Below are 56,282 nucleotides of genomic sequence, written 5' to 3' on the forward strand. Positions count from 1 at the left end.
GGACAACTACCTGCGCCGGGGCTTCAAGCTCTTCAAGACGGAGACGGAGGAGAAGCAGCCGGCCCCGACCCCGGGCCCCTGGCCGGGGGCGTAGCCCCTGGCCGGGGGGCACCCGCGCGGGTCGGCGTGGCGCCGGAGCGGCGGGGGCCGCGCGGGCGCATGCTGGACCTCCGTCGAACGTAGGCGAGGGTCATGAGTGCCGCACGTCCACCAGAGCCGGCCGACGAGGACGGCGAGCCCTCCGGGGATTCGCAACGGCGTGCCTCCGCCCCCGGCCGCCGACGCGGGCTGCTCGCCCGCCTGTACAGCTGGCAGGGCCTGCTCGGCACCCTGATCACCGCCGTGGCCGCCGTCGTCGTGGCGCTCATCGCCCGGACACCAGGGGAGCCGCACCCCGCACCCACCCCTTCTCCGGCCACCGCTTCCGCGACCACCCCTCCTCCGGTGGCAGGGCCCGTGGTGGGCATCCATCTGACCCGGGAGCACGACGATCCCGCCGCGCCCGCGCCGGCCGTCCTCGTCGACTTCGAGGGAACGGTCACCGGGCTCGACGCCGGTTCGACGGTCTTCGCGCTGGTGCGACGGCCCGATGAGCGTTCGAGCTGGCCGGCCGCCCTCGCCGAGGTCGACCGGCGCAACGGAACGTGGAAGGCCGTGGTCCACGTGCCGCGCCCGCAGCCCCCGCTGGTCATGACGGCCGGGGTGATCTCCAGCGATTTCAGCGCCGCGCAGCCGCCGGGCGCCGTCCTGCCCCCCTCCGTGCCCGCCCCGTCCCCCGGGGGCCCGGAGCTTGAGAGACTCCAGCAGGACGGGCCCGCGGCGGCCGGTGTCGAGACTTCGGCGCCCTACCGGTCCGGCGCGCCCGAAACGCCCCGGCCGGCGGCTTCGGCGTCGCGGTGACCGGAAACGGGCGCCGGGGCTCCGTGGCCGGTCAATCGTGACACACGTCACGTTGTTCCACGATCCGAGACGACATCGTCCGAATCCTGGACAGTAGTGGACTCCTCCAATCGGGCCATGCCACGCTTCCGCCATGAATGGAGCTGGAATTGCCTTGGTGAGTCGGCGGCACGTCGACCTCGGCCGCATGTCCAGCGCCATCTGTCCGGCGCGCTGACGGAACCAGCACCCGCCGCACATCGCCGCCGTCCCCGCTGCCGCGGACGCGTCGACCCCGAGGCCGCACGGCCTCCGCAAGCCCCCTGACGGCTGAAATCCGCCCTGCCCACCGGCACAACCGGACCCGGCGCGGCCATCAGCCACACCTGCTCAGCGTGCAGGGGTCACGCCGCCGCTCCCCCTGACCACGCCTTGAGCCGCCGAAGAAGGACGTACCGCCATGGCCGCCACCCCCGAAACGCCCGCAGCCGCCGCGCCCGCAGCCGCCGCGCGCCGCAAGACCGGCCGTCACCGCGGTGAGGGTCAGTGGGCCGTCGGACACCACACCCCCCTCAACGGCAACGAGCAGTTCAAAAAGGACGACGACGGTCTCAATGTGCGGACACGCATCGAGACGATCTACTCCAAGACCGGCTTCGACTCGATCGACCCCAACGACCTGCGCGGCCGCATGCGCTGGTGGGGCCTGTACACCCAGCGCAAGCCCGGGATCGACGGCGGCAAGACCGCCATCCTGGAGCCGGAGGAGCTGGACGACAAGTACTTCATGCTGCGCGTGCGCATCGACGGCGGCCGGCTGACCACCGAGCAGCTGCGCGTCATAGGCGAGATCTCCGAGGAGTTCGCCCGCGGCACCGCCGACCTCACGGACCGGCAGAACGTGCAGTACCACTGGATCCGGATCGAGGACGTCCCGGAGATCTGGCGCCGGCTGGAGGCCGTCGGCCTCTCGACCACCGAGGCCTGCGGTGACACGCCCCGCGTCATCCTCGGCTCGCCCGTCGCCGGCATCGCCCAGGACGAGATCATCGACGGCACGCCCGCCATCGACGAGATCTACCGCCGCATCGTGGGCAACCCGGCCTTCTCGAACCTGCCCCGCAAGTTCAAGTCCGCCATCTCCGGCTCGCCGCTGCTCGACGTGGCGCACGAGATCAACGACATCGCCTTCGTGGGCGTGAACCACCCCGAGCACGGCCCCGGTTTCGACGTGTGGGTCGGCGGCGGCCTCTCGACCAACCCCAAGCTGGGCGTGCGCCTGGGCACCTGGGTCTCGCTGGACGAGGTCCCGGACGTCTACGAGGGCGTCATCTCGATCTTCCGCGACTACGGCTACCGCCGGCTGCGCACCCGCGCCCGGCTGAAGTTCCTCGTCGCCGACTGGGGCGCGGCCAAGTTCCGCCAGGTGCTGGAGGACGAGTACCTGAAGCGCAAGCTCACCGACGGCCCGGCGCCCGAGCAGCCCACCGGCCAGTGGCGCGACCACGTCGGCGTGCACCGGCAGCAGGACGGCCGGTTCTACGTCGGCTTCGCGCCCCGGGTCGGCCGGGTCGACGGCGCCACCCTGACGAAGATCGCGGACGTCGCCGAGCAGCACGGCTCCGGCCGGCTGCGCACCACCGCCGAGCAGAAGATGATCGTGCTGGACATCGAGCCGGACCGGGTCGACTCCGTGGTCGAGGCCCTGGAGGCGCTGGACCTGCGGGTCAAACCGTCCCCGTTCCGCCGCGGCACGATGGCCTGCACCGGCATCGAGTTCTGCAAGCTGGCCATCGTGGAGACGAAGGCGCGCGGCGCCTCGCTGATCGACGAACTGGAGCGCCGCCTGCCGGACTTCGCCGAGCCGATCACCATCAACATCAACGGCTGCCCGAACGCGTGCGCCCGTATCCAGGTGGCGGACATCGGTCTCAAGGGGCAGCTGGTCCTGGACGAGGACGGCAACCAGGTCGAGGGCTACCAGGTGCACCTCGGCGGCGCGCTCGGCCTGGAGGCCGGCTTCGGCCGCAAGGTCCGCGGCCTCAAGGTCACCTCGGCCGGCCTGCCGGACTACGTGGAGCGGGTCGTCACGCGCTTCCAGCAGGAGCGCGAGGACGGCGAGCGCTTCGCCGCCTGGGTCGGCCGCGCGAGCGACGAGAGCCTGTCGTGAGCGAGCGCGCCGCACCGTTCTACTGCCCGTACTGCGGCGACGAGGACCTGTTCCCCCACGAGACGGGTCACGGCGCCTGGGAATGCAGGGCCTGCAACCGAGCCTTCCAGCTGAAGTACCTCGGGCTGCTGGCCCGGGGCGTTCGGTCCGACCAGCCTGGAGGGGAAGAGAAATGACGACGACTCAGCAGACCAGGGACCTCAAGTCGCTGGCCGGGCAGGCGGGCCGGGACCTGGAGGACGCCTCCGCGCTGGAGATCCTCACCTGGGCCGCCGAGACCTTCGGCAAGAAGTTCGCCGTCACCTCCTCGATGGAGGACGCGGTCGTCGCCCACCTGGCCTCCCGCGCCTTCCCGGGCGTGGACGTGGTCTTCCTCGACACCGGCTACCACTTCGAGGAGACCATCGGCACGCGTGACGCGGTCGAGGCGGTGATGGACGTCAACGTCATCACCCTCACCCCGCGCCAGAGCGTCGCCGAGCAGGACGCCCAGTACGGTCCCAAGCTGCACGACCGGGACCCGGACCTGTGCTGCGCGCTGCGCAAGGTCAAGCCGCTGGAAGAGGGCCTGGCCGGGTACGAGGCGTGGGCGACGGGTCTGCGCCGCGACGAGTCCCCGACCCGGGCGAACACCCCGGTGGTCGGCTGGGACGAGAAGCGGCAGAAGGTCAAGGTCTCGCCGATCGCGCGCTGGACGCAGGACGACGTGGACGCCTACGTCGCGGAGCACGGTGTGCTCACCAACCCGCTGCTGATGGACGGCTACGCCTCCGTCGGCTGCGCCCCGTGCACCCGCCGGGTGGCGGAGGGCGAGGACGCGCGGGCCGGCCGCTGGGCCGGGCGGGCGAAGACCGAGTGCGGACTGCACGGCTGATGACGGATCTCGAAGCAGTGAACGAACCGACGGAGACGAGAACGATGAGCGTGAGCGACCAGGGCGCCACCGTGTGGCTGACCGGGCTGCCGAGCGCGGGCAAGACCACCATCGCGTACGCGCTGGCCGAGCGGCTCCGCGCCGAGGGCCACCGCGTGGAGGTCCTCGACGGCGACGAGATCCGCGAGTTCCTCTCCGCCGGACTGGGCTTCAACCGGGAGGACCGGCACACCAACGTGCAGCGGATCGGCTTCGTCGCCGAACTCCTCGCGAGCAACGGCGTCAAGGCGCTGGTGCCGGTGATCGCGCCGTTCGCCGACAGCCGCGAGGCCGTCGCCAAGCGGCACGCGGCCGAGGGCACCGCCTACCTGGAGGTCCACGTGGCCACCCCGGTCGAGGTCTGCTCCGAGCGCGATGTGAAGGGCCTGTACGCCAAGCAGGCGGCGGGCGAGATCTCCGGTCTGACCGGGGTCGACGACCCGTACGAGGCTCCGGTCTCCCCGGACCTGCGGATCGAGTCGCACACGCAGTCGGTGCAGGAGTCGGCCTCGGCCCTGTACGCGCTGCTCACCGAGAGGGGTCTGGCATGACGACCGTCGCCCACCTGCACGACGGGACCGACGCTCCCTACGCGCTGTCCCACCTCGACGCCCTCGAATCGGAGGCCGTGCACATCTTCCGCGAGGTGGCGGGCGAGTTCGAGAAGCCGGTGATCCTGTTCTCCGGCGGCAAGGACTCCATCGTCATGCTGCACCTGGCGCTCAAGGCGTTCGCGCCCGCGCCGGTGCCCTTCACCCTGCTGCACGTCGACACCGGCCACAACTTCCCCGAGGTGCTGGAGTACCGCGACCGCACGGTCGCGGAGCACGGCCTGCGCCTGCACGTGGCCTCCGTCCAGGAGTACATCGACGCGGGCAAGCTGCGCGAGCGCCCGGACGGCACCCGCAACCCGCTCCAGACGGTCCCGCTGACCGAGGCGATCCAGCACCGCAAGTTCGACGCGGTCTTCGGCGGCGGCCGCCGCGACGAGGAGAAGGCCCGCGCCAAGGAGCGCGTCTTCTCCCTGCGCGACGAGTTCTCCCAGTGGGACCCGCGCCGCCAGCGCCCCGAGCTGTGGCAGCTCTACAACGGCCGGCACGCGCCGGGCGAGCACGTGCGCGTCTTCCCGCTGTCGAACTGGACCGAGCTGGACGTGTGGCAGTACATCGCCCGCGAGGGGATCGAGCTGCCGCGGATCTACTTCGCCCACGAGCGCGAGGTGTTCAAGCGCAACGGCATGTGGCTGACGGCCGGCGAATGGGGCGGCCCGAAGGAGGACGAGACGCCCGAGAAGCGACTCATCCGCTACCGCACCGTCGGTGACATGTCCTGCACCGGCGCCGTCGACTCCGACGCCACCACGCTGGACGCCGTGATCGCCGAGATCGCCGCCTCCCGCCTCACCGAGCGGGGCGCGACCCGCGCCGACGACAAGATGTCCGAGGCCGCGATGGAAGACCGCAAGCGCGAAGGGTACTTCTAGACATGACCTCCACCACCGAGCAGTTCGCCGACGTATCGGCGACCACGCTGCTGCGCTTCGCGACCGCCGGTTCCGTCGACGACGGCAAGTCCACGCTGGTCGGGCGGCTCCTGCACGACTCCAAGTCGGTCCTGACGGACCAGCTGGAGGCCGTCGAGGCGGTCTCCGCCCGGCGCGGGCAGGACACACCCGACCTCGCGCTGCTCACCGACGGCCTGCGCGCCGAGCGTGAGCAGGGCATCACCATCGACGTGGCGTACCGCTACTTCGCCACCGCCCGGCGCCGGTTCATCCTGGCCGACACCCCCGGGCACGTGCAGTACACCCGCAACATGGTCACCGGGGCGTCCACCGCCGACCTGGCCGTGGTCCTCGTCGACGCCCGCAACGGCGTCATCGAGCAGACCCGCCGGCACGCGGCCGTCGCGGCCCTGCTGCGCGTGCCGCACGTGGTGCTCGCCGTCAACAAGATGGACCTCGTCGGCTACGCGGAGGCGGTCTTCGCGAAGATCGCCGAGGAGTTCACCGCTTACGCCTCGGACCTGGGCGTCCCCGAGATCACCGCGATCCCGATCTCGGCCCTGGCCGGGGACAACGTCGTGGAGCCCTCGGCGCACATGGACTGGTACGGCGGCCCGACGGTGCTGGAGCACCTGGAGACGGTCCCGGTCAGCCACGACCTCACCGCCTGCCCGGCCCGCTTCCCGGTCCAGTACGTGATCCGGCCGCAGACCGCCGAGCACCCCGACTACCGCGGCTACGCGGGCCAGATCGCCTCCGGCGTGCTGCGCGTCGGCGAGGCCGTCACCGTCCTGCCGTCGGGCCGCACCTCGGTCATCGAGGGCATAGACGCGCTCGGCGAGAGCGTCGACATCGCGTGGGCGCCGCAGTCGGTGACGCTGCGGCTGCGGGACGACATCGACATCTCGCGCGGCGACCTGATCGCCCCGTCCGCGAGCGCCCCGGCCACCACGCGGGACGTCGAGGCGACGGTGTGCCACGTCGCGGACCAGCCCCTGTCGGTCGGCGCCCGGGTGCTGCTGAAGCACACCACGCGGACCGTCAAGGCGATCGTCAAGGAGATCCCCTCGCGGCTGACCCTGGACGACCTGTCCCAGCATCCGGACCCCGGGCAGCTGGTCGCCAACGACATCGGCCGCGTCGTCGTCCGTACCGCGGAGCCGCTCGCGCTCGACGCGTACGCCGACTCGCGCCGCACCGGTTCCTTCCTGCTGATCGACCCGGCGGACGGGACCACCCTGGCGGCCGGCATGGCCGGCCAGGCCTTCGCCGCGCAGGCCGACGAGGCCGTGCGGGCGGACGACGAAGGGTGGGACTTCTAACCCATGCTCACCGACATCTACTCCAGCTTCGCCAAGGAGGGCGGCCGCGTCGGCAGCGGCCGTCTCGGCAGCGGCCAGGGAGGGGTGGCGCGATGTGCGCGATGACGTACGCGCACTGCCTGCGCGCCCACACCCCCCACCAGCCGTACCCGCCCTCGCTCCACAGACGAAGACCCGCGCCGTGACCCCACGGCGCTCCGAGAGGAAGCCCGCCCGTGCCTGCCACCGGTACCACCACCCGTAAGACCCTTCGCCGCGGCGTCGTCGCCGCCGCCGCCCTTCCGCTCCTGATCGGTGGGCTCGCCTCCTGCGGCTACGGCTCCGAGGCCAAGAAGGACGACGCGAAGACCACCGCCGTCCCCGCCGCCGACGCCAAGAAGCTCTCCGCCTCCGAGGTCCGCATCGGGTACTTCCCGAACCTGACGCACGCCACCGCCCTGGTCGGCCTCCAGGAGGGCCTGATCGCCAAGGAGCTCGGCGGCACGACGGTCAAGCCGCAGACCTTCAACGCCGGTCCGTCCGAGATCGAGGCCCTCAACGGCGGCTCTCTCGACATCGGCTTCATCGGCCCCTCGCCCTCGATCAACGGCTACGTGAAGTCCAAGGGCTCCAACCTGCGGATCATCTCCGGCTCCGCCTCGGGCGGCGTCAAGCTGGTCGTGAACCCGGACAAGATCAAGACCCTGGACGACCTCAAGGGCAAGAAGATCGCCACCCCGCAGAAGGGGAACACGCAGGACGTTGCGTTCCTCAACTGGATCGCGCAGAAGGGCTGGTCGGTCGACCCCGAGTCCGGCAAGGGCGACGTCTCCGTCGTCCGCACCGACAACAAGGTGACGCCCGACGCCTTCAAGCAGGGTTCGATCGACGGCGCCTGGGTGCCGGAGCCCACGGCCTCCAAGCTGGTCTCCGACGGCGGTTCCGTCCTCCTCGACGAGACCTCCCTGTGGCCCGACAAGAAGTTCGTGATCACGAACGTCATCGTGTCGCAGAAGTTCCTCAAGGAGCACGCGGACGTGGTCGAGGCCGTGCTCAAGGGCACGGTGAAGACCAACGAGTGGATCAACGCCAACCCGGAGAAGGCCAAGGCCTCCGCCAACGCCAAGCTGGCGGCGGACGGCGGCAAGCCGCTCGACGCGAAGGTCATCGACCCGGCGTGGCCGAGCATCCTCGTCACCGACGACCCGCTGGCGAGCACCCTCAAGACGGAGTCCGACTGGGCGGTCAAGGCCAAGCTCATCGAGCAGCCCGACCTGACCGGCATCTACGACCTGACGCTCCTGAACAAGGTGCTCAAGGCCGCCGGCAAGCCCGAGGTCTCCGACGCCGGTCTCGGCGTCAAGTAAGTCCGTAACCCGAACCCCCAGGAGGTGACGACCATGGCCACCACGCTCGCCAAGGCTGCCGAGGGCGCGGTAGCGGAGCGGACGCACGCCGCGCGCATCGAGCACGTCTCGAAGTCCTTCCCCGGCCCGGCCGGATCGCAGCTCGTCCTGGACGACATCAGCCTCGATGTCGCTCCCGGCGAGTTCGTCACCCTCTTGGGGGCCTCGGGGTGTGGCAAGTCCACCCTGCTCAACCTGGTCGCCGGTCTCGACAAGCCCAGCGCGGGCAGCATCGAGACCGCCGGCCGCCCCGCGCTGATGTTCCAGGAGCACGCCCTGTTCCCCTGGCTCACCGCGGGCAAGAACATCGAACTGGCCCTGCGGCTGCGCGGGGTGGCCAAGGCCGATCGCAAGCCGGAGGCGGAGCGGCTGCTGGAGCTGGTCCGGCTCGGCGGCGCGTACGGCAAGCGGGTCCACGAGCTGTCGGGCGGCATGCGCCAGCGCGTGGCCCTGGCCCGCGCCCTGGCCCAGGACAGCCGGCTCCTGCTGATGGACGAGCCGTTCGCGGCGCTGGACGCCATCACCAGGGACGTGCTGCACGGCGAGCTGACCCGGATCTGGGAAGAGACCGGTCTCTCCGTCCTGTTCGTCACGCACAACGTCCGCGAGGCCGTGCGCCTCGCCCAGCGCGTGGTCCTGCTGTCCTCGCGGCCCGGCCGGATCGCCAAGGAATGGACCGTGGACATCCCGCAGCCGCGCCGCATCGAGGACGCGGACGTCGCGGAACTGTCCCTGGAGATCACTGAACACCTGCGTGGGGAGATCCGCCGCCATGGCCAGCACTGACACCGCCCCCAAGGCCAAGAGCGACGACCTGGCGGGCCTGGAGGCCGGCCTGGACGCGCTCGACGCGGTCCAGACCCACCGCACCCCGGTGCGTGAGGTCCTCGTCAAGAAGGTCCTGCCGCCGCTCGTGGCCGTGGGCCTGGTCCTCGTGGTCTGGCAGGTCCTCGTCTCGGCGCAGGTCGCCGACGCGACCAAGCTGCCCCCGCCGTCCGCGGTGTGGGACGGCCTGACCGACATGTGGCTCAAGGGCACCCTGCTGGAGGTCGTCTGGACCAGCGTCTCGCGCGGTCTGCTCGGCTTCCTGCTGGCCCTGGCCATCGGCACCCCGCTCGGTCTGCTGGTCTCGCGGGTGAGGTTCGTCCGCGCCGCCATCGGCCCGATCCTGTCCGGCCTGCAGTCCCTGCCCTCGGTGGCCTGGGTGCCGCCGGCGGTGATCTGGCTCGGTCTGAACGACTCGATGATGTACGCCGTCATCCTGCTCGGCGCGGTCCCGTCCATCGCCAACGGCCTGGTGTCGGGCGTCGACCAGGTCCCGCCGCTGTTCCTGCGGGCCGGCCGCACGATGGGCGCCACCGGGCTCAAGGGCACCTGGCACGTGGTGCTGCCCGCCGCCCTGCCGGGCTACCTCGCCGGTCTCAAGCAGGGCTGGGCCTTCTCCTGGCGCTCGCTGATGGCGGCCGAGATCATCGCCTCCTCCCCCGACCTCGGGCTCGGCCTCGGCCAGCTGCTGGAGAACGGCCGGAACAACATCGACATGCCGGGCGTGTTCCTCGCCATCTTCCTGATCCTCATCGTCGGCATCGCCATCGACCTGCTGATCTTCAGCCCGGTCGAGCGGTGGGTGCTGCGCAGCCGCGGCCTGCTGGTCAAGGGCTGAGTCCCGTGTTCCGCGCCCCCGTGCTCCTCGTCATAGCCCACGGCAGCCGTGATCCGCGGCACGCCGCGACCGTGCGCGCGCTCACCCGGCGGGCCCGGGCGCGGCGGCCGGGGCTGCGCGTGGAGACCGCGTTCCTGGACTTCGACGGCCCGACGGCGGCGCAGGTCCTCGCCCGTCTCCACCGGTCGGGGGTGCGGGAGGTCGTGGCGCTCCCGCTGCTGCTCACCCGGGCGTTCCACGCGAAGACGGACATCCCCGCGGTGCTGGCGGAGGCCTCGGCCGGCCTCCATGGCCTCTCGGTCCGGGTCGCTGACGTCCTCGGGCCGTCGCCGCTGCTGACGGCGGCCCTGGAGCGCCGGCTCCGCGAGGCCGGCCTCACCCCGGCGGACCGCGCCGGCACCGCAGTGGTGCTCGCGTCCGCCGGTTCATCGGACCCGGAGGCGATCGCAGTGATCGCTGAAATCGCGCGGGAGTGGCGGCACACCGGTTGGTGCGCCGTGCGGCCTGCGTTCGCCTCCGCCTCGCTGCCCCGTACGGAGGACGCCGTACGGGCCCTGCGCGCCGAGGGGGCCCGCCGGATCGCGGTGGCCCCGTACGTCATCGCCCCCGGCCGGCTTCCGGACCGCATCGCGGCGGGCGCGGAAGCGGCGGGCGCCGACCTGGTGGCGCCCGTCCTCGGCGCGGCACCGGAACTGGTCCGCCTCCTCCTCCACCGCTACGACGCGGCCGCCTCCCCCCTGGCCTCCCTCCCCCTGACGGCCTGACCCACCCCGGCCCGCCCGGCACAACCAGCCCGCCCGGCGATTGCGGGCACGGGCAGCGACTAGCCCCGGGCCGCCGCCTCGTCGGCCAGGGCCGTCAGGTCCTCGGCCGACATCGCCCCCGGCGGCAGCCCTTCGCGCGCGAAGATGTTCGCCGCATGGCGCAGGGTGTCGTTCACCGGCGTAGCGACCCCGTGCAACCGCCCCAACAGGCAGATCTCCCCGTTGAGGTAGTCCGCCTCCACCGAACCCGTCCCCCGGGCCAGGCTCTGCCACGACGACCCGCCCCGCACCCCCGCCGGCTGGTCCACCTTCCCGTCCCGGGCCGCCGACTGCTCCGCCTCCGAGACGTAGCCGATCCCGGCGGCCTCGTACGCGGCCTTGGCCTCGCGGATCGCCCGGAGCAGCAGCGCCGCCTTCGCCGGAGCGGGTTCGGGGCCCGTCGTCGCCTGGATCGCGTTGCCGAGGTTGCCCAGCAGCTTGGCGTACTTCCACCGCATCACGTCCTCGACGACCGGCGCCCCGAAGCCCGCCTTCTCCAGGTCGGCGGCGATCGCCCGGGCCCGGGCGTCCGTTCCCCCGGCCGCCCGGCCCAGGTGCAGGATGCCGGTCAGCGGTGCGCACAGCGCCGAGACCACGCCGGGTTCCAGGAAGGTGGCGGGCAGCCAGACGCACACCCCGTACACGCGCGCGAAGCGCCGCAGGGCCAGCCGTTCGCTCTCCACGCCGTTCTGCAGGCACAGCACCGGCAGGCGCTGCGCCGCCGTGCCGCCGCCCGCGACCTCCGCGTCGCCCCACGCGTCGAGCGCCGTGACCGCGTCCTGGGTCTTCACGGCGAGCAGCAGCACGTCATCGGGCCGCAGTTCGCCGAGTTCCGCCGGGCCGGTGACGACGGGCAGCCGGTGGACCCGCTCTCCCTGGGCCGTGGTGAGCCGCAGCCCGTCCGCCGCCAGGGCCTGGGCGTGCGCGCCGCGGGCGACGAGGACGGCGTCCAGGCCCGCTTCGGTGAGCCGGCCCCCGATGGTCGCGCCGATCGCCCCGGCGCCGATGATGATGTACCGCATGTCCCGAGCCTGGCACATCCGCGGGCCGGCTACGCGGCCGGGGCATCGGACACCTGCTAGTCCCGGGTCAGTTCGACCAGCTTGACGACGGTGTTCCAGTTGCGGGTCGTCGCGTCGAGGCCCTTGAGGAGGGCCGGTCTGTGGAGCACCTCGCCCAGCTTGGAGGTGCCGAGGCCGCCCGGGGCGTAGAGGTAGACCGCGCGGTCGCCGAGGCGGAACTCCTCGGGGAGGAAGGCCTGTGCGTCGATGGCCGCGTAACGCTCCGGGGAGGGTTGGGCGGACAGGAACGTGACGTGGAGCTGCTTGCCTTCGAGCCCGGCGGCCGGGAACGGACAGGCTTCGGCCACGGCGCGCAGGTGGGGGCCGTCCACGACCAGGCAGGGGACGCGGAAGCCGAAGTGCGCCTCGATGGCGCTCTCCAGCTGCCGGGCGAGCGTGTCGGGGTCCTGCGCGGTACTGCTGAACACGGCGTTGCCGCTCTGCAGGTACGTCCGGACGTCGGCGTGGCCGAGCTGCTCCATGACGGCGCGCAGCTCGGCCATCGGCACCTTCTTGTGCCCGCCGACGTTGATCCCGCGCAGGAGGGCGGCGTAGGTCGTGCGTGCTGGGGGCTGAGGGCTCATGCCCCGAACGATAGGACGCCCCACTGACAGTGCCGGTGGTACGGGCGCTCGGGGCGGGGGCGGTCAGCGCAGCTCGGACTCGATGAGGTCGGCGGCCTGGCGTGCGCCGCCCTCGGCGGCGGTCCGGGCCCGGACCGCCTCGGCCCGGGCGGCCACTTCGGGGTCGGTGACCAGGGCGAGTACGGCGTCCCGCAGCGTGCGGGCGTCGGCCTCCGCCATCGGGACGTGCCGGGCGATGCCCAGTTCCTGGAGCATGTCGGCGTTGCCGAACTGGTCGACGGCCTGCGGGACGGCGACCATCGGGGTGCCCGTCGCCATGCCCTCCTGACTGCCGCCGGCGCCCGCGTGGGTGATGAACGCATCGGCCTGGCGCAGGATGTCCAGCTGGGGGACCCAGCGGTGCACCTCGACGTTGGCGGGGATCTCACCGAGTTCGGCCTCGTCGGTGAACTTGCCGATCTGGAGGACCACGTGCCAGTCGGGGAGTTCCGCGAAGGCGTCCATGCAGGCGCGGTAGAAGGCGGGCAGCTTGGTGAAGGTGGAGCCCATGGAGACCAGGACCACCTTCTTGCCCTCCGCGGCGGCCGGGCGCTGCCAGGTTCCCTGGGTGGCGCGGCGGTCGGCCTGGCAGGTGCCGACGAAGGTGTACACGGACTCGTCGACGCGGTCGGCGTGGGGCTGGAGGGCCTTGGGGATCAGCACGATGCTGCGCCGGGGCCAGCCCACCACGCGGTCCGGGTCGTCCGCGATGCCGTTCTCGTCGAGCCAGGCCCTGAAGCGCGCGTAGTAGGCGCGGCCTCGTTCGGTGGCCCGCAGTTGCTCCTTCATCGGCTCGGCGACCTCCTCTTCGTAGCCGGTCCAGGCGACCAGGTTCGGGGAGAGGGAGATGTCGGGGACGCCCCAGCGGCGGGCGAGGACGACCGCCGGGTAGGCGGTGATGTCGTGGATGACGAGGTCCGGTTCGTCGTCTTCGAAGGCGGCGGCCAGCTGGGGCAGGGCCTGTACGGCGTCGTCGAGGAAGGGTTCGAGGTGGTCGATGAGCTCGCTGCCCCACGCCTCGGGTTCGTCGTCGGTGGGCAGGGTGGAGTGCCAGATGACCGGGGTGGCGCCGGTTTCGGCGACCTTGTCGGCGAAGGAGGCTGGAATGGCGTAGCTCACGCGGTGACCGCGGGCGACGAGTTCCCGGATCACTTCGATGCTCGGGTTCACATGCCCGTGGGCTGCGATGGAGAACATGGCGATGTGTGCGGGCTTGGCTGTGGTCACGAGTGCGACCATAACGAGACGATACGTCTCGTGCAAACTGATTCACTCCTACGTGTGAGCCGCTCCTGCCGCCCCGGTTCGCGCGGCGTGACGGTGGGTCAGACCGGTTGCGCGGGCGGATGGCAGACTGGCCGTGACGTGGTGGTCGAGGACGATCCGGACAGGCAGGGGCGACAGCGGCATGGACGAGGCGCGGGCCAGGGACGTACTGACGGCGGCGGGTGTCACCGGCGCGGCCGAGCTGCTGGCCTTCGGCGAGAACGCCGTGTTCGCGGTCGGCGGCCTGGTGGTGAAGGTGGGCCGGGAGGCGGCACTGCTGGAGCGGGCCGAACGGGAGGTCGCGGTCGCGGACTGGCTCGCCGCCGGCGGGGTGCCGGCGGTCCGGGCGGCCGAGCCGCGGGCCCGGCTGGTGGACGGGCACCCGGTGACGGTGTGGCACCGCCTCCCGGCGGCGGTCCGCCCGGCGGCCCCACAGGACCTGGCGCTCCTCCTGCGGCGGATCCACGCCCTGTCCGCACCGCCGTTCGCGATGCCTGCGCGGGACCTGCTGGGCGGGGTCGAACGCTGGCTGCGGCTGGCCGGTGACGCCATCGACCCGGCGGACGCGGCGTACCTACGGGCCCGGCGCGACGGCTACGCCGGGCAGGTGGCGGCGCTGCCCCCTCACCTGCCGCCGGGGCCGATCCACGGCGACGCGCTGCCCCGCAACGTGCACGTCGGCCCGGACGGGCCGGTGCTGGTGGACCTGGAGACCGTATCGGCCGATCTGCGCGAGCACGACCTGGTGGTGATGGCCCTCTCCCGCGACCGGTACGGGCTGGCCGCCGAGTCGTACGAGGCGTTCGTGACGGCGTACGGCTGGGACGTGCGCGAGTGGCCCGGCTGCGCGGTGCTGCGCGGCGCGCGCGAGACGGCCAGTTGCGCCTGGGTCGCCCAGCACGCCCCGGCGAACCCGGCGGCCCTCGCGGAGTTCCGCCGCCGCGTGGCCTCCCTCCGCGAGGGCGACCCCGAGACCCGCTGGCACCCCTTCTGAGAGTCGCGCGCCGAGACCCACCGCCGGACGGGGGTCAGCGCCGGCGGGGAATGAGCGGCCAGGACGGTTCGACCACCGCCGCCGGGTCCGCGGTGCGCCGCAGGTACGCCTGGAGGGAGACCGACTGCTCGGCCGCCGCGCGCACCTGTAGCTCGTGCAGGTCGGCCAACGGCATCAGCCCCACGGGCCGGTGCCGCTCGGCCATGCGTCGCACCACCCGGGCGGCGGCCACCGCGTCCGCCCGCGCGTCGTGCGCGTCGTCGAGCGGCACCCCGTAGTGGGCACAGAGCGCGTGCAGGGCGCGCTTGCCCTTCCGGTACTTGTCGACGTGCTTGTCGATCACCAGCGGATCGATGACGGGCGAAGGCACGTCGCCCAGCCGCTCGCTGACCGACTCGACCGCGTTCCTCCGGCATTCACGGTCGAGCAGCGACAGGTCGTAGCGGGCGTTCATCACCACCAGGGGCGTCCCCGCACGCAGCCCCCCGGCGAGCGCCCGCACTATCTCCTCGATCGCGGCCGCGGCCGGCATCCCGTGCCGCCGGGCCCGCTCCGTCGAGATGCCGTGGATCGCCGACGCCTGCTCCGGTATCGCGACTCCGGGATCGAGCAGCCAGGTCCGCTCCTGCGAGACGGCCCCGTCGGGATCCAGCCGCACGACCGCCGCCGTGACGATGCGGTCGGTCTCGACGTCGGTGCCGGTGGTCTCCAGGTCGAAGGCCAGCAACGGTCCGCTGATCCAGCCCATCACACGCCCCCCGCCGGCGTTCCCCCGTGCCACGCCATCATGGCGTCCCTCCCCCGTACGTACATCCGGTCAACGACTTTCAGCCTGCCACGGGGCACTGACAGTCAGGACACCGGCCGGGAATCCTCCCACACCGACTCGAATTCCTCCCGGTACGTGGTGAAAAGTCCGTGGTCGGCGTCCTTGGGGACGCCCCGGCCGCCCCCGCGCAGCACCAGCACCGGGGCCTCCATGCCCCGCGCCCGCCGCAGGTACGACTGGACCACCGCGATGCCCGAGGACTCCCCCTCCACCAGGTACGCCGTGAAGCGCGGCGTCTCGTCGAACACGTGGATCTCGAACCGCGACGCGTCGCGCAGGCCGGCCCGCACCCGCCGTACGTGCAGGATGTTCATCTCCACGGAGCGGCTCAGCTCCCCCTTGCGCAGCCCCAGCTCCCGCTCGCGCCGCTTGACGGCGCTGCTCGCCGGGTTCAGGAACAGCAGCCGCACCCGGCAGCCCGCCTCCGTGAGCCGGACGAGTCTTCGGCCGGAGAAGTTCTGCACCAGCAGGTTGAGGCCTATGCCGATGGCGTCCAGCCGCCGGGCGCCCCCGAACAGGTCCTCCGCCGGGAGCTGGCGCTGGAGCCGCACCCTGTCGGGGTGCACGGAGATGACGTCGGCGTACCGGTCCCCCACCAGGTCCTCGACGGCGTCGATCGGCAGCCGGTCCGCCCCCGGGCTGCCCGCGCCGCCGCCCAGCACCTCCAGCAGCCGCGCCGAGGCCCGCTCCGCCTGTTCCAGGACCGCCCGCGAGAGCGCCCGGTTGCGGGAGACCACGTTGCGGGTGACCTCCAGCTCGTCCAGGGCCAGCTCGATCTCCCGCCGGTCGTCGAAGTACGGCTCGAAGCACGGCCAGTGCTGGACCATCAGCTCCCGCAGCTGCGGCAGCGTCAGGAAGCACAGGACGTTGTCGTCGGCCGGGTCCAGCAGATAGCCCTTGCGCCTGCTGACCTCGTGAACGGCCACGGCACGCTGCACCCACTCCTGCCCCGCGGGCCCGGCCGCCGCCACCACCCAGTCGTCCTGTCCGTGCACCGGCTCGTAGATGGGGCGCAGCACCGCGCCGACGACGGCCCGCAGCCGCTGTTCGATGAGGTTCAGCCAGATGTACGCGCGTCCCGCCCGCTGCGCCCGGGTGCGGACCTCGCTCCAGGCGTCCGCGCCCCAGTCCAGCTCGGCCCCGGCGCGGGCGCTGCCGGGCTCCGGCGGGGCCAGCGTCACCGCCCCGGCCGGTACCCCGGCCTGCGCGCTCCCAGGGGCGTCCGCCGGGCCACCCTCGTGCCCGCTGTCACCAGGGGGCAGCTCCAGACCTCCCGAGCTCACCCGTGCACCGCCTTCTGCGTCTGGACGCCCGTCTCCAGTGATCACGGAAGGGTACTCCGCGCGTGCGGCCCGACGCAGCCCGATGGTCCGTGCACCGACTGTCCGTTGACCCATTATCCGATGCGCGGACAGTCCGCTGACCCGGATATCAGCTCTCCGGGTCACCCGGCAGAACCATCCCAAGTCCACGCGTGGCGGCCTCCTTTCGGGGAAGATCTGGCAGAGACGTTGTCCATGCCCGATCAGCCGGGACGTCAGCCGACACCGAGGGAAGAGTCGTTATCTATGCAGGTCTGGCCGGGACAGGCGTATCCGCTGGGTGCCACGTACGACGGCGCCGGAACCAACTTCGCTGTCTACTCCGAGGCCGCTCGGCGGATCGAGCTGTGCCTGCTGCACGACGACGGCTCGGAGACCGCCGTCGAGCTGCGCGAGACGGACGCCTTCGTCCGGCACGCCTACCTGCCCGGCGTCATGCCCGGCCAGCGCTACGGCTTCCGCGTCCACGGTCCGTACGAGCCCGAGCACGGCATGCGCTGCAACGCGGCGAAGCTGCTGCTGGACCCGTACGCGCGGGCGATCAGCGGCAGCGTGGCGTGGGGCGAGGAGGTGTACGGCTACCACTTCGGCCGGCCGGATTCGCGCAACGACCTCGACTCGGCCCCGCACACGATGACCTCGGTCGTGGTGAACCCGTACTTCGACTGGGCCAACGACCGGCCACCGCGCCACGAGTACCACCACACCGTGCTGTACGAGGCCCACGTGAAGGGGCTGACCATGCGTCACCCGGAGCTCCCGGAGGAGCTTCGGGGCACGTACGGCGCGCTCGCCCACCCGGCGGTGATCGGGCACCTCACCAAGCTCGGGGTGACGGCGCTCGAGCTGATGCCGGTGCACCAGTACGTCAACGACCACCGCCTCGTCGACGACGGTCTGAGCAACTACTGGGGCTACAACACCATCGGCTTCTTCGCGCCGCACAACGGCTACGCGTCCGGCGACCGGGGCGAGCAGGTGCTGGAGTTCAAGTCGGCGGTCCGGGCACTGCACGAGGCCGGGATCGAGGTGATCCTGGACGTGGTCTACAACCACACGGCGGAGGGCAACCACCTGGGGCCGACGCTGTCGTTCCGGGGGCTGGACAACGCCTCGTACTACCGGCTGGCGGACGATCCGCGCCACTACATGGACACCACGGGCACCGGGAACTCGCTGCTGATGCGGTCCCCGCACGTGCTACAGCTGATCATGGACTCCCTGCGGTACTGGGTCACCGAGATGCACGTCGACGGCTTCCGGTTCGACCTCGCGGCCACGCTGGCCCGGCAGTTCCACGAGGTGGACCGGCTGTCCTCGTTCTTCGACCTGGTGCAGCAGGACCCGGTGGTGAGCCAGGTGAAGCTGATCGCGGAGCCCTGGGACCTGGGCGAGGGCGGCTACCAGGTGGGCAACTTCCCGCCGCTGTGGACGGAGTGGAACGGCAAGTACCGCGACACAGTGCGGGACTTGTGGCGCGGACAGCCGCGCACGCTCGCGGAGTTCGCGGGACGGCTGACCGGCTCCTCGGACCTCTACCAGGACGACGGCCGGCGGCCGCTCGCCTCGATCAACTTCACCACCTGCCACGACGGCTTCACCCTGCACGACCTGGTCTCGTACAACGAGAAGCACAACGAGGCCAACCGGGAGGGGAACCGGGACGGCGAGACCCACAACCGGTCATGGAACTGCGGCGTGGAGGGAACCACCGAGGACCCGGAGGTGCTGGAGCTGCGCGAGCGCCAGATGCGCAACTTCATGGCGACCCTCATGCTCTCCCAGGGCGTTCCGATGCTCAGCCACGGGGACGAGTTCGCCCGCACGCAGGGCGGCAACAACAACGCCTACTGCCAGGACAACGAGCTGTCGTGGGTGGACTGGCCCGAGCCGGGCAAACCGGCGCCCGCGCTGCTGGAGTTCACCCGCCAGATGGTGTGGCTGCGCCGCGATCACCCGGTGTTCCGCCGGCGCCGGTTCTTCCACGGCCGGCCGGTGGAGGGCACCCACGACGAGCTCTCGGACATCGCCTGGTTCACCCCGCACGGCGAGGAGATGCGGGCCCGCGACTGGCAGGCGCAGCACGCGCGCTCGCTGACGGTGTTCCTCAACGGCGAGGCGATCTCCGAACCGGGGTCGCGCGGGGAGCGGATCACCGACGACTCGTTCCTGCTGATGTTCAACGCCGGTGCCGAGCCGCAGGAGTTCACCGTCCCGGCCGGGCACGGGGCCCGGTGGCTGCTGGTGGTGGACACGGCGAAGCCGGACGTCCTGCCCCCGGGCACCGGCACGCAGTACGCGGCCGGCGACCGGGTGCCGCTGACGGGCCGCTCCCTGGTGGTGCTCCAGCGCCCCGCCGCCTGAGGGCCGCCGGCGGCGCCGTGCGGGCGGGCGGGCGGTCCCGGCTGCCACGGCGGCGCTGCCGACGCCGGGACGCCGGCCAGGTGCGGTCACCCGGATGCACGGGGCAATGGCACGGAATCCGGCTGGGCGGGTACGTAGGTTCTCATGAGCCAGTCATACGAACGCGTCCGACCGACAGCTGACGTTCCGACAGTCGTGATGCCGGCATCCACCTACCGTATCCAGCTCTGTCCCGAGTTCCCCTTCGCGGCCGCCGAGGCGGCCGTGCCGTACCTCGCCTCGCTCGGCGTGTCCCACCTGCACCTCTCGCCGTCCCTGGAGGCGGTGCCCGGCTCGACGCACGGGTACGACGTCACCGACCACTCCCGGGTGCGGGAGGAGCTGGGCGGCGAGGCGGGGCTGCGCGCGCTCGCCCGGACCGCGCGCGGCCACGGGCTGGGCCTCGTCCTCGACATCGTGCCGAACCACATGGCGGTCCCCTCGCCGCTGCGGCTGAACCGGCCCCTGTGGGAGGTGCTGCGGGAGGGACCCGGCTCGCCGTACGCGCGCTGGTTCGACATCGACTGGGAGGCCGGCGGCGGGCAGGTGCTGCTGCCGGTGCTCACCGGGCCGCTGGAGGTGGAGTCGCTCGCGGTCGACGGGGAGGTGCTGCGCTACGGGGACCACGAGTTCCCCCTGCGGGAAGGCACCGCCGGGCTGCCGCTGCCCGAGCTGGCGGCGGCGCAGTGGTACCGGCCGGCGTTCTGGCGCGAGGCCCGCACCTCCCTCAACTACCGGCGGTTCTTCACCATCTCGGACCTCATCGGGGTCCGAGTGGAGGACCCGGAGGTCTTCGCCGCGACGCACGTCAAGATCCTGGAGCTGGTCCGGGACGGGGTGCTCCAGGGGCTGCGGATCGACCACGTGGACGGGCTGGCGGACCCCGAGGGCTACCTGCGGAGGCTGCGCGCGGAGGCCGGCGAGGGCTGCTGGGTGGTGGTGGAGAAGATCCTGGCCCGCTCCGAGCGGCTGCCCCCCTCCTGGCCGGTGGCGGGCACCACCGGGTACGACGCGCTGCACCGGGTGGACGGGGTGTTCACCGATCCCGCCGGGGCCGCCGAACTGACCCGCGACTACCGCAAGTCCACCGGGTCCGGCTCCTGGGCCGAGACGGCCGAGGCGTGCGCCCGGGAGGTGCTGACCGGCGATCTGGCGGCCGAGCTGGCCGCGCTGGAACGGTCGGCCGGCAAGGAACTGCGCGGCGCGGTCCTGGAGTTGCTGGTCGCCAACCCGGTCTACCGGCCGTATCCGGGCGGCCCGGGGCTGCCGCCGGAGGCCCTGGAGCGGGCGGCCGCGCTGGCCGGCGTCGGCGCGGTGGACGGCGTGCGCGGCCTCCTGCGCCGGGATCCCGCCTTCGCGGCGCGCTTCGCCCAGACCTCGGCGGCCCTGCGCGCGAAGTCGCTGGAGGACCGGGCCTTCTACCGCTGGGCCCCGCTGCTGTCGGCGACGGAGGTGGGCGGGGAACCCGGGGACCCGGCGGTGCCGGTCGCGGAGTTCCACGCGTACTGCGCGGACCTGGAGCGCCACTGGCCCGCCTCGGGGACGGTGCTGTCCACCCACGACACCAAGCGCAGCGCCGACGTCCGGGCCCGGATCGCGGTGCTGTCCCAGGCCCCGGAGCTGATGGCGGGGGCCGGCGCCGTCCCGGACGCGCAGCTGGCGTGGGTGGCGCGGCAGAGCGCGCTGGGCCTGGGGCAGATCCCCGACCGGGAGTCCCGGCTGGCGGCGGCCCTGCTCAAGGGGGCCCGGGAAGCGGCGCTGCGCACGTCCTGGACCGATCCGGACGAGGAGTACGAGGGGGCGGTGGCCGCCCCGCCGGAGGTGGACCTCCCGCCGGACCTGGCGGAGGCGGCCCGGGCCAACGTGCTCGGCATGACCGTGCTGCACCTGGCCATGCCGGGGGTGCCGGAGGTGTACCAGGGGGCGGAGAGCGAGTACCGGGCGCTGGTCGACCCGGACAACCGCCGGCCGGTGGTCTTCCCCCGGGACGAGCTGGCCCGGCTGGACGGGGGCGGCGTCCCGCACGGCCTGGCGGGGGAGAAACTGGCCCTGTCGGCGGCCCTGCTGCGGCTGCGGCGCACCCGGCCGGAGCTGTTCACCGGCTACCGGCCCTTGCCGGCCCGGGGCCCGGCGGCCGGGCACTGCGTGGCCTTCGGCCGCTCGCCCGCGCTGATCGCGGTCGCCACCCGGCTCTCGCACCGGCTCGCGGGCGAGGGCGGCTGGCGGGACACGGCGCTCCCGCTGCCGCCGGGCCGCTGGACGCCCCTGCTGGGCGAGGGCGCGTACGAGGGCGAGGCGCTGCTGTCCCACCTGCTGGCCGACATCCCGGCGATGGCCCTGGTCCGGGCGGATTAGGCGCCCGGAGCGTGGGCGGCCGGTCGGGGTCGCACGTCGACGACCGCGACCGGCCACCCGAGCGGCCCCGTCGGCGTTACCCTCCGAAGATGGAACGCGCAGAGGTTCTGAAGCGAGTCATCGGCATCCTCACCGAAGCCCAGGAGATCCGCAGGGCGGCCGAAGCCGGGGAGGACGAGGAGGTCCCCGCGGCGGAGGCGGGGGTCGTCACCCAGTTGCTGAACGAGATGCTGCCGTCGATCAGCGTTCCGGCCGAGTCCTCCCCGCAGCAGGTCGCCCGGCTGGTCGCCGAGGCGCTCGGGCCGGCCCTGCACACGATGGTCGCCGGATTCAGCCTGGCCTTCACCAGCCTCGCCATGGCGCACGACGGCGGTCGCACGGACCTCTCCTCGATCGAGGTCCTCCAGCAACTCGCCCTCGAAGTGGAGTCGGGGGCCTTCGACGAGGGCTCCTGAGTCCGGCCGGAGCCAGCGCCTCCGGATCACCGCCGGCAAGGCGTTGGCCAGGGCTTTTCCCGGATTTTCGGAGAACTGCGGGGCGCGCGGAGCAGTACGGGGCGGGCGCGGCGGGCATGGCATGAGGTGTGACCCTCCTTCGCGACATGCGCTACCCCACACCGCACCAACTCGCCGTGGCCGCACGCCGCCTGGCGGACGAAAACCCGGTCCGCGCCCGGCTGCGCCGGGCCGGCCTCTCCCGGGGCGGGGAACCGCTCTGGGTGCTGTCCGTCGACGCCGCGGGGCCGGACGAGAACGTACTCGTCGTCGCCGGGGCGCACGCCAACGAGCCCGTCGGCGGGGCGACGGCGCTCGCCCTGGCCCGCCGCATCATCGCCGAGCCGGCCACCGCGAACGGCTGCGGCTGGCACTTCCTGCTCTGCGCCGACCCGGACGGCGCGGCCCTGCACCGCACGCCCCGCCCGTACTCGCTCCTGGACTACCACCGGGCCTTCTTCCGGCCGCCCGGTCCCGAACAGCCGGAGTGGGCGCCGTCTTTACTGCCCCCGGACCGGCTGCCGCCCGAGACCGTGGCCCTGACCGCGCTGATCGACGAACTGCGGCCCGTCCTCCAGGTCTCCCTGCACGCCACCGACCTCGGCGGCTCCTGGGTGCAGCTCACCCGGGACATACCCGGCCTCGCGGAGCCGTTCGCCAAGTCGGCCGCCGAGCTGCGCATCCCCGTCGAAACGGGGGCCTCGGACGCCACCGGCTGGCCCTCACCGGGGCCGGGGATCTTCGTCATGCCGGAGCCGGGATCCCGACCCGACGGGAGCTTCCACCCCGAGGACACCCGGCTCAGCACCTGGTACCACGCCCATCGCTATTCGGGCACCACCGCGATCGTCGAAGTCCCGATGTGGGCCTCCGACTCGGTGGACGACCCGGCTCCGCACCCCGACCCCCGGCGCGCCCTGCGGATGCTCGCGGGCCGGCTCACCGCCGACTCCGCCCGGGTGGCCGCCGTTCGGGACGAGATACGGGACTGCCCGGTGCCGGGCGGGGCCGCGCCGCTGCTGCGCGCGGTGGACTGGACCCTGGCGCTGGTGCCGCGGGTCACCGCGGAGTGGACCGGCCCCGGGGCTCCCACCGAGGCCACCGCGGCCCACATCGGCAGCATCGACGCCTTCGGGCGCCGGCTCTCGCTGCGCGCGGCCGCAATGCTGCTGCGGGTGCTGCGGGCACAGGGGCATCCGGCCGCGGGCGGGCTGGACCGGCTCGTCGCCGGCTGGTGCGAGGAGTTCGCGGCGCGCTTCCAGGCCCGCTGGGTGCCGGTGGCGACCCAGGTCGAGCACCAGTCCCGGACGGTGCTGGCGGCGTGCGAGCGGCTGACGGCGGTCATCCGGTAGCGGGCGGCCGCACCGGAAGGGAGTAGCGCCGCTTGGTGCGGCCGGTGGCGCCGAGCCGGTCGTAGAAGCGGATGGCGCCCTCGTTCCAGTCGGGGGTCTGCCACTCGACGTGCCCGAGGCCCCGCTCGCGCGCGAGAGCGGCCACGCCGTCCATCAGGGCGCCGCCCAGGCCGTTCCCGCGCGCCTCCTCGGCGAGGTAGAGGCAGTCCATGTGCAGGAAGGGGCCGCCGTCCCAGAAGGAGAACTCCTCGGAGCAGGCGGCGTATCCGGCGACCTCGCCCCGCGGGGTCTCGGCGAGCAGCACCCACACCCGCGCGCCGGCCGCGAACAGCGCGGGGCCGAGGCGGTCCGCCAGTCCCGGGGGGCGCGGATGCGACTTCTCGTACGCGATGTGCTCGTGGATCAGTTCGACGATGCGCGGGAGGTCCTCGGGGCGGGCCGGACGTACCACGGCCTTGTGTTCGGTCATGCCCTCCATCCTGCGCCCCCGGCCGGCCACGACCCCCGCCGGCCCTTACCCGCCGCTCAGCCCGCCGTCAGCCGGAACGTCATCCGGCCGAACCCGATGTGGTCGCCGTCGCGGACCACCGCGGAGCCGGTCACGCGCCGTCCGTTGACGGTGGTGCCGTTCGTCGAACCGAGGTCCGTGAGCACCCACACGCCGTCGCGCAGGCTGAGTTCGGCGTGCGCCCGGGAAACGGTCTCGTGGCTGAGCCGCAGTCCGTTGCCCGGGTCCCGGCCGATCCGCAGCGGCGCCGCGCTCGGATGCGGCATCAGCAGCGTGGGCAGTTTCTCCGCCCGCCAGGCGCGGCGGACCCCGACACTGACGGCCGAGACGCGGCCCACCCAGCCGAACAGCCGACGTGCCCAGGGGCTTTCGCCCTGCTCGCGCGTCTGGAGGTCGGCGGTCAGGGCGGCGAGTTCCTCGGACCGGCGGGCGACCAGCGCGAGTTCCATCCGGCGCAGGAAGGTGTCGTGGGACAGCCTGCCCAGGGCGGCCCCCTCCCGCAGCTCCCCCAGCACTCGGTCGCGCTGCGCATCGGAGACCCGCGGCGCGGGATAGGCGGGGAACTCGAAACTGGACGTCACAGGGTGATTGTCGGCCCGTCGTGGGCGAAGTGTCCAGAACTCCCCCGCCCCGGGCGGGATGATGGGCCCCGGTGAGGGCGACAGGGCCAGGTACCGCCGGAGACGAGGGGACCGTCCGTGCAGTTCGAGGTGTGGGCACCGCAGACAGGTCGGGTCGCCGTGCGACTGAACGACACCGCCTACGAGATGACCCGCGATCCGGCACCGGACCGGGCCGGGTGGTGGGTGGTGGAGGCCCCGGCCGCCGACGGGGACCGGTACGGGTTCCTGCTGGACGACGGTCCGCGGCCCCTTCCGGACCCGCGCGGCCGCCGGCTCCCGGACGGGCCTGACGGCCTGTCGGCCGTGGTCGACTTCACACCGCTCCATCCGCACGCCCCGGCCCCGCGCATCCCGCTCCAGGACGCCGTCCTCTACGAGCTGCACGTCGGTACGTTCACCCCCGAGGGCACCTTCGACGCGGCCGCCGCCCGCCTCCCGCACCTCACCTCGCTCGGCGTCACGCACGTCGAGCTGATGCCGGTCTGCCCCTTCCCCGGCCGGCACGGCTGGGGGTACGACGGGGTCGCGCCCTGGGCGGTGCACGAGCCGTACGGGGGCCCGGCCGGGCTGGCGCGGTTCGTGGACGCTGCGCACGCGGCCGGGCTGGGCGTGGTGCTGGACGTGGTGCACAACCACCTGGGACCGTCCGGGAACCACCTCCCCGCTTTCGGGCCGTACTTCACCGACACCCACCGCACGCCGTGGGGCGCGGCGGTCAACCTGGACGCGCCCGGCTCGGACGAGGTCCGCGCCTACTTCATCGGCAGCGCCCTGGCCTGGCTGCGGGACTACCGGATCGACGGACTCCGGCTGGACGCCGTACACGCACTGGCCGACGGGCGGGCGCTGACCTTCCTGGAGGAGCTGGCGGCCGCCGTGGACGCGCTGGCCACGGAGACCGCCCGGCCGCTGTTCCTGATCGCCGAGTCCGACCAGTGCGACCCGCGCACCACCACCGCGCGCGCAGCCGGCGGCCTCGGCCTCCACGCCCAGTGGAACGACGACTTCCACCACGCCCTGCACTGCGCGCTGACCGGCGAATCGCAGGGGTACTACGCCGACTTCGCGGTGGCCCCGCTCGCGGCCCTCGCCAAGACCCTGACCCGGGCCTTCTTCCACGACGGCACCTGGTCCTCGTTCCGTGGCCGTACCCACGGCCGCCCCGTCGACCGGCGCCGGACGCCCGCGCACCGCTTCGTCGGCTACACCCAGACCCACGACCAGATCGGCAACCGGGCGCTGGGCGACCGGCTCTCCGCCACGCTGTCCCCCGGGCTGCTCGCGTGCGCGGCCACGCTCGCGCTGACCGGGCCGTTCGTGCCGATGCTGTTCATGGGCGAGGAGTGGGGCGCGGACACGCCGTGGCAGTACTTCACCGACCACCCGGATCCGGAGCTCGCGGAGGCCGTACGGACCGGCCGGCGGCGGGAGTTCGCCGCGCACGGCTGGAAGGAGGAAGAGGTCCCGGACCCGCAGGACCCGGCGACCAGGGACCGGTCCTGTCTGGACTGGAGCGAGCCGGAGCGGACCGGGCACGCCCGGCTGCTGGAGTGGTACCGCACCCTCGTGGCGCTGCGCCGCAGCCACCCGGACCTGCGCGACCCGGACCTGGCGGCGGTCCGGGTCGCCCACGACGAGGAGCGGCGCTGGCTGACCTTCCGGCGGGGCGACGTCCGGGTGGCGGTGAACCTGTCCGCCGAGCCGGTGACGATCGCGCTGGGCCGCAACGGGGTCCGGGTGCTGGCCTCCTGGGAGCCGCTGGAGCATCCCGGCGGGGACGGGCGGATCCACGTACCGGGCGAGTCGGCGGTGGTCCTGGGGCCGTGACCGCTACGCCGGTCCCGCCGTGAGCCGCTCGGCGACGGCGCGGGCCGTGCCGGTGGGGGCGCCCGGCGTGAGGAGTTCCGTACGGTGCACCAGCCGCGGCGACTCCAGCGGTACGGCGACCCCCGCGCCGGCGGCCCGCGCCACCCGCAGCGGCAGCAGGGCCAGGCCGTGGCCGGCGGCGGCGAGGGCGCACAGGGCGTGCAGGTCGGTGCCGTCGTAGCGCAGGGCCGGGGCGGTGCGGACGGCGGCGGCCGCGAGCCCCACCCCCGGGGCGTCGAGCCAGCGCGCGTCGGCGAGGTCGTCCAGCCGGACGGCGGCCCGCCCGGCGAGCGGATGCCCGGCCGGGAACAGGACGGCGAGCTCCTCCTCACCGACGCCGGTGACCCGCAGCGGGGCCACGTCGGGCAGCCGGAGCGGATCGCTGGGCGCGGCCGGCCCGTCGACGAGCCCGAGGTCGCAGCCCCCGGCGGCGACGACGGCCGGCACCTGCGCGGGCGGCAGCACCCGCAGGGTGACCCCGGTGGCGGGGAGGGCGGCCAGCAGCCGGGGGCCGACGGCGAGCGGGGACGCGGCGAGGGTGATCCGCCCGGGCGGCGCGGCGGCCAGCCGCAACACGTCAGCCCGGGCGGCGTCGAGGCGCAGCAGCAGCGGCCCGGCGTGTTCGAGCAGCCGATCCCCGGCGGGCGTCGGCGCCACGGGCCGCCGGGTCAGCAGCTCGGTCCGCAGGTCCGACTCCAGGGCGGCGATGTGCTGGGAGACGGCGGACTGGGTGTAGCCCAGTTCCCGTGCGGCGGCGGAGAAGGAGGCGAGCCGGGCGACGGCGGTGAAGGTGCGCAGCAGGTGCGGATCCATGCCATCAGGATCGCTTATCGATCATGCAGAAACAATCGTTGACGCTGAACGGACCTCGGCGCCCAGGATGAACGCATGAACACCACCGCACAGCCCGTACGGCCCGCACCGGCCGCCGCCCGGATCGCCCTCGTCGGCGACCGCTCCCCGCACGTGAAGTCCCACACCCGGATCCCGCTGCTCCTCGACGCCCTCGCCGCCCGCGACGGGCTGGTCCTCGACGCCTACTGGCTCCCGACGTCCGACGCCGGGGCCGAAGCCGCCTCCGGGGCACTGGCCCGCTTCGACGCGGTGTGGGTGCTGCCCGGCAGCCCGTACGCGAGCGAGGCGGGGACGCTGGCGGCGATCCGGGTGGCGCGCGAGGAGCGGATCCCCTTCCTCGGCACCTGCGGCGGCTTCCAGCACGCGCTGCTGGAGTTCGCCCGGAACGTGTGCGGGCTCAGCGGGGCCGCGCACGCCGAGAACGACCCGGACGCCGGGGACCCGGTGATCGCGCCGCTCTCCTGCTCGCTGGTCGGCCACGAGGGTCTCGTACGGGCCGAGCCGGGGTCGCTGGCCGAGTCCGTGCTCGGCGCCGAGCGGAGCCTGGAGCACTACCACTGCAACTACGGTCCGGCGCCCCGCCACCTGCCGGCGCTGGAGGCCGGGGGCCTGCGGCTGTCGGGGCACGACGAGGACGGGCAGGTCCGGATGGCGGAGCTGCCCGGGCATCCGTTCTTCCTGGCCACCCTGTTCCAGCCGGAGCTCGCCGGTGACGGCACGAAGCCGCACCCCGTCGTGCGGGCCCTGGCGGCGGCGGCCGTGGCGCACGCGGCGGGGGCGCCCGCCGCCCGGTAAAGCGTCGCAGGACCACCCGTCTGATCAGCTATGCTGTGCGTGCACGTCGAACGGGTGGTCCGCCGCCCTTCGTGGTGGGTGTAGCTCAGTTGGTAGAGCACCTGGTTGTGGTCCAGGTGGCCGCGGGTTCAAGTCCCGTCACTCACCCTGTTGACCCTGTGGGGGTACGAGGTTCTCCTCGTACCCCCACAGGCGTTTCACGAGGTCCGCGCGACCGGGGCTAGCTCCGCAAGAACGCCTCCACCTCGGTGACGAAGGCCACCGGGGTCTCGTGCGGCGGGTAGTGGCCGGCGCCGGGGATCGTACGGACGCGGCAGTCCGGGTACCACGCCTGCCAGGTGGCCCGCATCACATCGGCGGTGAGGGCCAGGTCGTACTCGCCGACGAGGACCAGCACCGGGACGGTGTTGCCCTTGACGGCGGACGACAGGTCGAGGGGCTGCCAGCTCGCGAGGTAGGCGGCGAAGGCCTCGGGCCGCGAGACCTCGCGGGAGTGGGCGACCATGCGGTTCACCCAGTGGCGGCTGGCGCGGTTGCCGGTGACCAGATCGAGGATGATCCGACGGTTCTCGGGGTTCTCGGCGGCGCCGTAGAAGAGTTCGTGGGTGGCGTCGTCCATCTCGTACGGGGCGGCCGGCACCGGGGCGAGCCCGACCAGTTTCTCGATCCGCTCGGGTGCCCGGACCAGGACCTGCTGGGCGGCCTTGCCGCCCATGGAGTGGCCCAGCAGCGAGAAGGTGTCCCAGCCGAGCTGGCCGGCGAGTCCGAGGACGTCGTCGGCGATCTCCGGGAGGCTGTACCGGCCGGTGACGTCCCGGCGCTCGCCGTAGCCGCGGTAGTCGAGGAAGGCGTACGAGAACCCCTCGGGGTCCAGGTAGTCGAGCACGGACCCCCAGTTGGCGGAGGTGCCGAACCAGTCGTGCAGCACGATGACGCGGGTGGGGCCGGTGCCGATCCTGCGGTGGGCGATGGCCATGCGTTCTCCCTCGGTGACGAAGGCGTGGAAAGCGACGCCGTACGTTCTGCCCACCGCGCCTGCCGTCACACCGCGGGCAGCCGCCGCCCGCGGACGTGGCGGTCCCGGGACGGCGGCTGCGGTGCGGCGCGGTAGGGCCGGGGGCGTCAGACCGTGGTGATCGCCGGGTCCGAGACGCCGGGGGCGCCGGTTTCGACGTGGCCCGCGAAGCGGCGCAGGAAGGTGGCGTCGGCGTCCGAGACGACCTTGACGTCGTACCAGCGGCCCGTCGAGGCGAGGTCCGCCGTGCAGGTGGCCGTGCCGCCCGCCGCGACCCGCAGGGTCTGGGACGCGCCCCCGTAGGCATTGGTCACCGTGAGGTTGACGGCGGTCGTACCGGAGTTGGTCAGGGTCAGTTTGAGGTTGCCGGTCGCCGCGTCGTGGCGGGCCGTGACCTCGGGGCCGGCCTTCTTGGCCGGGCCCTTCCAGGTGCGCAGGAACCCGTTCGGCCCCCAGACGCTGAGGTTGATCTGGTAGCCGGTGGAGCTGCTGGTGCTCCAGGTGTCCGACAGGGTCTTGCCCGCCTCGACCGTGTAGGGCCACGGGCCGTCGGTGCGGTTGCCGGAGGTGCTGTGGAAGTGGGCGCCCAGGGTGGGGCCCGAGGCGAAGGTCAGCGTGAACTTGCCGGTGGAGACGGTGGCCTTGCCGTCCACGTACGGGGCGTAGCCGAGCGCGCGCGTCGGCTTGGTGCCGCCCTCCTGCTTGGGCAGGGTGCCGGTCGCCGGGGGGACGGGGTGGTAGGAGGGGTGCGCGTTGTGGTCCGCCGGCACGTATCCGGCGGTGGAGGGCAGCGCCGCCGGGGAGGCGTCCGCCTTGCCGAAGTCGAACGCGGAGGTCAGGTCACCGCACACGGCGCGGCGCCACGGCGAGATGTTGGGCTCCTGCACGCCGAAGCGCTTCTCCATGAAGCGGATCACCGAGGTGTGGTCGAAGGTCTCGGAGCAGACGTAGCCGCCCTTGCTCCAGGGGGACACGACGATCATCGGGACGCGGGGGCCGAGACCGTACGGGCCGGCCGCGTAGCCGCCGCCCCCGGCGTACAGGTCCTTCGAGACGTCGGCCGTGGACAGGCCCCAGGCCGAGGACGCCGGCGGGTACGGCGGGACGACGTGGTCGAAGAACCCGTCGTTCTCGTCGTAGGTGATGAAGAACGCCGTCTTCGCCCAGACCGCGGGGTTGGCGGTCAGCGCGTCCAGGACCTGCGAGATGTACCAGGCGCCGAAGTTGACCGGCCAGTTCGGGTGCTCGCTGAACGCCTCGGGGGCGGCGATCCAGGAGACCTGGGGCAGGGTGCCGGCCACCACGTCCGCGCGGAGCTTGTCGAAGTAGCCCTCGCCGGCCTTGGCGTTGGTGCCCGTACGGGCCTTCTCGTAGAGGGCGCTTCCCGGCTGGGCGCCCCGGTAGCTGTTGAAGTACAGCAGCGAGTTGTCGCCGTAGTTGCCGCGGAACGCGTCGCCGATCCAGCCCCATGAGCCGGCCGCGTTCAGGCCGTCGCCGATGTCCTGGTAGATCTTCCAGGAGACCCCGGCCGCCTCCAGCCGCTCGGGGTAGGTCTTCCAGCCGTAGCCGGCCTCCTGGTTGCCGAGGACCGGGCCGCCGCCGGCGCCGTCGTTGCCCGTGTGGCCTGACCACATGTAGTAGCGGTTGGGGTCGGTGGCGCCGATGAAGGAGCAGTGGTAGGCGTCGCAGACGGTGAAGGCGTCGGCGAGCGCGTAGTGGAACGGGATGTCGTTCCGTGTCATGTACGCCATCGTCGTCGCGGTCTTGGCCGGGACCCACTTGTCGTACTTGCCGTTGCTGTAGGCCTGGTGGCCGCCCGCCCAGTCGTGGTTGAGGCCCTCGACGAACTGCATGCCCAGGTCGGCCACCTGCGGGTTGAAGGGGAGGACGTCCTTCGTCCCGTTGGACTGGTAGAAGACGGACTTGCCGTTGTCCTGCAGCACGGGCCTCGGGTCGCCGAAGCCGCGGACGCCCTTCATCGTGCCGAAGTACTGGTCGAAGGAACGGTTCTCCTGCATCAGGACGACGATGTGCTCGATGTCCTGGATGGTTCCGGTGCTGCCCTGTGCCGGAATGGCGGCGGCCCGAGCGATGCTCTCGTTCAGCATGGCGGCGGCGGCCGTGCCGCCCGCGATCTGCAGGAACCTGCGACGGTTGAGTTCAGCCACGGTGAAGACCTCTGGGGGTGTGGAGGGGGGTCGAGGGGCGCCCCAAGGACAGCGGTCCCGGGGGGCCGGACGGAGATCCTCGTCTGACCTTGCGCCGTACAAATGGAGAACGGAAGGGCTCGCGGCACCGGTCCGCGCTCCGCCGGGGGAACGGTACGACGTCAGGGCCGCGCACAACAGACGTCGTGCGCAAGGGGCTTGCCCCTGGGCCGGCTACTCGGGCACCGCACACGGCCGATCTGAGCATCCGTACTCAGGTCCGCCCGGCCGGCGCTTGCCATCGTGTGGACATGTTCACTCAGTCAGGGCCCAGCCCCTCCCACCGGCAGCCGCGGCCGCACGCCGCCGGGATAACCGCCGTCGGCAGCACGCTGCCCGAGGACGCGCTCTCCTCCGACGAGCTCCAGCGGGAAGTGGCCCGCCACAGCGGTCTCGCGCTGCCGCCGAGGGTGCTGGCCCAGACCACCGGGATCCTCTCCCGCCGCGTCGCGGCCGACGGGGTGTACGCCTCCACGCTCGCCGTGGGCGCCGCCCGCCGGGCCCTGGCCGCGGCCGGGCTCGGCCCGCTCGACATCGACCTGCTGGTGTTCGCCTCCGCCTCCCGGGACCTGGTCGAGCCCGCCACCGCCCACATCGTGCAGGCCGAACTGGGGTCGCGGGCGCACGCCCTGGACGTCACCAACGCCTGCAACAGCTTCGTCAACGGCATCGACCTGGCCCGTTCCATGATCCTCTCGGGCCGCGCACACCGGGCTCTGGTGGTCACCGGCGAGACGCCGAGCCGGGCGGTGCGCACTGCGCCCGCCGACGCCGCGGAGTTCCGCGCGGGCTTCGCCGGCTACACCTTCGGCGACGCGGGCGCGGCGGTGGTCGTGGAGGCGGTGGAGCGCGGCGGGATCCTGGACGTGGACACCGAGACCCACTCGGAGCACTGGGAGGTCGGCGGCATCCCGGGCGGCGGTTCCCGGCACCCGCGCGGGGACGAGTACACCTACTTCCAGGGCGACGGCCACGAACTGCGCGGGGTGTTCGAGAAGGTCGGCACGGCGGTCATCGACCGGACCCTGCACCGGACGGGCATGGAGTGGGACGGCTTCGCGAAGGTGCTGGTGCACCAGGTGACCGTGCCCTACCTGGAGCGGTTCGCGGAGCTGACCGGCGTACCGGCGGGAAAGCTGGTGGTGACCGTGCCGGAGCTCGGGAACGTGGCGAGCGCGAGCATCGGGGTGCAGCTGGACCGGGTGTTCGGCGGGCTGGCCGCCGGGGAGCGGGTGCTCTTCGTCGGGCTCGGCGGCGGCATCAGCATCATGACGATGGTCTGGGAGAAGTCGTGAACCTGTGGGTGGTGGTGCCGGCACACCAGGAGGAGGCGCGCCTCGGCGACACCCTGCGGGCCTTGGCGGCGCAACGGGACCGGGACTTCACCCTGCTGGTCGTCGACAACGCGTCGACCGACGGCACGGCGGCCGTCGCCCGGGAGTTCGCGAAGCGGGCTCCGTTCGCGGTGGAGGTGACCGAGGAGCCGGAGAAGGGCGTCGGCTCCGCCGTGGACACCGGTTTCCGGTACGCGATCGCGCAGGGCGCGACCCTGCTCGCCCGGACGGACGCCGACTGCCTGCCCCGGCCCGGCTGGACGGCCGCGGCGCGGGACGCACTGCTGCGGCGGCCGGGGCTGGTGTGCGGGCGGATCACCGCCCGGCGCGACGAGCACGGGCCGCTCGGCCGGGCCGGGTTCGCGGGGCTGGTGGCGCTCGCCGCGCTGTTCGGCCGGCTGCGGCCCCGGCACGCGCGCAGACACGGCTACCGCGCCCCGTACCGGATGCACGCGGGGAACAACATGGCCGTCACCGCCGAGCTGTACCTGGCCGTGGGCGGGATGCCCCGGCGCCCTTCGCCGACGGACCGGCTGTTCCTGAACGCCGTACGCCGGCACACCGACCGGATCACACACTGCCGCGCGATGGTGGTGGAGAACTCGACGCGGCGGCTTCGGGCCTACGGGCTCCGGGGCACCGCCCGCTGGTACCTGGACCTGGGCAGCGGTACGCACGGAACGGACGACCCGCGCTGATGCTGGACCGACTCGAACACGCCCTGCGCGCCCGCCCCGGTCTGCCGGCGGTCCTCACCGCCGGCCGCGGCGGCGCCCCCGTGGTGCGGGCCACCCGCGGGGAACTCGCCGGGCAGGCCGACGCGTTCGCCGCCGCGCTGCACGCGCGCGGACTGCGGGCCGGGGACACCGTCGGGGTGGCGGTGCGGCCCGGACCGCGGGCCCTGGCGGTACTGCTCGCGTTGTGGCGGCTCGGGCTGCGCGGGGCGGTGCTCGACCCGGGCGCGGGGCCCGAGGTGCTGCGGGCCCGGCTGGCGCTGGCCCGGCCCGCACTGGTGCTCGCCGACGCCGCCGCGCAGGCGGTCGCGGGCTGGGCGGCGCCGCTGGCCCGGCGGGCCCGGCTGGAGCTGCCGGACCTGGCGGGCCTGGGCGGCCCGGTGGCGACCGTCGGGCGGCGGCTGCCGTGGTGCGCGCCCGCCCTGGAACGGGACGCCCCGCGCGCCGGGGTCCCGGCGCGCTTCGACGGGGACGGGGACGCGGTGATCGTGTTCACCTCCGGGACGACGTCGCGACCGCGGGCGGTGGTGCACACCCGGGCGAGCCTGGCGGCGGGCATGGAGACGGTGTCGGCGCTGTTCGCGGGCGCCCGGCCGGGCGAGCCGGTGCTCGGCGGCACCTTCTTCGTCCTGGTCCCCTCGCTCACCCGCGGCGCGCCGGTCGCGCTGCCGGCCCGCTCCCCGCGCGCGCTGGCCCGGCAGCTGGAGCGGCTCCGCCCGCAGGACACCTACCTGACGCCGCCGCAGCTGCGGGACGCGCTGGCCGCGGGGGCGGGCTTCACGGGACGGGTGTGGACGGGCTCGGCGCCGGCCGGCGCCGAGCTGCTGAACCGCGTCCGGGACGCGGGCGCCGACCAGGCCTGGGGCGTGTACGCCCTGACGGAGCTGTTCCCCGCGGCGGCCGTTGAGTCCCGCGAGAAGGCCGCCTTCACCGGCCCGGGGGACCTGGCGGGGACGCCGCTGCCGGGAGTGCGGGCCGAACGGGACGCGGGCGGGCAGCTACTGCTGGCCGGCCCGGCGGCCCGGGACCGCTACCTGGGGGAGGAACCCGAGGCGTGGGTGCGTACGGGGGACAGGGCGCGGCTGGACGGTGCCGGGCGGATCGTGCTGGAGGGCCGGTGCAAGGACATGGTGCTGCGGCGGGCGGAGAACATCTACCCGGGCCTGTACGAACCCTCCCTGCACGTGCCGGGTGTGGAACTGGGCGTGCTCGTCGGGGTGCCGGCGGACGACGGCGACGAGCGGCTGGTGGCCGTCGTCCAGCCGCGGCGCGGGGTGGCCGAACCGACGCTGCGGGCGGCCCTGTCGGAACCGCTGCGGCGGATGGGGACGGCGCGGCCCGACGCGCTGCTCTTCGCGGACGTCCCGCTCGCGGGGCGCTCGCGCAAACCGGACCGGGCTGCTGCCTCGAAGCTGGCGGCGGCCGCCCTGGACATGGGGAAGGGCGGTGTCCGGTGAACCCGGCTCTGCGGGCCCGGCGGCGTGACCGCCGGGTCTACCTGGGCGGCCACCCGCTGCTGTTCGGGCTGCTCGCCGCCACCCGCGGCCGGCCCGTACGCCGGATCGGCGGTTCCGTGCTGGTGCACGACGCGGAGGCCTACCGCGAGGCGCTGACCCGGCTGCCGCTCGACCGGACGGCGCCGGGCACCACGGGCGGCGCCGCCCGGGCCGCGCTGGAGGGCGCGGGGGGCGTGCTGTTCGACCAGGAGGGCAGCGGGCACCGGGCGGACCGGCGGGTCCTGGCCGAGCGGCTCGGCGCGGCGGGGGTCGCGGAACTGCGCGCGCTCTGGCAGCCCTTGCTCGTACGCCGGCTCCTGCCGCTGGCACGGGGCGGTGAGGTCGACGCGGTGGAGCTGGCGCGGGAACTGGCCGGGGTGGTGGTCTGCGCGCTGCTGGACTGCCCGGCCGAGCCGCGGGCCGTCGCCCGGGCGGCGGCCGAGGCGGCGGCGGCTTCGGTGCGGGGGCACCTGCCGGGACCGCCGCGGCCGGGGGCGCGGGCCGCAGCGGCCCGTACCGCGGCGCGGCTGCGGGAACTCCTCGGCGGCCCCCGGGACGACGCCCTGGCGGCGATGGTCGCGGTGGCCGCCGTCAACACGACCGTGGCGGCGCTGCCTCGGGCGGTGGCCTGGTGCGCGGACGCCGGGCTGTGGGACCAGGCGGGCGATCCGCTGCTGCGGCCGAGGCTGGTGGACGAGCTGCTGCGGGTCACGGCGGCCTCGCCGCTGCTGCCCCGGGTGGCCGCGGCGGCCGGGTCGGCCGGGGGCTGCCCGGTGCGGGCCGGGGACCGGCTGCTGCTGGTCGCGCGGCATGCCGCCGGGGCCCACCGGCGCGACCCCGACGCCCGCCGGCCGGCGCCCGCGGGCGTGGCCGCCCTGGTCTTCGGGGCGGGGCCGCACGCGTGTCCCGGGGCGCGGCTGGCACGGGCCCAACTGGACGGCGTGCTGGAGGCGCTGGCACCGTACCGGCCGGTGGTGACCCGGGCCCGGGTGGACCGGCGGGCGGCCCTTCCGGGGTGGCGCACTCTGACGGTGGGGGCGGGCGCGTGAAACTCCGTATCGCCGTGACCGGAGCGAGCGGCTTCTGCGGCGGGCACGTGGCCCGGGCGGCCGCCGCGAGCGGGGCGGAGGTGGTGTGCGTGGGCCGCCGTCCCGGGCCGGCCGGCTCCCACCGGTTCTGGGACGCGGCCCGCGCGGAGCCGGACCTGTCGGGCACGGACCTGGTGGTGCACTGCGCGGCGGCGGTCGGCGACCCCTCCCCCGGCCCGGCGGCCGAGGCCGCGATGCGGGCGGTCAACGTCGACGGCGCCGCCCGGCTGCTGCGGGCGGCGGGCGGGCGTCCGGTGGTCTGGGTCAGCAGCGCCAGCGTCTACGACCCGCACCGCGACCGCTCCCTGGTCCGCGAGGACCATCCGCGGACCGGGCAGCTGAGCGCCTACGGCCGTACCAAGGCGGCGGGCGAGGACCTGGCGCTGGCCGCCGGTGCGGTGGTGCTGCGCCCGAGGGCCGTCTACGGCCCCGGGGACACCCAGTTGCTTCCCCGGCTGCTCTCCCGCGTCCGGGCCGGGACCCTGCTGCTGCCGGGGCCGGACGTGCGGCTGAGCCTGACGGCGGTGGAGAACCTGGCCGGCGCCTGTCTGGCGGCGGCCGGCTGGGCACCGGGGGCGTACAACATCGCGGACGCACGCCCGTACTCCCGGGACGCCGCCGTCGGGGCGGTCCTGCGCGCGCACGGCATGCGGGCCCGGATCCGGCACCTCCCGCCGGGCGTGGCCGTCGCCGCGGCCCGGATCGCGGAGACGTTGTCCCGCGGGGAACCGGCCCTGAGCCGCTACGCGGTGGACCAGCTGGCCCACCCGGTGGTCCTGGACCTGACCCGGGCCCGCTCCCAGGGCTGGAGCCCGGCCCGCAGCCTGGACGACTACCTCACCGGGCAGTGCGCGCGGCGGTGACGCCCCGGACGCCGGAGCGCCGGGGGGCCCGGTTTCCCGGGCCCGCCGGCGCTCGACGGGAGCCCTGCCGCGGGTCAGTTCTCCGTCGGGGACAGCCGCAGGGAGATGCTGTTGATGCAGTACCGCTGGTCGGTGGGCGTCGGGTAGCCCTCGCCTTCGAAGACGTGGCCCAGGTGGGAGCCGCACTTCGCGCAGCGGACCTCGGTACGGACCATGCCGTGCGAGGTGTCCGCGATCAGCTCGACCGCGTCGGTGTCCTTCGGGTCGTAGAAGGACGGCCAGCCGCAGTGCGACTCGAACTTCGTGTCGGAACGGAACAGCTCGGCGCCGCACGCCCGACAGGAGTAGACGCCTTCCGTCTTGGTGTCGGTGTACTCACCACGGAAGGCCGGTTCGGTGCCCGCGAGACGCAGCACCTGGTACTCGGACGGGGTCAGCTCCGCCTGCCACTGCTCGTCCGTCTTCTCGACCTCGTACGCCATGACGTTCCCGCTCCCTCTGGCCTTCAGCTCGACAGGCGGGCGAGGATCTGCGGTCCCAGATCCGTGACGTCGCCCGCGCCCATGGTGAGAACGAGATCACCGGGCTTGGCCATTCCCGCGATGACGTCGGCGACGGCGTCCTTGTCGTGCTCGGCCGCGACGTCGGCGCCCGCGGTCCGGGCCGCTTCGATGATGAGCTCGCTCGTGACGCCGGGCAGCGGGTCCTCGCGGGCCGGGTAGATGTCCAGCACCACGGAGGCGTCCGCCAGGGCCAGGGCCAGGCCCATCTCCTTGCCGAGTTCCTGCGTGCGGGAGAAGAGGTGGGGCTGGAAGACGACGAGGATGCGCGAGTCCCCGGCGGCGCCGCGGATGGCCTCCAGGTCCGCGGTCATCTCCGTGGGGTGGTGCGCGTAGGAGTCGATGACCTGCACGCCCGCGGCCTCTCCCTTGAGCTGGAGGCGGCGCTTGACGCCGGTGTACTTGCCGAGGGCGGAGGCGAGGTTGTGCGCCGGGATGCCGAGCGCGACACCGGCGGCCAGGGCGGCGACGGCGTTGTGCGCGTAGTGCCGGCCGGGGACGGAGACGGTGAAGGTGAGCATCCGCCCTCCCCCGGCCTCCGGCCCGGGGGACCCCAGGACCACGGTGACCTCGCTGGTCAGGCCGCGCGGGGTGATCTTCGTGATCCGGACGTCGGCGCCGGCCTCCTCGCCGTACGTGACGACCCGCAGCCCCTCCCGGCCGGCCACCCGGGCGGCGATCTCGGCCGCACCGGCCTGGCCGTGGGCGACGACCAGGGTGCCGCCGGGGACGACCTTCGAGACGAAGGTCTCGAAGGACTCGTAGATCTCCTCCATCGACGCGTAGTTCGCGTGGTGGTCGAGCTCCGCGTTGAGGATGATCGCGACCTGCGGGGCGTACTTGTGGAAGCTGCGGTCGCTCTCGTCCGCCTCGGCCACGAAGATGTCGCCCTCGCCGTGGTGGGCGTTGGACCCCGGGGCGTCGAGGTCGCCGCCGATGGCGTAGGAGGGGTCCAGGCCCAGGGCCGACAGGGACACCGCCAGCATGGAGGTGGTGGTGGTCTTGCCGTGCGTGCCCGCCACCGCGATCGGCCGCAGGCCGTCCATCAGGCCGGCCAGGGCGTCGGATCGGTGCACGACCGGGATGCCCAGTTCGGCGGCGCGGGCCAGCTCGGGGTTGTCGGCGCGAATGGCGCTGGAGACGACCACGCAGGTGGAGTCGTCCGCGAGGTGGCCGGCGGCGTGCCCGACGTGCACCGTGGCGCCGTGGGCGCGCAGCGCCTGGGCGGTCTCGGAGTCACGGGCGTCACTGCCGGCCACCCGCGCACCGCGCTGGGCGAGGATCTTCGCGATGCCGGACATGCCGGCTCCGCCGATGCCGATGAAGTGGGGCCGTTCCATGGCGGTCGGCAGGCCGGGCTTCATTCAGGTCGCTCCAGGAATCGATTGCTAGGGGTGAGCCGGGGCCAGCCTATTCGTTGTGGGCGAACAGCTTGAGCACCGGAACGCCGACCTTGTGCCGCGCGCGGGAGGCCCAGTCGCGGTGGAAGAACTCCTCGACGAAGTGCGGCGCGGTCAGCACGATCACCTCGTCGGCCCCGGTCTCGTCCACGACGGCCTTGAGCCGGTCCAGGGGGTGGTCCTCGACGAGCTGGCCGACGGCCTTGGCGCCCTTTCTGCGCAGGGCTTCCAACGAGTGTTCGAGGGCCTGGGCGGCGGGGCGGCGGGCGGCGGTGCCCTCCGGCTCGTCACCCTCGTGGAGCGCCTCGGGGAGCTCGCCGAGCGCGACGTCGTCGATGGCGCGCAGCAGCCTGTCCTGGTCCCCCCTCGGTTGCATGAGGACGAGGAACGACACCTCGTCGTCTCCGTGCAGGGTGGTGACGAAGTCCACGTCCACCGGGGTCAGCGGCTGCTCGATCATCAATACGCTCGTGAACACGGACGCCCTCTCCTTCATGGGCCGAGGCCGGGGGGCCGGCCTCTGCGGAAACCATCCTGCCCCGCTCTCGCGCGGGCTTGCGCGGATATCTCTGCCCAGGTATGTGCCCACCGGAAGCAAAGCGGAACGGCGAATTCCGCCCCTTGTTCAGATTCGACGGTAACTGGTGAAGAGGAACCCGGCCTCCTCCAGCACACCGGCCGCCGCGAGCCGGTGCGGAACCGTGACGGAGGGGCCTCCGGCGATGCGCTGGGCACCGCCCGCCGTGAGCATCGGGGAGATCGTCAGGCACAGCTCGTCCAGCACGTCGGCGGCCACGAACTGCCCCAGCAGTCGGGGTCCGCCCTCGGTGAGCTGGCGGCGCAGTCCGCGCGCGGCGAGTTCCCCGACCGCCCGTGCGGGGTCGACGGCCGCCCCGTCGCCCGCGACCACCACCTCGGCCCCGGCCGCGGATGCCTGCGCCACCCGGTCGGCGGGGGCGGCGGCGCCGGTGACGACCAGCGTGGGCACGAGGGGGGAGGTGAACAGGGGCAGGGAGAAGTCCAGGTCCATGCTCGCCGTGATCACCGCGATGGCGGCCGCCGGGCCCTGGCCCGCGGCGCTGCGCCGCTCCGCGAAGGCCGCCCGGGCCCGTGCCGGGCGGTAGCCCTCCTGGCGAACCGTTTCCGCGCCGACGACGATCACGTCCGCCAGCGCGCGCAGGGTGCCGAAGACCTGCATGTCGGTCTCGCTGGAAATGGGCTGCGAGCGGCCGTCGTGCTGGGCGGCTCCGTCGAGGGTCGAGACCATGTTGGCCCGCAGCCAGTGGCCGTCGGGGCCGAGCGCGGGGTACGCGTAGGCCTCCGCGAGCTCGTCCGGCGACCACGGCCGGTCGCTCCGGTCTGCTGATGTCTGATCGGTCACAGGGAACAGGCGTCGCATCGATGCAGTGTGCCACGGCCCGTAGAGTTAAGGGCTGTGTCAACCTCTCTCACGACCTCCGGTCAGGCCTCCGGGCGGCAGCCGATAGCCGACGCGGGTCCCCAGGCCCTGTGTGCCCGGGCCCCCCGCGTGCCCGCCGAACGGCTGGTCGCCGAGATGGTGCCGCCGCCGCGTTTCGACTCGGTGCGCTTCGACACCTACGAACCCGACCCCACCCAGCCCAGCCAGCGCGAGGCCGTCACCGTGCTCAGCGCCTTCGCCGCGGGACTGGGCGGGGCGCACGCCAGCGGGTCCGGCAGGCGGCGCTGGTTCTCGAAGAAGCCCGCTGCCCCGGCCGCCGCCCCCGGCGGGGTCTACCTCGACGGCGGCTACGGCGTCGGCAAGACGCACCTGCTGGCCTCGCTGTGGCACGCGACCCCGGCCGAGCCCGCGCTGAAGGCCTTCGGCACCTTCGTGGAGCTGACCAACCTGGTGGGCGCGCTCGGCTTCCAGCAGACCGTGCAGACCCTCGGCGGCCACCGGCTGCTGTGCATCGACGAATTCGAGCTGGACGACCCGGGTGACACCGTGCTGGTGTCCTCGCTGCTGAGCCGGCTCGTCGAGCAGGGCGTGGCGCTGGCCGCGACCTCCAACACGCTGCCCGGCAAGCTCGGCGAGGGCCGGTTCGCGGCGGCCGACTTCCTGCGGGAGATCCAGGGCCTGTCGGCGCACTTCCGGCCACTGCGGATCGACGGCCAGGACTACCGGCACCGCGGGCTCCCGGAGGCGCCGGCGCCGTTCTCGGACGAGCAGGTGGCCAAGGCCGCGTACGCGACGCCGGGCGCGAGCCTCGACGACTTCCCCGGGCTGCTGGAACACCTGGCGAAGGTGCACCCGAGCCGCTACGGAGCGCTGACGGACGGGATATCCGCGGTGTGCCTGACCGATGTCGGCCCCGTCCCGGACCAGTCGACGGCGCTGCGGCTGGTGGTCCTGGCCGACCGGTTGTACGACCGCGAGATACCGGTCCTCGCCTCGGGCGTGCCGTTCGACCGCCTGTTCAGTGAAGAAATGCTCAACGGGGGCTATCGGAAGAAGTACTTCCGCGCCATATCCCGGCTCACCGCCCTGGCACGCGACGCGAAGGGGCTGGTGGCCCAGTAGGTTGGGTGGCGCCGGGCCGTTCGCGCGTACGGATCGTCATGCGTACGGCCGGTCCGGTCGTTTCCCACTTCTGCGAAGGGATCCACCATGGCCACCACGCGTACCGCCCACACCAACTGGGAGGGCAACCTCCTCAAGGGCGGCGGTGTCGTCACCCTCGACTCCTCGGGTCGGGGTTCGTTCGACGTCTCCTGGCCCTCGCGCGCCGAGGCCGCGAACGGCAAGACGAGCCCGGAAGAGCTGATCGCCGCGGCGCACTCCAGCTGCTACTCGATGGCCCTCTCGCACGGCCTCGACGGTGCGGGCACCCCGCCCACCCGGGTGGAGACCAAGGCCGACGTGACGTTCCAGCCGGGTGAGGGCATCACCGGCATCCATCTGACGGTGCGCGCCGAGGTTCCGGGGCTGGATGCCGAAGCCTTCGCGGCCGCCGCCGAGGACGCGAAGAAGAACTGCCCGGTCAGCCAGGCCCTGACGGGCACGACGATCACCCTGAGCGCCGAGCTGATCTGACGCCGCTCGCGGTGCGGCCGGTCGCTCGCGGTGGCGGACCCCCGCACGGCCGGCCGGCCCGCCGTGCGCCGCCGTCCCCGATGCCGGATGATCGACGGAGTCGACTGATCGGGGTGGACGGCGGTGGCGAAGGAGAAGAACGGCGCTCGGCGGACCACGAAGGCCGGGTCGCCGCCCGCCCTGCGCGAGTTGCTGCGCGTCCCGGCCGGCCGGGTCGACCTCGGCGCCGTCGACGCGTCCTCGACGCCGGGCGGCCCCTCCCGCAAGGCGGACGGCGTGGCCGACACGGCCAGGATGGCCGGGCCGCTCGCCTCGCTCCAGGAACGGCTGTACGCCGCGAGCACCGCGGGTGACCGGCGCCGGCTCCTGCTCGTCCTCCAGGGCATGGACACCAGCGGCAAGGGCGGCACGGTCAAGCACGTGATCGGTTCCTTCAACCCTTCGGGCTGCCGGGTCCAGGCCTTCAAGGCACCCACCCCGGAGGAACGGAGCCACCCCTTCCTGTGGCGCGTGACGAACGCCCTGCCCCGGCCCGGGGAGATCGGCATCTTCGACCGCTCGCACTACGAGGACGTGCTGATCGCCCGCGTCCGCGAACTGGTTCCCCCCGGGACGCTGGACCGGCGCTACGAAGAGATCAACCGGTTCGAGGAGTCGCTCGCCGAGGACGGCGTGACCGTGGTGAAGGTCTTCCTCCACCTCTCTTACGAGGAGCAGCGCGAGCGGCTGCTGGCCCGGCTCGACGACCCGTCCAAGCACTGGAAGTTCAACCCGGGCGACATCGACGAGCGGGCGCTGTGGCCGGCCTACCGGCGTGCCTACGAGCTGGCGCTGGAGCGCTGCTCCACGGATGCCGCGCCCTGGTACGTCGTACCCGCCGACCGCAAGTGGTACCGGAACTGGGCCGTCGGCAAGCTCTTGGCGGAGCATCTGGAGGCCATCGGTCCGCGCTATCCGAGTGCTGATTTCGACGTAGCCGAGTGCCGCGCACGTCTACTTGCCACATAGTCGGATATTTTGCCTGGCGTGACCCTCTCCGTAGCAGTGCGCAAAGCCGCGGCCGTGGCCGCCCTCGGTGCCGCCCTCGCCGGCTGCGGGGCCGGCAGCGGCTCGCCGAAGCCCGCCAACGAAGCCCGGATGGGCACCCCGGCGGCTCGCCCCTCGGTCTCCCCGTCCGTCGGCGCCCCGGACCCGCCGAAGGCCGGCGCGCCGGCCGCCGTTCCGGTGCTGCCGCCCGGCCCGAACGGACTGACGCCGGTCTTCGAACGGGCGAAGCAGCGCACGGACAAGACGGTGGCACTGACCTTCGACGCGGACATGACTTCCGATCAGGGGCCGCGCGCCGCCTCGGGGGAACGTTTCGACAACCCGCAGCTGATCTCGTCCCTGCGCGCCCTCAAGGTGCCCGCCACCATCTTCATGACCGGCCGCTGGGCGGAGGAGTACCCGGACCAGGCGAAGGCCATCGGCACCGATCCCGACTTCGAGATCGCCAACCACTCGTACAGCCACCACGCCTTCAAGTCCCCCTGCTACGGGCTCCCCGCGCTCGACGCCGCCGCCGCGAGGGCCGACGTGGACCGGGCCTTCGGCGCGTTCCGGAAGGCGGGTGCGGTCAACACCGTCCCCTACTTCCGCTTCCCCGGCGGCTGCTACGACGACCAGGCGCTGCGGGCGCTGTCCCCGGCGAAGGTGACGGCCGTGCAGTGGGACGTGGTCAGCGGTGACGCCTTCGCCAAGGACCCCGACGCGGTGGCGGAGCAGGTGCTGGCCGGGGTCAAGCCTGGCTCGGTGGTGGTCATGCACTGCACGCGCAGCGCCGCCCCGGTCACCGAGGAGGCGGTCCGCAAGGTGGTCCCGGAGCTGCGCAAGCGCGGCTACCGCTTCGTGAAGGTCTCCGACCTGATCGGGAAGTAGCCCGGGCCCTTGCCGGCCAGGGCCGTTCAGTGCGCCGCGGTCACCTCGGTGACCTCGCTGGGGCGGACGATGACGAAGCCCTCGCCGCTCAGCTTGAGCTGCACGGCCTCCCCGGAGCCGCCGCGGATCATCGACCCGATCGACTGGGAGCGGTGCAGCCCGGTCTCCAGGGCGGCGCTCCAGCCGACCACCGCGTCCGTGTCCACGTACACCGGCGCCTGCGCGGTGACCGGGATGATGATCGGGTTGCCCTCGCAGATGACCGCGAGCTTGCCGGTGCCGGTGAACAGGCTGTTGAACAGCCCGCCGCCGGTCATGCCCGCGCCCTTGACCATCCGGATCTCGTAGGAGAGCGACGGGTCGAAGCACAGGACGTTGCGCCCGTTGATGGTGAGGGCGTCGCCGGGCTCGAACTCGACGATGAAGCAGTTCGCGGCCTGGTGGGCGAACCACGCCTCGCCCTGGCCGCGCACCGACATCAGGGCCAGCCCCTCGCCGGTCACGGCGCGCTTGAGCATGCCGCCTATGCCCTGCCCCTTGCGCTCGAACTGGAGGTTGCCGCGGAAGGCGACCATCGAGCCCTGGCGGGCCAGCATCTCCCCGTTGACGGTGTACTTGACGGACTTCGCGTTCTGGAGGGTCATCCCCGCTGCGGCGGCGGGCTGAACCAGGTTCTCGGACGCGAAAAGATCACTCTTCATGGGCCCGATCCTCGCCCGGGCGCCACCCCTGCGGCATCCTCCTGAAGTCGGAGGCTGGCAGACTGGGCCGGATGAGCACCGAGGACACCCAGGCCCCCCAGGACACCGCCCCCGTGCCGGCCGTGGGGGCCGACAGCCCCTTCCGCAAGGAGCACGCGGCCCGCGACGGGGCCCCCCAGTTCGTGCTGCCGCTGGTCGTGCGGATCGAGAAGACCGCACCGCCCGCCAGGACCGACGCGCTGGAGACGGCGGCCCGCGCGGTGCTCGTGCTGCTGACCGACGAACGCTCGCACGGCGAGGGCGAGTGGGCCGGGGCCGTCCGCGACTGGCAGGACGCCCGGATCCGCAAGGTGGTCCGGCGGGCCCGCGGGGCGGAGTGGCGCAAGGCCGGGACCCTGCCCGGGATCACGGTCCGCGGTGCCGGCCCGTCGGGTGCGCAGACCGAGGTACGGGTCTTCCCGCCGGTGCCGCTCGACGGCTGGCCCAAGGAGCTGGCCAAGCTCCAGGTGTCGGGCACCGACCTCGACGATCCGGAACCGGCCGCTCCGGCGGCGCCGGGCGTGCCCGTGCTGTGGCTCAACCCGGACCTGGACATGTCGGCCGGCAAGGCGATGGCCCAGGCCGGGCACGCGGCGCAGTTGGCGTGGTGGGAGCTGACCCCGGCGGAGCGCGGCGCCTGGCGGGACTCCGGTTTCCCGCTGGCCGTACGGACGGCCCCGCGCGAGCGGTGGGCGGAGCTGAGCGGGAGCGGGAGCGGGCTGCCGGTGGTGCGGGACGCGGGGTTCACGGAGATCGCGCCGGGCTCCTGCACGGTGGTCTCGGACCATCCGGCGCTGCGGGCGCGGCTGTAGCCCGGCGAGCGGCAGCGCCCGGGCCCGGAAACCCGGCGCCGGCCCCGGCGGAACCTCAAATGTAGCTCTGAACGTCCCCTCCGGCGGGTTGGGCGGACTCCGCCGGGGCCATCACATCGGCGAAGGACCGATGGAAGGGGGCGGGGGGACATGAAGCCCGTGGCACACCTGGGGGTGGGCATCGGCTGGCGGCCCGAGATCGCGGAAGCGGTGGAACGGCTGCCGGGCCTGGACTGGGTCGAGGTGGTGGCGGAGAACATCTGCCCCGGGCACCTGCCGGCCCCGCTGACCCGGCTGCTGGAGCGCGGCGTGCGCGTCGTCCCGCACGGGGTCTCGCTGGGCCTCGGCGGCGCCGACCGCCCGGACGCCGGGAAGCTGGCCGCGCTCGGGGAGCGGGCCGTGGCGCTGGGCGCGCCGCTGGTCACCGAGCACATCGCGTACGTACGCACCTCCTCGCCGGCCCTGGAGGCCGGGCACCTGCTGCCCGTGCCGCGGACCCGGGAGGCACTGGACGTGCTCTGCGAGAACGTCCGGATGGCGCAGGACGCACTGCCCGTGCCGCTGGCGCTGGAGAACATCGCCGCGCTGTTCCCGTGGCCCGGGGACGAGCTGACGGAGGCCCGGTTCCTGACCGAGCTGGTGGAGCGCACCGGGGTGCGGCTGCTCATCGACGTGGCGAACCTCCACACCAACCGGGTGAACCGGGGCGAGGACCCGGCTGCGGTGCTGGACGCGATCCCGCTGGAGGCGCTGGCGTACGTGCACGTCGCCGGGGGCGTGGAGCGGAACGGGGTGTGGCACGACACGCACGCGCACCCCGTGCCGGGGGTGGTGCTGGACGTACTCGCGCAGCTGCGGGAACGGGTGGAGCCGGCCGGGGTCCTGCTGGAGCGGGACGACGACTTCCCGCCGGAGGGCGAGCTGGCGGCGGAACTCCGGGCCGTGCGTGGGGTGCTGGCCGCCGCGCCCGCCCCGTCGAGGCCGGGTCCGGCTCCCCGGGAACCGGGCCCGGAGGCCGTGCAGGCCCCCGTGACGGACGGGGTCCGGATCCGGCTCGGGCTGCGGCAGGCCGCGCTGCTGTCGGCGCTCGTGGCGGGCACTCCCGTACCGGAGGGCTTCGACCGGCAGCGGATCCGGGTGCAGGCCAGGGCGCTGGCCGCCAAGCGGGCGTCGGTGGTGGCGAAGCTGGCCCCGGAGCTGCCGGCCCTCCTGGGCGGCGGGGACGCGTACCGCACCGCGTTCCTCGGATACGCCCGCGGCCGCCCCATGACGGCCGGATACCGCCGGGACGCGCTGGACTTCGCCGAGCACCTGCTGATCCGGAACCTCCCGGCCGACCCGGCCGCCCGCCGCCGGCTCACCGCCTGGTGGCGGGAGCGGGCCGGGGCGCGGCCGCTGGGCCGGGTCGCGCGCTGGGCGCGGGCGCTCGTCGGGAAGGCCGCGTGAACGCGCTCGCCGTGGCGGTCTGGCTCGCCGTGGCCGCCTCCACCGTGCTGCTCTTGCGCGGCCCGGGCGGCAGACGGTCCGCGTCGTCCGGCCCGGCGGCGTACCTGCACGACCTGTCCGAGGCCGCGTTCCTGGCGGGCGGGCCGGGAGCGGTCGTCGACAGCGCGCTCGTCTCGCTGCTGTGCGACGGCCGGCTGGTCGTCGGCGGCCCGGGCATCGTGCACGCCAGGCCCGGGGTGCGGGCCGCCGACGTAGCCGAGCGCGCCGTGCTCCAGGCCCTGGTGCAGGCGCCCTCCGGATGGCTGTACCGGGTGCGGTACGCGGCCATGGCCGACCCGGCCGTGCAGGAGACGGGGGACGCCCTGGCCGGCCGGGGGCTGATCACCGTGCCCGGTTCGGGGCGCGGGCGACGCCGCTGGGGGCTGGTCCAGGCGGTGGTGTGCGCGCTGCTGGTGCCGCCGTCGATGGTGCTGACCTTCGTGGCGTGGGATTCGGATGCCGAATTCCAGGTGCCCTTCATCTGCGAGGTGTTGCCCGTTCTGGTGGCCGGGTTCGGCTTCGGCATCGCCGGCGCCCGGCGCGCCCGTCGGCGGATCACCCCGGCGGGGCGGGAGGCGCTGGGCGCGATGCGGGCCCGGTACGCGGGCGACCACACCCCGCGGGTCCGGACGGCCCTGTTCGGGCTGCGCGGGCTGCGCGACCCGTACCTGCGGCAGCAGTTGGTGCCGGCCGCCCGCGGTACCCGTCTGGCCGCGGCGCAGGCGGGCGCGCGGCGGACCGCCGGTTCCGGCTCGTCCGGCTCGGGCGCCGAGTTCGCGCCGCTCGTGTGGTGCGCGGCGACCGACGGCGGGAGCCCCGGCTGCGGCTCGTCCGGGTCCAGCTGCTCCTCGGGCTCCAGCTGCTCGTCCGGGTCCAGCTGCTCGTCCGGCTCCAGCTGCTCGTCCGGGTCCAGCTGCTCCTCGGGCTCCAGCTGCTCCAGCAGTTCCTGACGGCCCGTCCGGCCAGGCGCGCCGAGAGCCGCCGGGGCCGGCCGGTCCGCCGTGGACCACGGCGCGCCCCCGCGCGCTCAGCCCGCGCGGGGCAAGGGCGCCAGGGGCGGCTTCCGGCCGAGGTGGGTACGGCAATGGGGGGAGGCCGGACGACACCCGGGCCGGGGTGCTGTACAAGGGGCCGCCGGTCGGCATCTCATCGGACCAGCCGATGAGATGAGAGGGCCGCCATGCGCAGGAAGCTCACCCGACGCGCGCTCACCGCGGCGGTCCTCGGCCTCGCCCTGGCCGGTCCCGTCCCCGCCCGGGCGGCCGACGGGGACGCCGAGTCGGCCGGGGCCGAGCTCGTCGCCCACGACCCGCCGCCGCTCGCCTTCGGGCCCTGCCCCGAAGTTGAGGCACTGCCGGACCCCGTCCGGTGCGCGACGTTGCGCGTCCCCCTCGACTACGCCCGCCCCGCCGGCCCCCGGATCTCCCTCACCGTCAGCCGCGTCCCGGCCACCGGCAGCGGCGGAGCGGCCCGCCAGGGCGCCCTCGTCTACAACCCGGGCGGCCCCGGTGCCTCCGGGATGGCGTTCCCGCTCTTCGGCGGCCTGCCCGCCTGGGAGCGCGTCGCCGCCGCCTACGACCTCGTCGGTTACGCCCCGCGCGGGGTCGGCCGCTCCGCCCCGCTGTCCTGCCAGGACCCCGCCGCCCGCGCCCAGGCGCCCGCGCAGGTCCCGGCCGAACCCTCACCCGCGTACAAGCGGCAACGGCTCGCCGCCGCCCGGGCCTACGCCCGCGGCTGCGCCCGGCGGGCCGGCGCCGCCCTGCCGTACTACACGACCCTGAACAACGTCCGCGACCTGTACGTGCTGCGCGCCGCGCTCGGCGAACCGGAGCTGAACTTCCTGGGGGCCTCGTACGGCACCTACCTGGGGGCCGTCTACGCCACCCGCTACCCGGGCCACCTGCGCCGGATGGTCTTCGACTCGGCGGTCGACCCGGACCCGCACCGCGTCTGGTACCGCAACAACCTCGACCAGGGCCCCGGCTTCGAGCGCCGCTGGTACGACTTCCGCGCCTGGGCCGCCCGGCACCACGCCGCGTACGGCCTCGGCAGCACCGCGGAGGCCGTGCTCGGCGCCTACGAACGCGTCCGGAGCGCGGTGGCCCGTACCCCCGCCGGCGGGGTGGTGGGGACGGGCGAACTCCATGCCGCCTTCCTCCAGACGGTGTACTACGACGACGTCTGGCCGGACCGGGCCCGGGCGCTGGCCGCCTTCCTGCGCGGCGACCCGGGCCCGCTGACGCAGCAGGCCGCGCCGGATCCGGCCCGCGGGGCCGCCGTGGAGAACGCGACGGCCGTGTACACGGCGGTGCTGTGCAACGACGCCGACTGGCCGGCCGACTGGGCGACCTGGGACCGGGACAACACCGCGGTGGCGCGCCGGGCGCCCTTCGAGACCTGGGCGAACGCGTTCCTCAACCTGCCCTGCGCCTCCTGGCCGGTGCGCGAGCGGCAGCGCCCGGTGGACGTGCGGGCCGGGCCGCAAGGGCTCCCCCGCACCCTGATCGTGGCGGCGGAACGGGACGGGGCGACCCCCTACCCCGGCGCGCTCGGACTCCAGCGGCGGCTCGGCCCGCGGGCCGCGCTGGTCACGGAGCAGGGGGCCGGTCACCACGGGGTGTCCGGCGGCCGCAACGACTGCGTCGACGGGCACGTGGAGCGGTACTTGCTGACGGGTGACACCCCGGGGCGGCGTGCCACGTGTGCGCCGCATCCGGAGCCCGCACCGGTGTCGCTGGACGAGCGGGCGGCGGGCACCCCGGGGAATGCTCCCAGGGCGCTGCTGCCGCCTGTCGTCTGAACTTCCGGGCGGGGTCTCCGGCTGCGTCGATTCGGGGGCGGGGCCTCCCGATCACCGGCGGCCGCCCCCAAGTCACGGGGGCACTGCGCCGGTCCTTCCCCCCAGGGGAGGTATCAGGCGAGCCCGGCCACCAGATCGGCGACGGACTTGCGGCGTCCGGTGTAGAAGGGCACCTCTTCCCGGACGTGCATACGGGCCTCGGAAGCACGCAGGTGACGCATGAGGTCGACGATGCGCCACAGCTCGTCGGCCTCGAAGGCCAGCAGCCACTCGTAGTCGCCGAGCGAGAACGAGGCGACGGTGTTGGCCCGCACGTCGGGGTAGCCGCGGGCCATCTTGCCGTGGTCGGCGAGCATCCGGCGGCGGTCGTCGTCGGGCAGCAGGTACCAGTCGTACGAGCGCACGAAGGGGTACACGCTGACGTACTCGCGCGGGTTCTCGTCGGCCAGGAACGCCGGGATGTGCGACTTGTTGAACTCGGCCGGGCGGTGCAGGGCCATGTTCGACCAGACCGGCTCCAGGGCGCGCCCGAACTTGGTGCGGCGGAAGAGGTTGTAGGCGGTCTGCAGCTCGTCCGCCGTCTCCGCGTGCCACCAGATCATGATGTCCGCGTCGGCCCGCAGGCCGGAGACGTCATAGGTGCCGCGGACGGTGATGTCCTTGGCGGCCAGTTGATCGAAGAGTTCCTGGACCTCGTCGGCGAAGCCGGTGCGGTCCTCCGGGAGAACGTCCTTCAGCTTGAAGACGGACCACAGGGTGTAGCGAATGACCTCGTTCAGGTCCTTCGCCTTCTTCCCCGCGTTGGGAATCTTCTCTGGTGCAGTCATGTGCCTATTGTCCCGTGTGCTGATCAGTGGTCTGTGCCAGGGGTGCCGAACGTGCCCCCGAGTGCGCCGAGCACCACGTCGGCGGCCTTGTCGGCGCTCGCGACGCACGCCGGGATCCCCACCCCGTCGTAGAGCGCACCGCACACCGCGAGGCCCGGCAGGGCGGCGACGGCGGACCGGATCCGGGCGACCCGGGCGAGGTGGCCGACGGGGTACTGGGGCAGGCCGCCGTCCCAGCGGGTGACGGTGGAGGCGACCGGGCGGGCCGCGAGGCCCACGGCCTCGCCGAGGTCCCGCAGCGAGACCTCGACCAGCTCGGCGTCCTCGCGCTCCAGCACGGTCTCGTCGCCGTAGCGGCCGACGGACGTGCGCAGCAGGAAGAGGTCCGGGTCGGCGCCCGACCAGGCCCACTTGTTGCTGGAGAAGGTGGAGGCCTTGACGGTGCGGCCGTCGACGGGCGGCACAAGGAACCCGCTGGCGCCGCCGGCGGTGATCCCGGGCGGCAGGTCGGAGCGCCGGAAGGCCATGGTCACCAGGGCCATCGAGGCGTACTCGACGCCGCGCAGCTCCGCGGCGGCCGCGGGCGCGAGCGCGTCGAGCAGCCGGGCGGCGGGTCCGGCGGCGGTGGCCAGGACCACGCCGTCGGCCTCGATGACCTCGGATCCGGCGACCACGCGCCAGCCTGCGGGGGTACGCAGGACCTCCTGCACCGGACGGCCGGTGTGCAGGCCGGCTCCGGCAGCCCGGCACGCTTCGGCCACGGCGAGCGGGAGCCGTCCGATGCCGCCCTCGATGCCGGCGAAGACCGGACCGGCCGCCTGGGGCAGTGCCGCCGCCCGGCGCTGCAGTTCCCGTACGCCCTCGCCCAGCAGCGCGTGCGTGCGGGCGGCCTCGTAGAGCTGCGGCACGGCGGCCCGCATCGAGATCCGGTAGGCGTCGCCTGCGTAGACCCCGCCGAGCAGCGGTTCCACCAGCCGGTCGACGACCTCGCGGCCGAGGCGGGCGGCGACGTACTCGCCGACGGCGACGTCCTCGCCGATCTCGGCGGGCGGCAGCGTCGGCTCGGCCCCGATCCGGGCGAGGCCTTCGGCGGAGAGCACCCCGGAGGCGGCGAGGGGGGCCAAGTCGCCCGGGACGCCCATGACATGGCCGCGCGGCATGGGCCGCAGCGCGCCCCGGGTCCACAGCCTGGCGGTGGCGGTGGCCGGCGCCTGGAGCGCGTCGCCGAGCCCCACGGCGCGGGCCAGGGCCACGCCTTCCGGGCGGCGGGCGAGCATGGATTCGGCGCCGAGGTCGACGGGGGCCCCGGCCAGCTCTCCGGCGTACAGCTTGCCGCCGAGGCGCGGGCCGGCCTCCAGCAGCGTGACGCGGACGCCGTCGCCGAGCAGCCGGTGGGCGACCGCGAGGCCGGCGATGCCACCGCCGATGACGACGACGTGACCGGGGGTCCCCGGCCGGTCCGTACGCATGTCCGCTTCGTGCATGGACACATCGTCGCAGACCGATCAACGGGGCCGGACGCCTCCTCCCCGGGTCCGGCGGCCGGGAACGGAACACGCATTCGGCCGTTCGCCCGTAGCGTGTCCTGCACGTGACGGTGGCGCAGGCGGAGGACGGTGCGGACGATGGCAGCGGAACGACTGGTGGTGGTCGGCGGCGACGCGGCGGGGATGGCCGCCGCTTCCCAGGCCCGGCGGTTGAAGGGACCGGCGGAGCTCACGATCACCGCGTTCGAGCGCGGGCACTTCACCTCGTACTCGGCGTGCGGCATCCCGTACTGGATCGGCGGACGGGTCAGCGACCGGGACGACTTGATCGCCCGCACCCCGCAGGAGCACCGGGCCCGGGACATCGACCTGCGCACCCGCACGGAGGTCGTCGAACTCGACCTCGCCGGGCAGCGGGTCCGCGCCCGGGACCTCGAATCGGGCGCCGAGGAATGGACGGGGTACGACAAGCTCGTGCTGGCGACGGGCGCCCGCCCGGTCCGCCCGCGGCTGCCCGGCATCGGCGCGCACGGGGTGCACGGGGTGCAGACCCTGGACGACGGGCAGCGGCTGATGGACACCCTGGAGCGGACCGCGGGCCGCAGGGCGGTCGTGGTCGGGGCCGGCTACATCGGGGTGGAGATGGCGGAGGCCCTGGTGGTGCGGGGCTACGAGGTGACCGTGCTGCACCGGGGGGAGCAGCCGATGGCCACCCTGGACCCGGACATGGGCGCGCTGGTGCACGGCGCGATGAACCGCATGGGCATCCGTACGGTGGCCCGGGCCGAGGTGGCGAAGATCCTCACGGACGAGGAGGGCCGGGCCGTGGCGGTGGCCACGGCGTCGGGTGCGGAGTACCCGGCGGACGTGGTCGTGCTGGGCATCGGGGTCGAGCCGCGTACCGCCCTGGCCCGGGCGGCGGGGCTGCCGCTGGGCGAGTCGGGCGGGCTGCTGACGGACCTGTCGATGCGGGTCCGGGGCCACGAGAACATCTGGTCGGGCGGCGACTGCGTGGAGGTCCTGGACCTGGTGGCGGGCCGCAACCGGCACATCCCGCTGGGCACGCACGCCAACAAGCACGGCCAGGTGATCGGCTCGGGCGTGGGCGGCGGCTACGCGACGTTCCCGGGGGTGGTGGGCACGGCGGTGAGCAAGGTGTGCGAGCTGGAGATCGCGCGTACGGGCCTGCGCGAGAAGGACGCGCTCTCGGCGGGCCTGCGCTTCGTGACGGCGACGATCGAGTCGACCACCACGGCGGGCTACTACCCGGGCGCGGCGAAGATGACGGTCAAGATGCTGGCGGAGCGCCGTACGGGCCGGCTGCTCGGCGTCCAGATCGTCGGCGGCGCGGGCTCCGCGAAGCGGGTGGACATCGCGGCGGTGGCCCTGACGGCGGGGATGACGGTGGACCAGGTGGTGTCCCTGGACCTCGGCTACGCACCGCCGTTCTCGCCGGTCTGGGACCCGATCCTGGTGGCGGCCCGCCGTGCGGTCGGCGCGGTGCGGGCGGCGGACGCGTAGGCGGCCCTGCGGGGCCGGCGCCTCAACCGCCGGCGGGGCTGGTCCTTCCAGCCCGTCCGGCGTTTGAGGACCGGGTCCGGGCGGAGCCCGGTGAACGGAGGAAGGGCGGGGCCGGGCCGGCTCCGCGCAGCGGTCCCTCCGCTCCGCCCGGACAGGACTAGCGCTGCGTGCGGGTGTGGACGTAGTCCACGAGGCGGGTCAGGGCGTCCGGGTCCGTGGTCGGCAGGACGCCGTGCCCGAGGTTGAAGACGTGGCCCTCCAGGCCGGCCGCGGCCGCCAGGACCTCGTCCGTCTTGGCCCGCACCGCGTCCTCGGTGGAGAACAGCACCGCCGGGTCCAGGTTGCCCTGGAGCGCCTTGCCGGGGCCGACGCGGCGGGCGGCCTCGTCGAGCGCGACCCGGTAGTCGACGCCCACGACGTCCGCGCCGGCCTCGCCCATCAGGCCGAGCAGCTCGCCCGTGCCCACGCCGAAATGGATGCGCGGGACCCCGTACGAGGCGACCGACTGCAAGACCTTCGCCGACGCCGGCATCACCGAGCGCCGGTAGTCCGCCGGGGCCAGCGCGCCGACCCAGGAGTCGAAGAGCTGGACGGCCGAGACGCCGGCCTCGATCTGGACCTTGAGGAACGCGGCGGTGATCTCCGCGAGCCGGTCCAGCAGCTCCGCCCAGAGCTGCGGGTCCCCGTACATCAGGGCCTTGGTGTGCTCGTGGTTCTTCGACGGGCCGCCCTCGACCAGGTAGCTCGCGAGGGTGAAGGGCGCGCCGGCGAAGCCGATCAACGGCGTGGAGCCCAGTTCACCCGTGAGCATGCCGATCGCCTCGGTGACGTACGAGACGTCCTCGGGGGTGAGGTCGCGCAGCTGTGCGAGGTCCTCGCGGCGGCGGATCGGCTGGGCCACGACCGGGCCGACGCCGGGCTTGATGTCCAGGTCGACGCCGATGGCCTTCAGCGGCACCACGATGTCGGAGAAGAAGATCGCCGCGTCCACCTTGTGGCGCCGCACCGGCTGGAGCGTGATCTCGGTGACCAGGTCGGGCCGCATGCAGGACTCCAGCATGGCCGTGCCCTCGCGCACCTTGCGGTACTCGGGGAGGGACCGCCCGGCCTGCCGCATGAACCACACCGGGGTGTGCGGCACCGGCTCCCGCCGGCACGCCTTCAGGAAGGCGGAATCGTACGTCTGACTCGGCTGGCCCGTCGGGCGGTGGATGGCGCTCACGAGCCAAATCTTCGCACGTATGAAGAAGTGCCCGGCCCGGTGCGGGTGTCCCTGCGCCGCACGGGCGCTCGTTCCGCCTAGTCTTCCCCGCATGGCTGCGGCTCAGGGACGATTTTCAGATGGCGCTGACGGTGCGGACAGCGCGAAGGAGAGCTCCGTCCCGCTCCCGTTCCGGCGGGCGGTCGACGGCTTGAAGAAGGCGCGGCTGCGTTCCGGCATCGAGATCGAACCGACCAAGCCGCCGCAGCGACTGGCCCCGCACGCCTACGCGCTGGAGGCCGCGGTCGTCGACGGCGAGGACGACCTCGCCGACGGCCGGCTGATCCTGCTCCACGATCCGGCCGGGCACGACGCCTGGCAGGGCACCTTCCGGCTGGTGACGCTCGTACGGGCGGAGCTGGAGCCGGAGATGGCGGCCGATCCGCTGCTGCCGGAAGTGTCCTGGTCCTGGCTGACGGGGGCGCTGGACGCGCGCGGGCTGACGTACGGGGAGGCGAGCGGGACCGTCACGATGGCGAGCTCGCACTACTTCGGCGGGCTCGCGGAGCGGCGTCCGGCCACCCAGATCGAGATCAGGGCCTCCTGGACGCCCCGCGAGGGGGTGGGCGGGGTGCCCGACACCGCGGCGCACCTGTCGGCCTGGTGCGAGCTGCTGTGCCAGATCGCCGGGCTGCCGCCGGTGGGGCCCACGGACTCGGGCACCGGGGTGGTCTCCCTGCCACAACGGCGCGGCCCGCACCACCCGTAGCCGGGGGCCGGACGGCCCACCGGGCGGACGGCGGGGCGACCGGGGGGCCGCGCCGGAGCGCCGGACGGTCGTAAAAGGGCGCTCCGTGCGGCCTTCTGATCATCGCTTGATCGATCACCCGTCCGAATTGCCCGAATTGTTACTCACCAAATCGTGATCATTCCCTAAAGCCGGGCGGGTGACGTGCCGAAAGAGTCAGTGACCATCAGCACGGTGCGACCGGCTTCCTTCCCCGAGCCGGACGCCCCGCCACTCCCCCAGGAGGCCTAGGTGTCCGTTCTTCTCGAGCAGCCCGCAAGCCTGGTCGCCTACCGCCCGAACAAGCCGACGGCCATGGTCGTCGTGGCCGACCCGCGCGTCCGTTCCACCGTGACCCGCCATCTGTGGGCCCTCGGAGTACGTGATGTGATCGAGGCGTCGTCCATCGCGGAGGCCCGCCCCCGCGTCAGCAGCCCGCGCGACATCTGCGTTGCCGACGTACACCTGCCCGACGGCTCCGGTCTCACCCTGCTCTCCGAGACCCGCGCCGCCGGCTGGCCGAACGGCCTGGCCCTGTCCGCCGCCGACGACATCGGCGCCGTACGCAACGCCCTCGCGGGCGGAGTCAAGGGCTACGTCGTCACCGGCACCCGGACCAACATCGGGCTCCCCACCCGTCCCGGCGCCGCCCCCATCGGCGCCGCGGCCGCCCGTATGCACCGCCGCCCCCCGGGTGCCCCGAGCCACCCGGGCGGCTACCGCGAGCTCTCCGGCCGCGAGGTCGAGGTACTGCGCCTCGTCGCGGAGGGCCAGTCCAACAAGGCCATCGGCGTATCGATGGGCCTGTCCGCCCTGACCGTCAAGTCCCACCTCGCCCGGATCGCCCGCAAGCTGGGCACCGGCGACCGAGCCGGGATGGTCGCCGTCGCACTGCGGACCGGGATCATCCACTGACCCCGCCCGGAGGCTCCTGGGCGACGTCCCGGGGAACCCCCGGGAAACGTCCG

General features: G+C 73.7%; 54 protein-coding genes and 1 tRNA gene (1 of these 55 only partly in view). 37 read left to right on the forward strand and 18 right to left on the reverse strand.

Annotated elements, in window-relative coordinates; genetic code table 11:
* From ACWGH1_RS03905 to ACWGH1_RS03965, 13 genes are all read left to right on the forward strand, one after another.
* Positions 1-94, forward strand: the 3' portion of a protein-coding gene (locus ACWGH1_RS03905) for a GNAT family N-acetyltransferase (RefSeq protein WP_453353474.1). 470 nt of this gene lie to the left of the window's left edge; the window shows 94 of its 564 coding nt (coding positions 471-564); its start codon lies beyond the left edge, outside the window; its stop codon occupies positions 92-94.
* A 98-nt stretch (positions 95-192) separates the two neighbouring features.
* The gene (locus ACWGH1_RS03910) at positions 193-900 is read left to right on the forward strand and encodes a hypothetical protein (RefSeq protein ID WP_453353475.1); all 708 of its coding nucleotides are present in this window, start codon (positions 193-195) and stop codon (positions 898-900) included.
* A gap of 133 nt (positions 901-1,033) precedes the next feature.
* On the forward strand, positions 1,034-1,117 hold the full coding sequence (locus ACWGH1_RS03915; RefSeq protein WP_312847410.1) for a putative leader peptide: 84 nt from the start codon (positions 1,034-1,036) through the stop codon (positions 1,115-1,117).
* 222 nt (positions 1,118-1,339) lie between these two features.
* Positions 1,340-3,049: a nitrite/sulfite reductase gene (locus ACWGH1_RS03920; RefSeq protein WP_453353476.1), complete on the forward strand. Its 1,710-nt coding sequence runs from the start codon at positions 1,340-1,342 to the stop codon at positions 3,047-3,049.
* Positions 3,046-3,225, forward strand: a complete 180-nt coding sequence (locus ACWGH1_RS03925) for a hypothetical protein (RefSeq protein WP_453353477.1) — start codon at positions 3,046-3,048, stop codon at positions 3,223-3,225. Before ACWGH1_RS03920 ends, ACWGH1_RS03925 begins: the two co-directional genes overlap by 4 nt.
* Complete coding sequence (locus ACWGH1_RS03930) at positions 3,222-3,923, forward strand: phosphoadenylyl-sulfate reductase (RefSeq protein WP_453353478.1); 702 nt, start codon at positions 3,222-3,224, stop codon at positions 3,921-3,923. Before ACWGH1_RS03925 ends, ACWGH1_RS03930 begins: the two co-directional genes overlap by 4 nt.
* A 44-nt stretch (positions 3,924-3,967) precedes the next feature.
* On the forward strand, positions 3,968-4,513 hold the full coding sequence (cysC, locus tag ACWGH1_RS03935) for an adenylyl-sulfate kinase (protein ID WP_453353479.1): 546 nt from the start codon (positions 3,968-3,970) through the stop codon (positions 4,511-4,513).
* Entirely contained in the window at positions 4,510-5,445 is a 936-nt protein-coding gene (cysD, locus tag ACWGH1_RS03940) for a sulfate adenylyltransferase subunit CysD (RefSeq protein ID WP_453353480.1), read from the forward strand. The genes cysC and cysD overlap by 4 nt, the downstream gene beginning before the upstream one ends.
* 2 nt (positions 5,446-5,447) lie before the next feature.
* The gene (locus ACWGH1_RS03945; RefSeq protein ID WP_453353481.1) at positions 5,448-6,788 is read left to right on the forward strand and encodes a sulfate adenylyltransferase subunit 1; all 1,341 of its coding nucleotides are present in this window, start codon (positions 5,448-5,450) and stop codon (positions 6,786-6,788) included.
* Between the two features lie 215 nt (positions 6,789-7,003).
* Positions 7,004-8,134, forward strand: a complete 1,131-nt coding sequence (locus tag ACWGH1_RS03950) for an aliphatic sulfonate ABC transporter substrate-binding protein (RefSeq protein WP_453353482.1) — start codon at positions 7,004-7,006, stop codon at positions 8,132-8,134.
* A gap of 33 nt (positions 8,135-8,167) precedes the next feature.
* The gene (locus tag ACWGH1_RS03955) at positions 8,168-8,959 is read left to right on the forward strand and encodes an ABC transporter ATP-binding protein (protein ID WP_453353483.1); all 792 of its coding nucleotides are present in this window, start codon (positions 8,168-8,170) and stop codon (positions 8,957-8,959) included.
* The gene (locus ACWGH1_RS03960; RefSeq protein WP_453353484.1) at positions 8,946-9,836 is read left to right on the forward strand and encodes an ABC transporter permease; all 891 of its coding nucleotides are present in this window, start codon (positions 8,946-8,948) and stop codon (positions 9,834-9,836) included. Before ACWGH1_RS03955 ends, ACWGH1_RS03960 begins: the two co-directional genes overlap by 14 nt.
* Before the next feature lie 5 nt (positions 9,837-9,841).
* A complete protein-coding gene (locus ACWGH1_RS03965) occupies positions 9,842-10,600 on the forward strand; it encodes a sirohydrochlorin chelatase (RefSeq protein ID WP_453408399.1) in 759 nt (252 codons plus the stop codon).
* A gap of 59 nt (positions 10,601-10,659) precedes the next feature.
* Here ACWGH1_RS03965 and ACWGH1_RS03970 read toward each other — a convergent pair whose 3' ends face one another.
* The 3 genes from ACWGH1_RS03970 to mgt form a co-directional block, all read right to left on the reverse strand.
* Positions 10,660-11,661 (reverse strand): ketopantoate reductase family protein, encoded by a 1,002-nt coding sequence (locus ACWGH1_RS03970; RefSeq protein WP_453356822.1) that lies wholly within the window; start codon positions 11,659-11,661, stop codon positions 10,660-10,662.
* A 56-nt stretch (positions 11,662-11,717) separates the two neighbouring features.
* The gene (locus ACWGH1_RS03975) at positions 11,718-12,284 is read right to left on the reverse strand and encodes a DUF1697 domain-containing protein (RefSeq protein WP_453356821.1); all 567 of its coding nucleotides are present in this window, start codon (positions 12,282-12,284) and stop codon (positions 11,718-11,720) included.
* A 63-nt stretch (positions 12,285-12,347) separates the two neighbouring features.
* Complete coding sequence (gene mgt, locus ACWGH1_RS03980) at positions 12,348-13,562, reverse strand: macrolide-inactivating glycosyltransferase (RefSeq protein ID WP_453356820.1); 1,215 nt, start codon at positions 13,560-13,562, stop codon at positions 12,348-12,350.
* Positions 13,563-13,731: 169 nt separating this feature from the next.
* Here mgt and ACWGH1_RS03985 point away from each other — a divergent pair, with 169 nt between their 5' ends.
* On the forward strand, positions 13,732-14,583 hold the full coding sequence (locus ACWGH1_RS03985; protein WP_453408400.1) for a phosphotransferase enzyme family protein: 852 nt from the start codon (positions 13,732-13,734) through the stop codon (positions 14,581-14,583).
* Between the two features lie 34 nt (positions 14,584-14,617).
* Here the strand turns inward: ACWGH1_RS03985 and ACWGH1_RS03990 are convergent, their stop codons facing one another.
* Complete coding sequence (locus ACWGH1_RS03990; RefSeq protein WP_453352581.1) at positions 14,618-15,331, reverse strand: exonuclease domain-containing protein; 714 nt, start codon at positions 15,329-15,331, stop codon at positions 14,618-14,620.
* 104 nt (positions 15,332-15,435) lie between these two features.
* Positions 15,436-16,695: an SAV2148 family HEPN domain-containing protein gene (locus ACWGH1_RS03995; protein ID WP_453352580.1), complete on the reverse strand. Its 1,260-nt coding sequence runs from the start codon at positions 16,693-16,695 to the stop codon at positions 15,436-15,438.
* Positions 16,696-16,980: 285 nt separating this feature from the next.
* Here ACWGH1_RS03995 and glgX point away from each other — a divergent pair, with 285 nt between their 5' ends.
* The 4 genes from glgX to ACWGH1_RS04015 all read left to right on the forward strand — a co-directional run bounded on the left by glgX (position 16,981) and on the right by ACWGH1_RS04015 (position 23,338).
* Entirely contained in the window at positions 16,981-19,098 is a 2,118-nt protein-coding gene (glgX, locus tag ACWGH1_RS04000; RefSeq protein ID WP_453352579.1) for a glycogen debranching protein GlgX, read from the forward strand.
* Between the two features lie 198 nt (positions 19,099-19,296).
* Entirely contained in the window at positions 19,297-21,492 is a 2,196-nt protein-coding gene (treY, locus tag ACWGH1_RS04005; protein WP_453352578.1) for a malto-oligosyltrehalose synthase, read from the forward strand.
* An 89-nt stretch (positions 21,493-21,581) separates the two neighbouring features.
* Complete coding sequence (locus tag ACWGH1_RS04010) at positions 21,582-21,947, forward strand: hypothetical protein (protein WP_453352577.1); 366 nt, start codon at positions 21,582-21,584, stop codon at positions 21,945-21,947.
* 146 nt (positions 21,948-22,093) lie between these two features.
* Complete coding sequence (locus tag ACWGH1_RS04015; RefSeq protein ID WP_453352576.1) at positions 22,094-23,338, forward strand: M14 family zinc carboxypeptidase; 1,245 nt, start codon at positions 22,094-22,096, stop codon at positions 23,336-23,338.
* Here the strand turns inward: ACWGH1_RS04015 and ACWGH1_RS04020 are convergent.
* The gene (locus ACWGH1_RS04020) at positions 23,328-23,807 is read right to left on the reverse strand and encodes an N-acetyltransferase family protein (RefSeq protein WP_453352575.1); all 480 of its coding nucleotides are present in this window, start codon (positions 23,805-23,807) and stop codon (positions 23,328-23,330) included. The two genes, ACWGH1_RS04015 and ACWGH1_RS04020, sit on opposite strands and share 11 nt — an antisense overlap.
* Positions 23,808-23,863: 56 nt before the next feature.
* Positions 23,864-24,427: a DUF1707 and FHA domain-containing protein gene (locus ACWGH1_RS04025; protein ID WP_453352574.1), complete on the reverse strand. Its 564-nt coding sequence runs from the start codon at positions 24,425-24,427 to the stop codon at positions 23,864-23,866.
* Between the two features lie 117 nt (positions 24,428-24,544).
* On the opposite strand from ACWGH1_RS04025, the gene treZ reads away from it, so the two are divergent.
* Positions 24,545-26,296 (forward strand): malto-oligosyltrehalose trehalohydrolase, encoded by a 1,752-nt coding sequence (gene treZ / locus ACWGH1_RS04030; RefSeq protein WP_453352573.1) that lies wholly within the window; start codon positions 24,545-24,547, stop codon positions 26,294-26,296.
* A gap of 3 nt (positions 26,297-26,299) precedes the next feature.
* On the opposite strand, the gene ACWGH1_RS04035 is transcribed toward treZ, so the two are convergent.
* Positions 26,300-27,148 (reverse strand): LysR family transcriptional regulator, encoded by an 849-nt coding sequence (locus tag ACWGH1_RS04035; protein WP_453352572.1) that lies wholly within the window; start codon positions 27,146-27,148, stop codon positions 26,300-26,302.
* Positions 27,149-27,223: 75 nt separating this feature from the next.
* Here ACWGH1_RS04035 and ACWGH1_RS04040 point away from each other — a divergent pair, with 75 nt between their 5' ends.
* Both ACWGH1_RS04040 and ACWGH1_RS04045 read left to right on the forward strand, forming a co-directional pair.
* Positions 27,224-27,985, forward strand: coding sequence for a CTP synthase C-terminal region-related (seleno)protein (locus ACWGH1_RS04040; RefSeq protein WP_453352571.1), 762 nt, complete (start codon positions 27,224-27,226; stop codon positions 27,983-27,985).
* A 74-nt stretch (positions 27,986-28,059) separates the two neighbouring features.
* Positions 28,060-28,132, forward strand: a tRNA-His gene (locus ACWGH1_RS04045).
* 73 nt (positions 28,133-28,205) lie between these two features.
* Here ACWGH1_RS04045 and ACWGH1_RS04050 read toward each other — a convergent pair.
* Entirely contained in the window at positions 28,206-28,961 is a 756-nt protein-coding gene (locus ACWGH1_RS04050) for an alpha/beta fold hydrolase (protein WP_453352570.1), read from the reverse strand.
* 146 nt (positions 28,962-29,107) lie between these two features.
* A complete protein-coding gene (locus tag ACWGH1_RS04055) occupies positions 29,108-31,168 on the reverse strand; it encodes a phosphocholine-specific phospholipase C (protein WP_453408401.1) in 2,061 nt (686 codons plus the stop codon).
* A gap of 290 nt (positions 31,169-31,458) precedes the next feature.
* Between ACWGH1_RS04055 and ACWGH1_RS04060 the strand changes: the two genes are divergently transcribed.
* From ACWGH1_RS04060 to ACWGH1_RS04080, 5 genes are read left to right on the forward strand one after another with little or no spacing between them, the layout of a single operon-like run.
* Positions 31,459-32,502, forward strand: coding sequence for a 3-oxoacyl-ACP synthase III family protein (locus ACWGH1_RS04060; RefSeq protein WP_453356732.1), 1,044 nt, complete (start codon positions 31,459-31,461; stop codon positions 32,500-32,502).
* Positions 32,499-33,239, forward strand: coding sequence for a glycosyltransferase family 2 protein (locus ACWGH1_RS04065; RefSeq protein WP_453356731.1), 741 nt, complete (start codon positions 32,499-32,501; stop codon positions 33,237-33,239). The genes ACWGH1_RS04060 and ACWGH1_RS04065 overlap by 4 nt, the downstream gene beginning before the upstream one ends.
* Positions 33,239-34,732, forward strand: a complete 1,494-nt coding sequence (locus tag ACWGH1_RS04070; protein ID WP_453408402.1) for an AMP-binding protein — start codon at positions 33,239-33,241, stop codon at positions 34,730-34,732. Before ACWGH1_RS04065 ends, ACWGH1_RS04070 begins: the two co-directional genes overlap by 1 nt.
* Positions 34,729-35,820: a cytochrome P450 gene (locus tag ACWGH1_RS04075; protein WP_453408403.1), complete on the forward strand. Its 1,092-nt coding sequence runs from the start codon at positions 34,729-34,731 to the stop codon at positions 35,818-35,820. Before ACWGH1_RS04070 ends, ACWGH1_RS04075 begins: the two co-directional genes overlap by 4 nt.
* Entirely contained in the window at positions 35,817-36,722 is a 906-nt protein-coding gene (locus ACWGH1_RS04080) for an NAD-dependent epimerase/dehydratase family protein (protein WP_453408404.1), read from the forward strand. The genes ACWGH1_RS04075 and ACWGH1_RS04080 overlap by 4 nt, the downstream gene beginning before the upstream one ends.
* 74 nt (positions 36,723-36,796) lie before the next feature.
* Here the strand turns inward: ACWGH1_RS04080 and msrB are convergent, their stop codons facing one another.
* From msrB to ACWGH1_RS04100, 4 genes are all read right to left on the reverse strand, one after another.
* Positions 36,797-37,204 (reverse strand): peptide-methionine (R)-S-oxide reductase MsrB, encoded by a 408-nt coding sequence (gene msrB / locus ACWGH1_RS04085; RefSeq protein WP_453354090.1) that lies wholly within the window; start codon positions 37,202-37,204, stop codon positions 36,797-36,799.
* 23 nt (positions 37,205-37,227) lie between these two features.
* The gene (murC, locus tag ACWGH1_RS04090) at positions 37,228-38,646 is read right to left on the reverse strand and encodes a UDP-N-acetylmuramate--L-alanine ligase (protein WP_453354089.1); all 1,419 of its coding nucleotides are present in this window, start codon (positions 38,644-38,646) and stop codon (positions 37,228-37,230) included.
* A gap of 46 nt (positions 38,647-38,692) precedes the next feature.
* Entirely contained in the window at positions 38,693-39,160 is a 468-nt protein-coding gene (locus ACWGH1_RS04095; RefSeq protein ID WP_453354088.1) for an indole-3-glycerol phosphate synthase, read from the reverse strand.
* Between the two features lie 147 nt (positions 39,161-39,307).
* Positions 39,308-40,081: a pyrimidine reductase family protein gene (locus ACWGH1_RS04100; protein ID WP_453354087.1), complete on the reverse strand. Its 774-nt coding sequence runs from the start codon at positions 40,079-40,081 to the stop codon at positions 39,308-39,310.
* Positions 40,082-40,165: 84 nt separating this feature from the next.
* On the opposite strand from ACWGH1_RS04100, the gene zapE reads away from it, so the two are divergent.
* The 4 genes from zapE (at position 40,166) to ACWGH1_RS04120 (ending at position 43,654) form a co-directional block, all read left to right on the forward strand.
* Complete coding sequence (gene zapE / locus ACWGH1_RS04105; protein WP_453354091.1) at positions 40,166-41,224, forward strand: cell division protein ZapE; 1,059 nt, start codon at positions 40,166-40,168, stop codon at positions 41,222-41,224.
* Positions 41,225-41,311: 87 nt separating this feature from the next.
* Entirely contained in the window at positions 41,312-41,737 is a 426-nt protein-coding gene (locus ACWGH1_RS04110; protein WP_453354086.1) for an OsmC family peroxiredoxin, read from the forward strand.
* A 123-nt stretch (positions 41,738-41,860) separates the two neighbouring features.
* Entirely contained in the window at positions 41,861-42,745 is an 885-nt protein-coding gene (locus tag ACWGH1_RS04115) for a polyphosphate kinase 2 family protein (RefSeq protein WP_453354085.1), read from the forward strand.
* An 18-nt stretch (positions 42,746-42,763) separates the two neighbouring features.
* Positions 42,764-43,654: a polysaccharide deacetylase family protein gene (locus ACWGH1_RS04120; protein ID WP_453354084.1), complete on the forward strand. Its 891-nt coding sequence runs from the start codon at positions 42,764-42,766 to the stop codon at positions 43,652-43,654.
* A 26-nt stretch (positions 43,655-43,680) separates the two neighbouring features.
* On the opposite strand, the gene ACWGH1_RS04125 is transcribed toward ACWGH1_RS04120, so the two are convergent.
* Entirely contained in the window at positions 43,681-44,355 is a 675-nt protein-coding gene (locus ACWGH1_RS04125; protein WP_453354083.1) for an AIM24 family protein, read from the reverse strand.
* 71 nt (positions 44,356-44,426) lie between these two features.
* On the opposite strand from ACWGH1_RS04125, the gene ACWGH1_RS04130 reads away from it, so the two are divergent.
* From ACWGH1_RS04130 to ACWGH1_RS04145, 4 genes are all read left to right on the forward strand, one after another.
* The gene (locus ACWGH1_RS04130; protein WP_453354082.1) at positions 44,427-45,206 is read left to right on the forward strand and encodes an aminoacyl-tRNA hydrolase; all 780 of its coding nucleotides are present in this window, start codon (positions 44,427-44,429) and stop codon (positions 45,204-45,206) included.
* 150 nt (positions 45,207-45,356) lie between these two features.
* Positions 45,357-46,652, forward strand: coding sequence for a multinuclear nonheme iron-dependent oxidase (locus ACWGH1_RS04135; RefSeq protein WP_453408405.1), 1,296 nt, complete (start codon positions 45,357-45,359; stop codon positions 46,650-46,652).
* Positions 46,649-47,641, forward strand: a complete 993-nt coding sequence (locus ACWGH1_RS04140; protein WP_453357679.1) for a TIGR04222 domain-containing membrane protein — start codon at positions 46,649-46,651, stop codon at positions 47,639-47,641. Before ACWGH1_RS04135 ends, ACWGH1_RS04140 begins: the two co-directional genes overlap by 4 nt.
* Before the next feature lie 230 nt (positions 47,642-47,871).
* Positions 47,872-49,491, forward strand: coding sequence for an alpha/beta hydrolase (locus tag ACWGH1_RS04145; RefSeq protein WP_453408406.1), 1,620 nt, complete (start codon positions 47,872-47,874; stop codon positions 49,489-49,491).
* Positions 49,492-49,604: 113 nt separating this feature from the next.
* On the opposite strand, the gene hemQ is transcribed toward ACWGH1_RS04145, so the two are convergent.
* On the reverse strand, positions 49,605-50,318 hold the full coding sequence (gene hemQ, locus ACWGH1_RS04150) for a hydrogen peroxide-dependent heme synthase (protein WP_453354711.1): 714 nt from the start codon (positions 50,316-50,318) through the stop codon (positions 49,605-49,607).
* 23 nt (positions 50,319-50,341) lie between these two features.
* A complete protein-coding gene (gene hemG, locus ACWGH1_RS04155) occupies positions 50,342-51,802 on the reverse strand; it encodes a protoporphyrinogen oxidase (RefSeq protein ID WP_453354712.1) in 1,461 nt (486 codons plus the stop codon).
* Between the two features lie 141 nt (positions 51,803-51,943).
* Here hemG and ACWGH1_RS04160 point away from each other — a divergent pair, with 141 nt between their 5' ends.
* Positions 51,944-53,326, forward strand: coding sequence for an FAD-dependent oxidoreductase (locus tag ACWGH1_RS04160; protein ID WP_453354713.1), 1,383 nt, complete (start codon positions 51,944-51,946; stop codon positions 53,324-53,326).
* Positions 53,327-53,483: 157 nt separating this feature from the next.
* On the opposite strand, the gene hemE is transcribed toward ACWGH1_RS04160, so the two are convergent.
* On the reverse strand, positions 53,484-54,548 hold the full coding sequence (gene hemE, locus ACWGH1_RS04165; protein WP_453356589.1) for a uroporphyrinogen decarboxylase: 1,065 nt from the start codon (positions 54,546-54,548) through the stop codon (positions 53,484-53,486).
* Between the two features lie 91 nt (positions 54,549-54,639).
* Here hemE and ACWGH1_RS04170 point away from each other — a divergent pair, with 91 nt between their 5' ends.
* Complete coding sequence (locus ACWGH1_RS04170; protein WP_453356590.1) at positions 54,640-55,296, forward strand: DUF3000 domain-containing protein; 657 nt, start codon at positions 54,640-54,642, stop codon at positions 55,294-55,296.
* 270 nt (positions 55,297-55,566) lie between these two features.
* The gene (locus ACWGH1_RS04175) at positions 55,567-56,229 is read left to right on the forward strand and encodes a response regulator transcription factor (protein WP_365616641.1); all 663 of its coding nucleotides are present in this window, start codon (positions 55,567-55,569) and stop codon (positions 56,227-56,229) included.
* The last annotated feature ends 53 nt before the right edge of the window (positions 56,230-56,282 follow it).

Source organism: Streptomyces sp. NPDC054883 (genome assembly GCF_053610645.1).

Excerpts from the sequence above, each read along its gene's own strand:
- ACWGH1_RS03960 (WP_453353484.1), top strand. The coding sequence starts at position 8,946 with ATGGCCAGCACTGACACCGCCCCCAAGGCCAAGAGCGACGACCTGGCG.
- ACWGH1_RS04020 (WP_453352575.1), bottom strand. The coding sequence starts at position 23,807 with ATGACCGAACACAAGGCCGTGGTACGTCCGGCCCGCCCCGAGGACCTC.
- ACWGH1_RS04125 (WP_453354083.1), bottom strand. The coding sequence starts at position 44,355 with ATGAAGAGTGATCTTTTCGCGTCCGAGAACCTGGTTCAGCCCGCCGCC.
- ACWGH1_RS03955 (WP_453353483.1), top strand. The coding sequence starts at position 8,168 with ATGGCCACCACGCTCGCCAAGGCTGCCGAGGGCGCGGTAGCGGAGCGG.
- ACWGH1_RS04070 (WP_453408402.1), top strand. The coding sequence starts at position 33,239 with ATGCTGGACCGACTCGAACACGCCCTGCGCGCCCGCCCCGGTCTGCCG.
- ACWGH1_RS04135 (WP_453408405.1), top strand. The coding sequence starts at position 45,357 with ATGAAGCCCGTGGCACACCTGGGGGTGGGCATCGGCTGGCGGCCCGAG.
- ACWGH1_RS03975 (WP_453356821.1), bottom strand. The coding sequence starts at position 12,284 with ATGAGCCCTCAGCCCCCAGCACGCACGACCTACGCCGCCCTCCTGCGC.
- ACWGH1_RS03920 (WP_453353476.1), top strand. The coding sequence starts at position 1,340 with ATGGCCGCCACCCCCGAAACGCCCGCAGCCGCCGCGCCCGCAGCCGCC.
- ACWGH1_RS04010 (WP_453352577.1), top strand. The coding sequence starts at position 21,582 with ATGGAACGCGCAGAGGTTCTGAAGCGAGTCATCGGCATCCTCACCGAA.
- ACWGH1_RS04040 (WP_453352571.1), top strand. The coding sequence starts at position 27,224 with ATGAACACCACCGCACAGCCCGTACGGCCCGCACCGGCCGCCGCCCGG.
- ACWGH1_RS04110 (WP_453354086.1), top strand. The coding sequence starts at position 41,312 with ATGGCCACCACGCGTACCGCCCACACCAACTGGGAGGGCAACCTCCTC.
- ACWGH1_RS04015 (WP_453352576.1), top strand. The coding sequence starts at position 22,094 with ATGCGCTACCCCACACCGCACCAACTCGCCGTGGCCGCACGCCGCCTG.
- ACWGH1_RS04035 (WP_453352572.1), bottom strand. The coding sequence starts at position 27,148 with ATGGATCCGCACCTGCTGCGCACCTTCACCGCCGTCGCCCGGCTCGCC.
- cysD (WP_453353480.1), top strand. The coding sequence starts at position 4,510 with ATGACGACCGTCGCCCACCTGCACGACGGGACCGACGCTCCCTACGCG.
- ACWGH1_RS03945 (WP_453353481.1), top strand. The coding sequence starts at position 5,448 with ATGACCTCCACCACCGAGCAGTTCGCCGACGTATCGGCGACCACGCTG.
- ACWGH1_RS03915 (WP_312847410.1), top strand. The coding sequence starts at position 1,034 with ATGAATGGAGCTGGAATTGCCTTGGTGAGTCGGCGGCACGTCGACCTC.
- glgX (WP_453352579.1), top strand. The coding sequence starts at position 16,981 with ATGCAGGTCTGGCCGGGACAGGCGTATCCGCTGGGTGCCACGTACGAC.
- ACWGH1_RS04160 (WP_453354713.1), top strand. The coding sequence starts at position 51,944 with ATGGCAGCGGAACGACTGGTGGTGGTCGGCGGCGACGCGGCGGGGATG.
- hemQ (WP_453354711.1), bottom strand. The coding sequence starts at position 50,318 with ATGACTGCACCAGAGAAGATTCCCAACGCGGGGAAGAAGGCGAAGGAC.
- treY (WP_453352578.1), top strand. The coding sequence starts at position 19,297 with ATGCCGGCATCCACCTACCGTATCCAGCTCTGTCCCGAGTTCCCCTTC.
- ACWGH1_RS04050 (WP_453352570.1), bottom strand. The coding sequence starts at position 28,961 with ATGGCCATCGCCCACCGCAGGATCGGCACCGGCCCCACCCGCGTCATC.
- msrB (WP_453354090.1), bottom strand. The coding sequence starts at position 37,204 with ATGGCGTACGAGGTCGAGAAGACGGACGAGCAGTGGCAGGCGGAGCTG.
- ACWGH1_RS04145 (WP_453408406.1), top strand. The coding sequence starts at position 47,872 with ATGCGCAGGAAGCTCACCCGACGCGCGCTCACCGCGGCGGTCCTCGGC.
- ACWGH1_RS04170 (WP_453356590.1), top strand. The coding sequence starts at position 54,640 with ATGGCTGCGGCTCAGGGACGATTTTCAGATGGCGCTGACGGTGCGGAC.
- murC (WP_453354089.1), bottom strand. The coding sequence starts at position 38,646 with ATGAAGCCCGGCCTGCCGACCGCCATGGAACGGCCCCACTTCATCGGC.
- ACWGH1_RS03910 (WP_453353475.1), top strand. The coding sequence starts at position 193 with ATGAGTGCCGCACGTCCACCAGAGCCGGCCGACGAGGACGGCGAGCCC.
- ACWGH1_RS04100 (WP_453354087.1), bottom strand. The coding sequence starts at position 40,081 with ATGCGACGCCTGTTCCCTGTGACCGATCAGACATCAGCAGACCGGAGC.
- ACWGH1_RS04060 (WP_453356732.1), top strand. The coding sequence starts at position 31,459 with ATGTTCACTCAGTCAGGGCCCAGCCCCTCCCACCGGCAGCCGCGGCCG.
- ACWGH1_RS04130 (WP_453354082.1), top strand. The coding sequence starts at position 44,427 with ATGAGCACCGAGGACACCCAGGCCCCCCAGGACACCGCCCCCGTGCCG.
- cysC (WP_453353479.1), top strand. The coding sequence starts at position 3,968 with ATGAGCGTGAGCGACCAGGGCGCCACCGTGTGGCTGACCGGGCTGCCG.
- ACWGH1_RS03970 (WP_453356822.1), bottom strand. The coding sequence starts at position 11,661 with ATGCGGTACATCATCATCGGCGCCGGGGCGATCGGCGCGACCATCGGG.
- ACWGH1_RS03930 (WP_453353478.1), top strand. The coding sequence starts at position 3,222 with ATGACGACGACTCAGCAGACCAGGGACCTCAAGTCGCTGGCCGGGCAG.
- mgt (WP_453356820.1), bottom strand. The coding sequence starts at position 13,562 with ATGGTCGCACTCGTGACCACAGCCAAGCCCGCACACATCGCCATGTTC.
- ACWGH1_RS03985 (WP_453408400.1), top strand. The coding sequence starts at position 13,732 with ATGGACGAGGCGCGGGCCAGGGACGTACTGACGGCGGCGGGTGTCACC.
- hemG (WP_453354712.1), bottom strand. The coding sequence starts at position 51,802 with ATGCACGAAGCGGACATGCGTACGGACCGGCCGGGGACCCCCGGTCAC.
- ACWGH1_RS03990 (WP_453352581.1), bottom strand. The coding sequence starts at position 15,331 with ATGGGCTGGATCAGCGGACCGTTGCTGGCCTTCGACCTGGAGACCACC.